Raw genomic sequence first — 43,400 nt, forward strand, 5'->3', positions numbered from 1 at the left:
GCCGATGCGAATGACCGCTTGGATGCGATTGCCAAAAATGCTGACGGCATGTTGCTGCTTGACGTCGACAGCCACGAAAGCCAGTTGCAGGCGGGCGAACAGCTTTGGCGTTTGCGTCCTGATGCGGGCTGGTTTGTTGCTGGTTCGTCAGGCGTTGAATATGCGCTTCTGACTGCATGGGCCAAAGCCGGGCTGATCGGTGCGAAGAAAGAGTTTGCGCTTCCCGGAAAGGCGGACCGCATTGCGGTCGTTTCAGGCAGCGTGTCACCAACCACCGAGCGCCAGATCCGCCACGCGACCGCTTCCGGCTTTACCGGCATTGATCTCAATCCGCTCGATATTATCGGCGAAAACAGTGCTCAGGCTATCGAAACCGCCATTGCAGAAGGCCAGAAGGCGCTCAAGCAAGGCAACAGCGTGATCCTCAACACGGCGCTCGGCCCCTCGGCTGATCGCGGTGTAGAAATCGACAAGATCGCAGGCAGCCGCCACAAACTGGCGCGCAGCCTCGGCTTCATCCTCCGCAGCCTTGTCGAGCGCGAACAGCTTACCCGCGCGGTCATTGCCGGCGGCGATACGTCCAGCCACGCATTGCGTGAATTGCACGTCGATGCACTCACCACGCTTCTGCCGCTTCCACAAACACCGGGGTCGCCGCTTTGCACGGCGCACGGCGCTCACGCCGCCACCAACGGCCTCCAGATTGCTCTCAAGGGCGGTCAGGTCGGTTCTGACGGATATTTCAGCCAGATTCGCGATGGCTTGACCGCGTGAAACTGGAAGACTCATTGACTGGTTATGCCAGTTGGATACCAAAACTACGGGAAGGAAATACAATTATGACAGCTATCGCTTTGTTTGGAGCGGGCGGCAAGATGGGCTACCGTCTGGCCAAGAACCTCAAAGGTTCGCGCTTTGACGTTCGTCACATCGAAGTCAGCGACGCCGGTAAGGATTGTCTGAAAAACGAACTCGGCATCGACACCATCGATGCGGATGCAGGGCTGGAAGGCGCAGACGTCGTCATTCTGGCTGTGCCAGATACCATCATCGGTAAAGTTGCAGCAGGCATTGTTGACAAGCTCAAGCCTGGCACGATGGTTATTGCACTCGATGCAGCCGCACCATTTGCCGGTCACCTGCCGGAACGCGCAGACCTCACCTATTTCGTGACCCATCCTTGCCATCCACCAATCTTCAACGACGAAACCGACATGCAGGCAAAGAAAGACCACTTCGGCGGTCTGTTTGCCAAGCAGCACATCGTTTCAGCCCTGATGCAGGGCCCGGAAGAAGCTTATGCACTGGGTGAAGAAATCGCCAAGGTCATCTGGGCACCCGTCATGCGTTCGCACCGCGTCACCGTCGAGCAGCTTGCAATCCTCGAGCCAGGTCTTTCGGAAACCGTTTGCGCATCGCTTCTGGTTGTGATGAAGCAGGCCATGGACGAATGCGTTCGTCGCGGCGTTCCTGAAGAAGCAGCGCGCGACTTCCTGCTCGGCCACATGAATGTTCTTGGCGCCGTCATCTTTGGCGAAGTCCAGGGCGTGTTCTCCGATGCCTGCAACAAGGCAATCGAATTCGGTATTCCTGCGCTGATGCGTGACGACTGGAAGAACGTTTTTGAACCGGAAGAAATCGCAGAAAGCATCCGTCGCATCACGTAATTACTATGAGGGAGGGCGCTAGCCCTCCCTTTTTCAGCCGTTTGGGAGACAGGCTTGATTTGGGAGGAAACATGCAGAAAATTGCGCAAATTTTGCAATTTCAGCAGTTTCGCCAATATTGAACACGAGCACGTCCCGAAAAGCAGGATAAAGGTTCAGTAAATGGCAGAATTGAATGGCGCGCTGATCGGCTGCGGTTTCTTCGCAATCAACCAGATGCATGCATGGAATGACGTTTCCGGTGCCAAAATCGTCGCAATCTGTGACCGCGATCCTGAGCGGTTGAAAATTGTCGGCGACCAGTTTGGCATCGAACGCCGCTACAGGGATGCGCAGGCGCTGTTTGCAGATGGCTGCATCGACTTTGTCGACATCGCCACCACAGTTTCAAGCCACCGCGCTCTGGTGGAGCTTGCAGCGGCCCACAAGCTACCCGCAATCTGCCAGAAACCTTTTGCCAAAACGCTCGATGATGCAAAGGCCATGGTGAAGATCTGCGATGAAGCGGGTATTCCGCTGATGGTCCATGAAAACTTCCGCTGGCAGACACCCATTCAGGCAGTGCGCAAGGCGCTTGATAGCGGCGCTATCGGCACGCCTTTCTGGGGACGTTTCTCCTTCCGCTCCGGCTTCGACGTGTTTTCCGGCCAACCTTATCTTGCAGAGGGCGAACGCTTTATCATCGAAGATTTAGGCATTCACACGCTTGATATTGCACGCTTTATTCTGGGCGATGTGACCAGCCTTGTCGCACGCACCAAGCGCGTCAACCCCAAGATCAAAGGCGAAGACGTAGCAACCATTCTCATGGACCATGAAAATGGTGCCACCTCGATTGTCGATGTGAGCTACGCCACCAAGCTGGAGACAGATCCATTCCCGGAAACACTTATTGAACTTGATGGCGAGAACGGCTCTATCCGGCTTTATCACGGCTACCGCCTTGAAGTGATGACGCCAGACGGCACCACGGTTTCCGACGTTTCGCCAAAGCTGCTTTCATGGGCCTCACGTCCATGGCACAATATTCAGGAAAGCGTTTTTGCTATTCAGCAGCATTGGGTGGCGCAGCTCGCATCGGGCAAAGAAACTTCCACATCGGGCGCGGATAATCTCAAGACTTTCGCACTTGTCGAAGCTGCTTATAACAGTGCTGCGAGCGGCAACCGCGTCGACATTACGGCGTTGCTCAAATGAGCAACATCGATCCTTTTCTGCTCTATGGTACGCGTGAAGCAGAAGCTAAGCCGAAGCGTTTAAAAGCGGGCCTGCTTGAGGTTGATCTAAGCGATGGCAACCTTCGCACCATTCAATATGATGGCGTTGAAGTTCTGCGTAGCATCTCCTATCTGGTGCGGGATCGTGACTGGGGAACCTATAACCCGGAAATCCATGATCTGAACGTCGAGCGAAACGACAGCGGTTTTCTCGTCACCTATCAGGCGCGTTGCAAAGGCCCGGATGCGACCCAACTCACCATTGATGTACGCATTCAGGCAGAGAGCGGAGGCAGGCTCACTTTCGATGCTGTTGCCAATAGCGCGACAGGTTTTGAAACCAATCGTTGCGGTTTTTGCATCCTCCACCCAATCGTCGGCGTGGCAGGCTCACCTGTGAGCGTCGAGCATATCGACGGTACACTCAATAAAACCCGCCTGCCCGATCTGATCGAGCCATGGCAGCCTTTCAAGGACATGCGTGCAATCACCCATGAGGCCATGCCAGGCGTTTCAGCCGAGTGCCGCATGGAAGGCGATACGTTTGAGATGGAAGATCAGCGCAACTGGTCCGATGCATCTTATAAGACCTATGTGCGTCCGCTTGCTTTGCCATGGCCTTATCCGATCGAAGCCTTAAAACCCCAGCATCAGCGCATTGTGCTCAACATTACTGACACGCGCACAGCGAGACCAAATACCACCCGGTATGCCAAGCCGGTGAGCATTACGCTTGGTGACACAAGTGGCAAAATGCCGAATATCGGTATTATCATCACACCGGAAGAAGCCAAAGCAAGCCTTGCCGCGATTGATCTGTTGCAGGAAACTGGCCCGCAGGATTTGTTATTTCATTACGACCCGCTTGCAGATCATAAAGGCTCGGCTTTTGCGGATTTTGCAGCCCTGGCAGCAAGCTATCAAGGACGAATTTCTCTAGAAATTGCATTGCCTTGTGAGAAATTGCTTATAAATGAAACGAAGCAAATTGCTTCTGACATGGAAGCGGCTGGCTTTGACCCGGATGCGATCATTATTTCACCATCGATAGACCGGCAGTCCACACCGCCCGGCAGCAAATGGCCACCCTGCCCGCCGCTTGAAGATGTTTATGCGGCAGCAAGAGAGGCCTTCCCGAATGCGCGGCTCGGCGGTGGAATGCTGAGCTATTTCACCGAGCTTAATCGCAAGCGTGTTCCGGGTGACCTGATTGATTTTATCACCCATTGCACCAATCCGATTGTCCATGCCGCTGACGATCTGAGCATCATGCAGACATTGGAGGCACTGCCTTTCATCACCCGTTCTGTACGGGCGATCTACGGCGACAAACCCTATCGTATTGGGCCGTCGACCATACCCATGCGCCAGAACCCTTATGGCAGCAGAACGATGGAAAACCCGCATGGCAAGCGCATTGCCATGGCCAATCGCGACCCACGCCATAATGGAAAATTCGCTGAAAGTTTTGCAATGGCCTATGCCATTTCGGTGCTGAATGCTGGCCTTGATAGCCTGACACTTTCAGCCCTCACCGGCCCGTTCGGGCTTCTTGCAGGTGACGGTGAGCCGACAGCTAGGGGTGACAAGCGTCCGTTGTTCAACGTGGTAAAAGTGCTTGCGCAGCTTGCCGGGAAAAACTTCCAATTGTGCCAGTCGTCGCGTCCATCAGCCGTTCTTGCGGTTGCCGTAGAAGATAAGGTCTGGCTTGTTAATATTACATCCCATGAACAGGCTGTGGTCATTGCAGGCGGTGAGGCAATAACTTTAGCACCCTATGGCGTGCAATCATTGAGCAAATAAAAACGGGCCAGTGGCCCGTTTTTTTGTTATATCAGCGGCGTTTTGCTGGCTGCTCGCCAAGCGTCATCCCGTGACGCTTTGAGAGCTCGGCAATCACAAGCTCAAGCTCCTGCGCCTTGCGCACTGAATCCCAGCCAAACTCAACACTGAGAATATCGGCGATTGCTGCGAGATTGGCATTCGACAGCGCGCCGTCAATTGCCAGTGTAGTACGTCGCAAAACAACATCGGAGAGATGAACGACAAGCTCATTACGCGCGATCCACGCAATTTCCGCACGGCTGATACTGTCCGTATCAGGCAAAAGCGTAACACCAACTTTGGCTTCGTCCTGAATGATTGGCAATGCCGTTGTGCCATAACGCTGCAAAAGTGTCTCGACACGTTCGACTGCAAGCCCGGTTTCCTTGGCGTATTTTGCCACCCATGCGGTGCGCGCACGGTCATCTGCCGGGTAATCCTTGCCGCCGCCGATGGTCAGAGTTCTGGTTGATTTGAGACGTTCGCGGCCAAAGCGCTTGAGCACCGTGTCTGCCACTTCCTCCGCAAAGCCGCGGAACGTCGTCCACTTGCCGCCGACCAGCGAAATAATTGCAAACGGACGGCCTGCATCCGGCTCAATAACCGGTGCGGAGTGGTCACGGCTGATAAGCCCCGGCTCCGACGCATTGGAGGCTGGCAGCGGGCGAATACCGCTATAGGTATAGACGATCTGGCTGCGATCAAATTTCAGCTTCGGCAGCAGCGAACGCAGGCTTTCGATGAAGTAATCGATTTCCTTGTCTTCCGCAAAAACCTCATCCGGATTGTTGGCCGGAATATCCGTTGAACCGACCAGCGCAAGACCATGATAATCATAGACAAGGCAGATACGACCATCATCCGCCTCAAAGTAGATCATGCGACCCTTTAGGCTTTTGACCAGTTCAGGGTGGTCAATGAGGATATGCGAACCCTTCGTGCCGCCGATCATCTTGGTTTCTTTACCAAGCGCCGCATTAACATGATCGATCCATGGACCGGCCGCGTTGATCACGATTTTTGGCTTAACCGTGAATTGCGCGCCATCCGGCCCTTCAAAACTCACTGCGCCGTCTGCGGCCGCAACAATGGCCGTGAAATTCGCTGCCGCACTTTTCGAATTGGCCTTCAAACCATCGCTGATCAGCTCATAAACCAAACGTTCCGGCTTACTGACCCATGCGTCATAATAAATGCCACCGCCAACGATTGACGGCGTCATATAAGGCATTTCTTTCAAAGCACTCTTTTTCAAAAGAAAATTGTGCTTTGGCATAACGCGCTCGCGCGCACCAAAATAATCGTAAAGACCAAGGCCGATTTTGATCAGCACGGCACCACGACTGCGTGGTGCTGTTGTCGAGCCAAACAGAGTACGAAGTGCTGCTGTTATGCCCTTCGTCCAAGAGAAAACCGGAATAAATGTCGGTAGCGGACGGACGTTATGCGGCGCATTTTTGAGCAAAATATTGCGCTCGACCGTTGATTGCGCCACGAGACCAAATTCGCCGGTTTCAAGATATTTGAGGCCACCGTGAATAAGGCGCGACGGAGCCGCACTCGTACCGGAACCAAAATCGCCCTTATCAACAATGAAACAGCTCACACCCTGTTCACTCAAGTCGCGATAGAGCCCCGCGCCATTGATACCCGCGCCCAGAATAAGCACATCAACACCGTCAGCTTCGAGTTGGCTGATGCGGTTCTTCATTTGGGCACTGTTTACGAAATCGTTCATTTCACTGTCTTCGCTGTCTTTTAGAGCGCATTTCGATCTAACTGAATCAGATCGGCGCTCTAAATCATTGTCTTAACGCGCATCTTTATCCGAAAACCGTTTCACACTTTTCGGGATGCGCTCTAATCTGTAAGCGCATCAATTTTGGACCAGATCGGCCCCATCGCGGATGCGATTTCCTTGAACAAGGCATAGCGCTTTTCATATTGTTCGCTGCGCGCAGCATCGGGGATATAGGTCCGGCCAATCGCATCAAGATCGCGCGGATCGCTGTAAACGTCGGCGAAAACGCCAGCACCCTTGCCTGCACAAAGTGCAGCCCCCCATGCTGCCGCTTCATCCGTATCGGTGACAGTGACCGGCATACCCAGCACATTGGCAAACATCTGCGCAAATGAAGGACTGCGCGACACGCCGCCCGTCAGACGGGCGCTCGAGATTTCAAAACCATCTTTCAAATGATCGACATGGATGCGGTGGTTAAAAGCAATGCCTTCCCAGACCGCGCGCAACATATCGCCACGCTCCTGCCAGCCACGCAGACCAAAGAACGCACCGCTCGCCATCGCACCGTAAGGTGATCCGAACAGATAAGGGTGGAACAAAGCCGTTGAAGGCTTAGCCAATGCTGCGTCGATTTCTGGCCTCAGCATGTCATGAATTGAGCGTCCTGTTTCTTCCGCTTCACGACGTTCAGCCGGGCAGAGCTTGTCAAGAAACCAGTCATAATTTGCGGTCGAAGCAGGCGAAATGGACATATTGTTCCACTCACCCGGCGCAATCCCATTGCGGCAGAACCAGCTCTTATCGATATTGGGCTTCGACGACAGCGTTTCATTGATCGAGTAGGTCCCGGCGACAACTGCAACTGTACCAATCTTGAGACCACCGACACCCAGCGCCGAAGCAGTCACATCATGCAAGCCACCGACGACAGGCGTTCCGGCGACAAGCCCGGTACGGTTTGCGCAGTCTTGCGAAACACCACCCACGATTTCATCTGAACGCGACATGCGCGGCAGCGCATCCCAAAGTGCTTCGAGGCCGAAAAGTTTAAGCGCGTCCTGCGAATAATCCTGTGTTTTGTAATCGGTAAAGGACGTCGATGCTTCGGTGCGGTCTGTGCCGACTTCACCCGTCAGACAGAAGCGCAGCCAGTCCTTGCATGCAATCACATGGCCGATACGTGCGTAACGTTCAGGCTCATTTTCCCTGACCCAGGCCAGAATGGCGGAAGGAGCAGACGCGTGTGGCAGTTGACCAGTGATCGCAATTGACTGCTCTGCAACAGCGCTGTTTACCCAGCGCTCAGCCACGTCAACGGCGCGGCTATCCAGCGACAGAATGCCCTTGCCAAGTGGACGCTGGTCCTTATCAAGCATGTAGATGCCATCGCCATGGGCCGTGGTGGCAATCGCGAGAATGTCAGAGGCAGGGCGTCCGCTTTTTGAAAGCGCTTCGGCAATCGCATCCGCAGTTGCAGTCCAGAATTCATCCATGTCGCGCTCAACATGGCGCGGTTTTGGAAAATATTGGGGTACACGGCGACGGGCGACGGCAAGCGTCGTCCCATCAACGTCAAATATAACGGCCTTGGTGACGGTCAGTCCGCTATCAATTCCCAACAGAGACGGCATGGATCGTATTTCCTGATATATATGCGCTAAATTCTGAAGCCTTCCGGCTTATTCTTTCGTTCCGCCAGAACCGGCGATAACCACATTGATGTTCTGCGATTGCATCCGCTCAATGTGTTCAAGCGATGTCTTGTCATCAACGATAACGACATCGAAATCTTTCAATGCACCAAAATTATGCAGCGCCCTGCGCTCGAATTTCGTGTGATCGGTCAAAAGCACGCGCTTTGCCGCACATTCAAGCATAGCGCGCTTTGTTTCGATCATTTCAGGTGATTGGTGAAACAGCAGATCATCGGTAATTGCAGCAATCGAAATAAAAGCCACATCCGCACGCAGACGGCGGATTTCATGAATCGTCATCCCACCAACAAAGGCGTTGCACCAGTTATAAAGTTGACCGCCGAGACCGAGCAGCGTGACATCTTTCATGTCACGCACTTCGTTCATCAGGATCAGTGAATTGGTGATGACGGTCAATGGCCCCTTTTCCGGCAGATAAGGCACCATCTGTAGAACGGTTGTAGAGTCGTCAAAGAAAATGGCCTGACCCGGCTCAACAAACTGCATCGCGGCTTCGGCGATCAGTTTCTTCTCTTCAGACTGACGGGCGACGCGATAAAGATCGCTTGCTTCAATGAGGCTTGTCGGGGCTGCGGAAACGATACCGCGTGATTTACGAAACAGGCCGCGACTGACCAGTTCGTCCACATCACGATGCGCGGTCATAAGGCTGATTGCGAAACGCTCGGTCAGATCTTCGATCCGCACCGATCCTTCTGACATAATCAGTTCAGCAATTTGCTGGCGGCGAACCAGCTGACGTGCGTGGCGGCTATCGTTCGGCACCTGCTCAGTCAGAAGGCTATCAATGCTTGCTTTGTTGCTTGTAACCATGCTTACCACTCGTCCCCAGCCCGCTCAATGTATTGACCGGTCCCGATTCATAGCATCGGTACTAAAATACTTAGAGGAGCGCGGGGTTTAACCCGCGCCCCATCCATGTAGGTCTTACTGTTCCAGAACGAATGGAGCAGTGTACTTGTCAACATTGTCCTTGGTGATCAGGAAGCAATCGAAAAGCTGCTTTTCCTGGTCAACGCCGGTCTTGCCAGTCTTGATGAAGTTGTCGGCCTGCTTGACAGCAGCTTCCGAGAAGATCGCAACTGGCTGCAGAACGGTGTACTGCAGTTCACCAGCCTTGATCGCAGCAACGGCATCTGGCGAACCGTCGAAACCACCAACCTTGACCTGATCAAGCTTGCCAGCCTTCTTCAGAGCAGCGATTGCACCAAGAGCCATTTCGTCGTTACCCGAGATAACGCCGATGATGTCCGGGTTTGCCTGAAGCAGAGCCTGCATCTTGTCGTGACCCTGCGTACGGTTCCAGTTCGCAACGTCCTGACCAACCTTTACGAGGTCCGGATACTGCGAAAGAACTGTTTCATAGCCGTTCGAACGCGTGGCAGCATTGTTGTCTGACGGCGAACCGAACAGCTCAACATACTTGCCTTCTTCACCAACGCTCTCAACCCACTGCGTTGCACCAAGTGCTGCACCCTGTGCGTTGTTGGAAACGAGCTGAGCTTTAGCCAAGCCTTCCTGGTTGATTTCAGCGTTTACCAGAAACACTGGAATGCCAGCGGCAACAGCGCGCTTGACCGCACCGACCGAACCATCAGCATTTGCCGGGTCGAGAATGATCGCAACAGACTTGTTGGTAATTGCGGTGTCGATCAGGTTGCTTTCGGTGTTGGTGTCACCCTTGTGGCCGCCAACAACAGCCGAATAGCCGAGGCCTTCAGCGGTTTTCTTGGCGATTTCACCTTCGGTGTACCAGTATGGGTTCGAAGGATCGTTGACCACGATTGAAATCAGACCTTCAGCCCATGCGGTGCTGGCGATTAGCGGCAATGCTGCAGCAGCAGCAAACAGAACGCGCATACCCTTCTTAAACATGTCTCACTCCCGTAACAATTATCATTGAGTTATACCGGTTTCCCGGCGTTACCACTTCCAATGGGCGAGACTTTTAAATGTGGTCGCCGTCTTGGAAAGTTTTCGCTACCCCCGAAGAACCGGCTCCGCCCGGAACGGTGGACGGAGCCGTAACCATCAACGTCGGGAATATTGAATGCTGTTGAGCAGAACCGCGAGCACGATAACCGCGCCGGTAAAGACAGTCTGCCAGTAGGACGATACACCGATGATCACGAGGCCATCGGACAGGAAGCCGATAACAAATGCACCCAGAAGCGTGCCCAGAATTGTACCGCGACCACCCGTCAGCGCAGCGCCACCGATCACGACTGCGGCGATTGCCGTCAATTCGTATGTTGTACCTGCGGTCGGACCAGCCGAAGTCAGCTGCGAAGACAGAACCAGACCAGCGATTGCAGCACAAATACCCGAAATCACATAGACCGAAATCTGCACGCGCTTGACTGGAACACCCGAAAGTTCGGCTGCACGTTCATTGCCACCCGAAGCATAGAGCCAGCGGCCAAATGCGGTGCGATTGAGCACGACTGCAACGATGATCGCCAGAACAGCAAGCACCAGAACGCCAATCGGCACACCAAAAAGCGTGTTGAAGCCAAGCCAGTCAAAACCGGTATTGCCGAGTTCAGGACGGCCACCGAGATTGTTGTAGGTCAGACCATTGGTCATCAGAAGCGCTACGCCGCGTGCGCAATAAAGCACACCAAGCGTCGCCACGAAGGCCGGAACGCGTAGATAAGCGATCAGGACCCCGTTGATGGCACCAACAAATGCACCCAGTGCACAGGTAATGATAACAACCGCCCAGACCGGGAAATAGAGGATCACGCCCAGCTCAGGAATATTGACGCCCTGCATGAGGAAGCCGGCAACAACGCCCGCAAGCCCCAATGTGGAACCGACCGAAAGATCGATGCCGCCGTTGAGGATAACCAGCAGCATACCAATCGCCAAAAGGCCAAAAATGGCCACATGCGACGACATGATGAGGAAGTTATTGACGGTAAAGTAATAAGGCGAGAGGAACGAGAAGGCTGCGATGATCGCAATCAACGCAAAGAACGCACGGCCTTCGAGCAGCAAATGCACGATGCTGGTTTTGCGCTTTGTCCCGGTGGACGCCGCCTTTTTGTCGTTGGTGCTCGTGACTGACATTCTATCAGTGCTCCATAATTATTTTAGTGACCGACCATGGACTCGCCGGAGGCGGCCATGATCTTTTCCTTGGATACATCGGAGCCGAATTCAGCCGAAATGCGTCCACGGTTCATAACGATGATACGATGAGCGATGCTGAGGCATTCGCCGACTTCAGATGTCGTATAAACGACTGCAAGCCCGTCCTTGGCCTTTTCAGCCAGCAGCTTGAACACTTCTGCCTTGGCACCAATATCGATACCGCGGCTTGGCTCATCCAGAAGGATAACCTTCGGCTCAGTTGCCAGCATCTTGCCGATAACGACCTTCTGCTGGTTGCCGCCAGAAAGCGAACCGATCGCGGCTTCGCCGCCATCCGTCTTGATGTGAACGTTCTTGATCGACTGGTCGACGATGTGCTTTTCACGCTTGGTGGAGGTGAAAAGCCCCTTTGTCATTTCGCCGATGCTGGCCAGCGAAAGATTACGGCCAACCGTCATTGTCTGAACAAGACCGTCGCGCTGGCGGTCTTCCGGCACCAGAACCAGCCCCTGATCAATGCGCTGGGCAATTGTGAGCCCCGAAACATCCCGCCCTTCAAGGAGAATGCGGCCAGAACTTGCCTTGAGGCGACCTGCGACCGTTTCAAGAAGTTCGGTGCGGCCTGCGCCCATCAGACCGTAAATACAGACGATCTCACCGGCGCGCACATTCAACGACATGTTATCGACAAGCGCAAAATCACCGGACTTGTCCTGAACAGTCAGTCCTTCGACAGAAAGCGCGACATCGCCCCACTCATAACCAGCCGGAGGCGAACCGAGATCAAAGTTCTCACCCACCATGTTGCGAACGATCCATTCAAGATCGATTTCGGCACGCGGCGCATAAGCGGTCATGGCGCCATCGCGCAGAACCACGGCATGATCAGTAATCTGCAATGCTTCTTCCAGATGGTGCGAGATATAAACAATCGCCACGCCACGCGCTTTCAGGTCACGAATGACCTTGAACAGCACTTCCACTTCCGAAGCGCTCAGCGCCGAAGTCGGCTCATCCATGATGAGAATGCGGGAATTGACCGAAAGCGCACGCGCAATTTCGACAACCTGCTGCTGGCCGAGACGAAGCTCTTCGACAAGGGTGAGCGGATCGATGTCTTCCTCAAGTTCTGCAAGAAGTTCGCGGGTCAGGCGTTCTTCTTCTGCGAAATTGACGCCTGTTGCACCACGAATTTCGCGTCCCATGAAGATGTTGTCGCGCACATTCATATTGGGCGCGAGACTCAGCTCCTGATGGATAATCGAAATGCCGCGATCGCGTGCTTCGGTCGAAGAATTGAAAACCACCGGCTCGCCATCAAGGATGATCGTGCCAGAAGTTGGCTGAATAACACCCGACAAAACCTTCATCAACGTCGACTTGCCTGCACCGTTTTCGCCAAAAAGCGTGGTGACCTGACCGCGACGGATTTCAAAGTTCACGCCCTTGAGCGCATTGATACGCCCATAAGCCTTGGCAACGTCATGTGCGGAAAGAACGACTTCGCCGTGCTTGCCTTCAACTTTGGTCTGAGCGGTCATTTTACTTGCAATTCCACTGGCGTAACCAGCCAGTTCTTCGGGTTGACAAGCTTGAAAACGCCCGTGACCGAAACCGTCTTGCCGACGAGATTGTCAACATCAACGCCTTCGAGAACCTGCTTCTTCATCTCATTGTTGAGCGCGGAACCGGCATTCTGGAACTCAATCTGGTTCTTAAACTGACCGAATTCGATTGTGCCGGTTGCATCTCGCAGATCGGTACCGTTGACAGCCGGACCGGTCTGAACACGAATTGCCATGCCTTCGGGGAAACCATCAACCTTGATGACGTTAAAGTTCGACTTGCGCTCTTCGACTGTGCCCGTGAACTTGACCGGGATAACCGGGTTCACGCTGCCAACACCGTATTTCTTGCCAGCCGCAACCTTGTCAGCAACAAGCGCAGCACCAACTTCGACAGCATCAACTGCACGTTCTTCAACGCTTGCCTTGACCTTCGGAAATTCCGACGCGCCATAAGCTTCAGGTGAGAAAACCTGCTGACGGACATCGGCATCAGATCCGATCTTCACAACTTTCGTATCAAAACCAATTGCACCGATAACCACAACCGCAGCAACCACACTCCAAAGGGTTGCGCGGTTCATTTTGGCGGGTTTCTGTGAAACTTGATTAGCTTGTGTACTCATTATCAAACGCCTTCAGCAAATTATGCCGGATTGTCGTTGGTGAAACGGATGATGCGGCTGAACTTACACAGCCAGGAGCGTGCGTCCATGCTGCACTACCCTTGCTCCCACACATGAGAGGAAGCCAAAAGAGCGGGGCAAACAGGGGTAGAAATCTTAAACATTAAATCCTCCGCATGTCGCCGACACCGCCCCTCCGCGTGGCCTGGAAACAAATATGCCGCCGTCATGTTCTATGATAGCAGCATGTTATCAACTCCAATAATCATGTTATAAAGACCCATATCTGTCAATCGCGTCTTTTCAAAACATCCCGAATTTCGCACAATCCTGCGCCAAAAACTCACAGAGCTCCAGCACAATTCGCGTCCTGTAGCACCATTCTCAAGCAACCTCAACAAGGATAAAGACATTGACCACACATACGTCATTCTTATAAAATTACTAATAAAAACAACAAACTAATTGGGTAAAATACCATCTCTCCTTATTAAGCACTGTGCAGGAAACCCCTCTGCCAAACCGGCAAATTTTGCCGTCATCACCATTTGGTGAAAAAAAATGCTTGTGCACAAAAATTTTACAGACAGACCGATGCCGTTATGTTATCTCAATCATGAGCGAAGGCCTATTTTCATAAAAATCATGGGCCGCGAGCGACAAATTTTGTCGCGGGAAGAAATCCAAATGTCCGCAAAGGACCTGATTGGGAAAGCGTAATTCAGTCATGCGTGGTAAAGGTGATATAATCATCGGCATCGACGCGGGCACATCCGTCGTCAAGGCTGTGGCATTCGACCTGAATGGTCGTCAACTCGATTCGGCGGCTGTCCGCAACAAATACGAAACCGGTGAGCACGGTGCCGTTACGCAATCTCTTTCCCAGACATGGGAAGATTGTGCCAAGGCTTTGCGCGGCCTTGCCGATAAAATTCCAAATTTGAGTGAACGCACCGCCGCGATCTCCGTTACAGGTCAAGGCGACGGCACATGGCTTGTGGGACGCGATAACAAGCCGGTTGGCGACGCCTGGATCTGGCTCGATGCCCGCGCAGCAAACACTGTTACCAGACTTGCAGCAGGACCGATGAACCGCGCGCGCTTTGAAGCGACCGGCACAGGCCTTAACACCTGCCAGCAAGGCACACAAATGGCGCATATGGACAGTTTCGCACCGGAACTGCTTGATAATGCAGAAGTCGCCCTGCACTGCAAGGATTGGCTTTACCTCAACCTCACCGGCGTCCGTGCCACAGACCCCTCGGAAGCCAGTTTCACCTTCGGCAATTTCCGCAATCGCCAGTATGACGATGTGGTTATTGAAGCGCTCGGCCTCATTAAGCGCCGCAGCCTGCTACCCGAAATCGTGGATGGCACTCTGACGCAGCATCCGCTTTCCCCCCAAGCGGCAGCTGCAACAGGTCTGTTGGCCGGAACGCCGGTGAGCCTTGGTTATGTCGACATGGTGATGACCGCGCTTGGCGCGGGCGTCTATTGCGGCACAGCAGATGCAGGCTGCTCGACCATAGGCTCAACAGGCGTGCATATGCGCGCAAAACCCGTCTCCGACATTCATCTGAATGCGGAAGGAACGGGCTATGTTATTGCTCTGCCTGTTCCGGGCATCGTCACGCAGGTTCAGACCAATATGGGCGCGACGATCAATATCGACTGGATTTTGCAGATCGCTGCCGATCTTATGTCAACGGCAGACCAAAAAGTCTCGCTGAACGATCTCATCCCTCGCCTCGACGACTGGTTCAATGCCAGCCGCCCCGGCGCGCTGCTTTACCATCCCTATATCTCCGAAGCCGGAGAACGCGGTCCTTTCGTCAATGCCTTTGCGCGCGCAGGCTTTATCGGCCTTTCGAGCCGCGACCGCTTTCCTGAGCTGGTTCGTTCAGTGGTCGAAGGTCTCGGCATGGCAACACGCGATTGCTATGCTGCGATGGGTGATATGCCTGCCGAATTACGCCTGACGGGTGGCGCTGCACGCTCGCGTGCCCTGCGCAGCACCTTATCTGCAGCAGTCAACGCCCCTGTACGGGTTTCATCGCGTGAAGAAGCAGGTGCTGCCGGGGCAGCAATGATGGCTGCGGTGGCAATCGGCGCTTATCAGAGCATGGACGACTGCATTAACGAATGGGTTGCGCCTCTGCTCGGAGCAAGCGAAGCGCCGGATGCAACGCAGGCGACACGCTATGAAGAACTTTTCGACGCCTACAAAGATGCAAGATTGGCTCTGACACCAATCTGGGACAAGCTTGCAGCCGATCGGTAATCCGCCAATCGGTTGAAATAATAGTTTATTTTGCCGGAGTGCCGGCATCCGAAGGAGCATGAGATGGCTGAACCGGAAACCTACGATCTGTTTGTGATTGGTGGCGGTATCAACGGTGCGGGCGTAGCTCACGATGCAGCCGGGCGCGGCCTCAAGGTTGTGCTTGCGGAAAAAGACGATCTTGCCGAAGGCACTTCGTCACGCTCTGGCAAGCTGGTGCATGGTGGTCTGCGTTACCTCGAATATTACGAATTCCGTCTGGTTCGCGAAGCGCTGATCGAGCGCGAAGTTTTGTTGAACGCCGCACCGCATATCATCTGGCCGATGCGCTTTGTTCTGCCACACAGCCCACAGGATCGTCCGGCATGGCTGGTGCGTCTAGGCCTGTTTCTCTACGATCATCTCGGCGGTCGCAAGAAGCTGCCCGGAACCCGCACGCTTGATCTCAAGCGCGACCCGGAAGGCGCGCCGATTCTCGATCAATATACCAAGGGCTTCGAGTATTCCGATTGCTGGGTAGATGATGCCCGTCTCGTTGTTCTCAATGCTCTGGGCGCTGCTGAAAAAGGCGCGACCATTCTAACCCGCACACCAGTCACCTCGGCGCGTCGCGAAAAAGGCGGCTGGATCGTTGAAACAAAGAATCGCGATACGGGCGAAGTGCGCAGCTTCCGCGCGCGCTGCGTCGTCAATTGCGCAGGCCCATGGGTGACAGACGTCATCACCAATGTTGCCGGTTCAAATTCTTCGCGCAATGTGCGTCTGGTCAAGGGTAGCCACATTATCGTGCCGAAATTCTGGTCCGGTGCGAATGCCTATCTCGTGCAGAATCACGACAAGCGCGTGATCTTCATCAACCCATATGAAGGCGACAAGGCGCTGATCGGTACCACCGATATCGCTTATGAAGGCCGCGCCGAAGATGTGAGCGCGGATGAGAAAGAGATTGATTACCTGATCACGGCGGTCAACCGCTATTTCAAGGAAAAGCTGCGTCGTGAAGACGTACTTCATAGCTTCTCCGGTGTGCGTCCGCTGTTTGACGATGGTAAGGGTAACCCATCAGCCGTCACGCGCGACTATGTTTTCGATCTGGATGAGACCAACGACGCGCCTCTGCTGAACGTCTTTGGCGGCAAGATCACCACATTCCGTGAGCTTGCAGAGCGCGGTATGCATCGCTTGAAGCACATTTTCCCGAAAATGGGCGGTGACTGGACACATGATGCACCATTGCCGGGCGGCGAAATCCCGAATGCGGATTATGAAACCTTCGCAAACAGCCTGCGCGACAGCTACCCATGGATGCCGCGCAAACTGGTGCAACATTATGGACGCCTCTATGGTGCACGCACCAAGGACATCGTCGCGGGTGTAAGTGATCTTGCTGGCCTTGGTCAGCACTTTGGTGGCAATCTTTACGAAGCCGAAGTCCGTTATCTGGTTGCGAAAGAATGGGCGAAAACGGCAAACGACATTCTCTATCGCCGCACCAAGCACTACCTGCAACTCAGTGAAGCCGAGCGCTCTGCTTTCATTGCATGGTTCGACAACGCTAAAATTTCCGCCTGAGGACACCATGGCCCTTACGCTTTCGCTCAATACCAATCCGCTTGTGAACCGCTTTGCTGAGCCGGATGATCTGATCGAAACTGTTGCGCGCGACCTGCGTCTGCGCGATCTTCAGCTTACGCATGAGTTCATCAATCCGAGCTGGCAGGCTCCGACCATTCGTCGCCTCACCCGCGATATGGACAAAGCCTTGCAGCGCACCGGTGTCCGCGTCACTTCCGGCATGACCGGCCCTTATGGACGCCTCAATCATTTCGGCCACCCCGACGCAGATGTTCGTCGCTATTACGTCGACTGGTTCAAGACATTTGCCGATATTATCGGCGATCTTGGCGGCAAATCGGTCGGCACGCAATTTGCGATTTTCACTTACAAGGATTTTGATAATCCTGAACGCCGCGAAGAGCTGATCAAGATCGCGATCGACTGTTGGGCAGAAGTTGCTGAACATGCGAGCCGTGCTGGTCTTGACTATGTTTTCTGGGAACCGATGAGCATCGGCCGTGAGTTTGGTGAAACAATCGCTGAGAGCATCAAGCTTCAGGATCGGCTGACCGCAGCAGACATGGCCATCCCGATGTGGATGATGGCCGACATCGATCATGGCGATGTAACCTCCTCAAATCCTGATGATTTCGACCCTTATGCATGGGCGCGTGCCGTGCCGAAGGTCTCACCAATCATTCACATCAAACAGAGTCTTATGGATAAGGGCGGGCACCGTCCATTCACAGCGGCTTTCAATGCCAAAGGCCGTATCCAGCCGGAACCGCTGCTTAAGGCCTTTGCCGAAGGCGGTGCTGTGGACAATGAAATCTGCCTTGAGCTATCGTTTAAGGAACGTGAACCAAACGACCGTGAAGTCATCCCGCAGATCGCGGAAAGTGTGGCCTTCTGGGCACCGCACATTGACACTGGCGCGGGAGATTTGAAAATATAACTATAAGAAAACAATAAAGAATCGGGGAGCAGGCAGCAGAAAAATGGCAGATGCAGAGGATTCCTTAGCCCTTCGTGCCGCCTGGCTCCATTTTATCGGGGGGATGACCCAGTCAGCCGTTGCAAAACGGCTTGGACTTCCCTCTGTGAAAGCGCATCGATTGATCGCCAAAGCTGTTGCCGATGGTGCCGTAAAAGTGACAATCGACGGCGACATTACGGAATGTATCGATCTCGAAAACCGTCTCGCTGAGCGTTTTAATCTCGAATATTGTGAAGTTACCCCTGATCTGGGCGAGGAAGCCTTACCGCTCGTGTCGCTGGGTAATGCCGGAGCAGAATTTCTGCGCAGAGAGATCGAATTTGGCGACCATGAAGTGATCGGCCTTGGCCATGGCCGCACGCTTTCGGCAGCGGTCAATCACATGCCACGCGTGGCGGCAAAAGAGGTACAGTTTGTCTCGCTGCTTGGCGGTCTGACACGAAACTTTGCTGCCAATCCGCATGATGTGATGCATCGCATCGCCGAGAAGACCGGTAGACCAGCCTATGTGATGCCCGTGCCATTTTTTGCAAATACCGCAGAAGACCGCGAGGTTCTGTTGGCACAAAAGGGTGTAACGACAGTTTTCGAAATGGGCTGCCGTGCCGAGTTGAAAATCGTTGGTCTGGGTACAGTTGATGCCCATGCGCAGCTTGTCACATCAGGCGTGATCGAACTTTCTGAAATGGAAGAGATCGCAAGTCGTGGAGGCATCGGCGAAATGCTGGGTCATTTCTTCGATGCAAACGGTACGCGGCTCGAAACAGGCCTGACAGCCCGCACCATTGCAGCATCGGTTGAAAATGCAGATATGAGCCGCATCATTGGTCTGGCGGGTGGTCTTTCAAAAGCCCAAGCTATTCGCGCTGTGCTCAAAAGTGGACGCCTTTATGGTTTGATCACCGATGAGCGCACTGCAAGAGTGCTTGTGCAGTAAACACAAACTGATCGACAAAATATCACAAAATCACATTTTATATAGATTGGTTTGTGATTTTGTGTTTTAAGTTTGCGCGATCAGCAACCATGTTTTGAGATCGGAAACACCTTGAAACGCGACGACAGAAGACAGGCGATCATCAATCTGCTGATTGAAAATCATGCAGTCGATCTTGACGATCTGGCCGAGCGTTTTTCTGTGTCCAAAATGACCATCCATCGCGATCTGGATTCGCTTGAAGAATCGGGCGTGCTGCGCAAAGTGCGTGGCGGCGCAACGATGGATGCCGGTTCTCAGTTTGAAAGCGATTTCCGTTTTCGCGTTCAGCAGGACAATGAAGCAAAGATTGAGATGGGGCGTGCAGCCCTTGACCTGATCGAGCCCGGCATGACCGTGATGATCAATGACGGTTCCACCGCTGCGGTTCTGGGCAGCATGTTGATTGAGAAGCGCCCGCTGACTGTGATCACAAACAATGCAGTCATCATCGAAAACCTCAAGGGTGAAGGCGGCATCAATCTGATCGCGCTCGGCGGCGTATTTTCAGCAAAGTTCAATGCCTTCTTCGGCCTGTTGACCGAGGAAGCCCTGTCAAAACTCAGCGCAGACATTGCCTTTATTTCCGCGCCTGCGGTCAATGGACGCCTCGTTTATCATATGGATGAAAATGTCGTCCGCACCAAGCGCGCCATGACCGCATCGGCAACCCGCACATGCCTTCTGGTCAATCATCAACGGTTCCGCCGCACAGCCTTGCATGTGATGGCTGATCTTGGCGATTTTGATGCGATCATTACGGATAAATCTCCGGGCGATGCCCTTGTAGCCGAACTTGAGCCGGCGGGCATCAAACTGACAATTGCAGAATAAACACGAAAAGAAAGAGCATTCGAGCATGTCCAAATTCTGGGTTGGTACGAGCTGGAAAATGAACAAGACGCTTGCGGAAGCGCGCGCTTTCGCGACTGCATTGAAGGACGCCGACAGCGGTCGTTCGGCAGACATTCAGCGCTTTGTCATTCCACCGTTTACCTATGTTCGCGAAGTAAAAGAAATCCTGTCGGACACTTCCGTCAAGGTTGGCGCACAGAACATGCACTGGGCTGATCAGGGCGCATGGACCGGTGAAATCTCGCCGCTGATGCTGAAAGATTGCAACCTCGACATCGTTGAACTGGGGCATTCAGAGCGTCGCGAACATTTTGGAGAAACCAACGAAACCGTTGGCCTCAAGGTCGAAGCAGCTATTCGTCATGGCCTGATCCCGCTGATCTGCATCGGGGAAACGCTGGCAGACCGAGAAAACGAACGCGCTGCGGAAGTGCTGGCAGAAGAAGTGCGCGGAGCACTTTCTCAGCTTTCGGATGAACAGAAGAAAGCTGAAATCCTGTTCGCTTACGAACCCGTATGGGCGATTGGTGAAAACGGCATTCCAGCCTCGGCAGACTATGCCGATGCGCGTCAGGCCGAAATTATTGCGGTTGCAGAAGGTATCCTTGGCCGTCGTGTTCCTTGCCTTTATGGCGGTTCGGTCAATCCCGGCAACTGCGAAGAACTCATTGCCTGCCCGCATATCGATGGCCTGTTCATTGGCCGTTCGGCATGGAACGTGGAAGGCTATCTCGACATTCTGGCGAAATGCGCCAAAACCATCAAAGCTAATTAAGGAGCAATATCATGAAAGTAGCAGTAGCAGGCGACAGCGCTGGCGAAGGTCTGGCCAAGGTTCTTGCAGATCACCTGAAGGATCGTTTTGAAGTGTCCGAAATCTCCCGCACGGACGTTGGTGCAGACGCATTCTATGCAAACCTCTCGGACCGTGTGGCATCCGCCGTTCTCGACGGCACCTATGACCGCGCAATTCTGGTTTGTGGCACCGGCATCGGTGTTTGCATTGCAGCCAACAAGGTTCCGGGCATCCGCGCAGCGCTGACCCACGACACCTATTCGGCAGAACGTGCAGCACTTTCCAACAATGCGCAGATCATCACGATGGGCGCACGCGTTATCGGTTCGGAAGTTGCAAAGACCATTGCTGATGCGTTCCTTGCACAGACCTTTGACGAAAATGGCCGTTCGGCTGGCAATGTTGACGCAATTAACGAAGTCGATGCCAAGTACAACAAGTGCTGATTTTTTGACACGTTGAGACACAAAAAAAGCGGCGGGTTTTCCCGCCGCTTTTTTATTGCCGTAATCAGAAAATCTTAGCTGAACTTCGGGTCCAGCGAACCATCACGATAGCGCTTGGCCATTTCCGAGAGCGGGATCGGACGAATAGCCGAAGCATGGCCAGCCGTTCCGAACTGCTCGAAACGATCCTTACAGAGCTTCGTCATCGCAGCCATTGCAGGCTTCAAATACTTGCGTGGATCGAACTCGCTCGGATCTTCCTGCAACACGCGGCGGATCTGGCCCGTCAGCGCCATACGGTTATCGGTGTCGATGTTGATCTTGCGCACGCCATGCTTGATGCCGCGCTGGATTTCTTCAACAGGCACACCCCATGTTGGCTTCATCTTGCCGCCATACTTGTTGATGATTTCCTGCAAATCTTCCGGCACCGAAGACGATCCATGCATGACAAGATGCGTGTTTGGCAGCTTGCGGTGAATTTCTTCGATCACGTTCATTGCAAGCACGGAACCATCAGGCTTACGACTGAACTTGTAAGCGCCATGCGAAGTGCCCATGGCGATTGCCAGCGCATCGACCTTGGTTTCACGCACGAATTTCACAGCTTCATCTGGGTCAGTCAAAAGCTGGTCATGCGAAAGCTGACCTTCTGCGCCGTGACCATCTTCTGCTTCACCCATGCCGGTTTCGAGCGAACCGAGAACACCAAGCTCACCTTCAACAGAAATGCCGCCAAGATGGGACATTTCACTGACCTGACGCGTAACCGAGACGTTGTAATCCCAGTCAGCAGGCGTCTTGCCGTCAGCTTTCAGCGAGCCGTCCATCATGACGGAGGTAAAGCCTGCCTGAATGGCGGTCATACACGTGGCAGCTTCGTTGCCATGATCAAGATGCACGCAAACCGGAATATGCGGATAGATTTCCGTAACAGCATCCATCATGTGACGCAGCATGATATCGTTTGCATAGGAACGCGCACCGCGCGAAGCCTGCAAAATAACTGGCGCATCGGCAGCATCGGCCGCTTCCATAATAGCAAGCGCCTGTTCCATGTTGTTGATGTTGAACGCTGGAACACCGTAGCTATGTTCAGCAGCATGGTCGAGCAATTGACGCAGCGTAATACGTGCCATCTGAGTTTCCTCCTAATTAATTGCGCGAACGCGCATAATATTCACCAAGAACATCGACTTCTTCCGCAACACCGAACACCAGCGCACTGCGCTCGTGATAGGTTTCGGGAACGATATCGAGGATCGGCGTGGAACCGTTGGTTGCCTTGCCACCAGCCTGCTGGCTGAGGAACGCAATCGGATTGGCTTCATAAACGAGACGCAGTCGGCCCTTTTCGTAACCCGGTCGCGCATCGTCCACATAGAAAAAGATACCGCCGCGCTGCATGATGCGGTGCATGTCGCCGACCGCTGCACCCAACCAGCGCATATTGAAATTGCGTCCGCGCGGACCGTCCTTGCCGTTGTAGCAATCATCGACATAGGCCTTCATGCCCGCCGAGAGATGACGATAAACGGATGCGTTATAGGCGAGATCGGATGTACGCTCCGGAAGCGTCACATTCTTTCGGGTGATCTGGAAGAGGCCGCTGACCGGATCAAGCGTTGCAAAAAGAACGCCTTCGCCGACCGAGAAGGCGAGATCAATCGAATTGCCGAACGAGACATAGCCTGCTGCCAGCTGACGATTGCCGGGCTGAAGGAAAGGCTGTGCCGTATCCGCAGGGAAGATAGAGAAAATGGTGCCGAGCGGCGCGCCAAGACCGACATTGCCGGAGCCATCAAGCGGGTCGATTGCAACGGCAACCAGCCCATCAGCCTTGCCCGGAACAGGCAGGTCCGCTTCTTCCGACAAAACCGATGCAGCACCTGCTGCAATCAACAACTCGACAAAAAGATTGTGCGCGCCAACATCAATGCTCTTCTGCTGGTCCTGATCGCTGTTAACGCCAACGAGCTTGCCGGGATCACCAGGAATGGACCCTCGCGCAATACGGCCCGCAAGGCGACCGGATCCAGCCAGAATTGCTTTAATCACATTGCTTGTTGCAAGGCGCAGACTGTCCTGCCCCGCCCAGCCATCAAGATATTCACCGGCAGCTTCTGCATCAATGCGATCATTGTCGCCAGCCAGAACCAGTGGAGCGTAATTTCCTGCCATCGTCATTGACCCTGCTCCTGAACAAGAAGCAGTTCCAGCACGTGGGAAGCGAGGGAAACGGAATTCATTTACTGACAATCTCCATGCGGATGTCTTCAAGACACGCCCGATAATGGGCTGAGACAGGGAGGACGTAACACCGTTCTGATATCATCACAATGATGTGGATAACATTATAACGATTTAAATGTTAGATTATGTTTTAAAATCATGTTAATTCACGACACGCACCGTCATTTCATCGGGTGACAGACATATATGGCGCCATATCGGCCCCGTGGCCGTATTGATCTTGCCTATAATGTGCCCGTGCCGGACATCGGAAAATGGCCAATCCTTGCTTAAAAAGACCGGCCTCACGTCAGAGGAAAGCCCGTCTGATCTAGCTCCACTTCAACCCATTGAGCTTGGCCCGAAGCTTCTGGGTTATCTTGACGGCCACAAACGCAGCCGTTTTCTGGATACGTGGTTTCAATTGATTGTTCACGAGTGAACAATCTCAGGCTGCGAAGGAACCCATAAAAAAGGCCGGAAACCAATTGTCTCCGGCCTTTGATCTTAAATAAGACCTTCTTCTTTCAAAGCCTTCTGAGCCGCAGGGCGCGCCATGACGCGTTCGCGCAACGCGAGGGCTTTTGGATAAGCAGAGAGATCAACGTTCAACATCAGGCCCCAGCCCATGACCACGGCGGCATATGCATCTGCCTGCGTGAAGTCTTCGCCCAACCAGTAGGAATGACCATTCGCAAGCATTGCTTCTAACTGGCCCATGCGGCGATTGATTGAAGCAATTACTTTAAGCTTCGCATCATCAGAAAGATCAGGCGCAAACAAGCCACTGAAAGCCACGTGCAGATCACTGCAGAAACCGAGCGCCTCCTGTAAGCGCGCGCGTTCGATCGTGCCATAGGCTGGCTTGAAAGCTGCAACATCGGAATGATCACCAATATACTGGAGAACAGCAGCATTCTGCGTGATCACCACACCCGGTTCAATCTCAAGTGCAGGAACAGCACCACGTGGATTGATTTTAAAATAATCAGCACCGCTTGCGATCTTCTTTTCCTTAAGATCAACCGCTTCGAGATCATAGGTAAAACCTGCCTCGATCAGAACGATGTGCGGGGCCAGAGAACATGCACCTGACTTATAATAAAGCTTCATTATTGACTCCGTTGGGATTTGTTTCCCGGCGGGATGTAGCACCTTTAAGCTGGGAGAAAATATTTCTGTATATCACAATATTGGGAGCAATTTTCTATTCCCACTTCCCTCCGCGGATTCGTTTGTTCACACGCGCTATCGATAGCAATCAAACCCAGTCTGATAACCATAAACACCGCGCCAAAAGCAATGCCGTAAACGCTGGATGCACTGAACACATTGAACAGATACTCCCTCTCCCGGACCGATAAGCGCGGGAAACCACTCGCCCTTTAGCGCGGCAAATATTCAAGATTTGACATTTGATAGGTATAATTTGACAAATGTCATCTACCTATATTGACATACGTCGAATTGTTTGTGATTTTTGCCATGCGTGGTCAAGGAGGATGCCGTGCAGACGTTCTTGAAAATTGAAACCAAAAAAATCGTTCGCAGAGGATGCCGCCCTTTACAACGGCATTGTCGCCTGCAAATCCACATTCCGCTTTATTCGGATGGGTATTCAGCAGCGCGACGGCAAAAAGATTTGGCTATGCCGCGAAGAAATTGAGTATTCCACGCCCGATGACGCTCTAAAATCTGGCATTTCCATCATCGAAGGCGCGCATTCCTACCGAACGCTTCGCGTTTTCGGAAGAAATCGCAGCCATCGCAGTCTTTATGGCATCAAACGGCGCGAACATGATAAATGGTTCAGACCTTCTGATTGATGGTGGAGACACACTTCTTTCACAAAGCAAATGGTCTCACGCTTGTTCGTTACCAAAATACGGCATTAAAATTTCAGAGCGGGAACTTATCTCTCGCCTTCAATAGGTGCAAAATGCAAAGATTTATTAACAATCCGGATGAAGTTGTCGAAGACACCGTCAAAGGCTTTATCAAAGCCCATAAAGATCTGGTCCGGTTGTCGTCGGAAAACCCGCGTGTTGTTGTCGCCCAAAATGCACCAATCGAAGGTAAAGTTGGCGTTATTACTGGCGGTGGCTCGGGCCATGAACCTGCTTTTATTGGTTACACCGGTAAAAATCTCCTCGACGCGGTGGCTGTAGGAGAGCTTTTCTCGTCGCCAACCGCCAAGAGCTTTTATGATGCAGCCCGCGAAGCCAATGGTGGAAAGGGTGTTGTCTGTCTCTATGGCAATTATGCCGGAGACAACATGAACGTGAAAATGGCGATAAAGCTTGCTGCCAAGGCCGGAATTGAAGTGCTGACTGTTGTCGCCAATGATGATGTCTGCTCGGCCCCTGCCAGTGAACGGGAAAAACGTCGCGGTGTTGCTGGCGAAATCTTCATGTGGAAGATCGGTGGTGCAAAAGCTGCATCAGGTGCTAGCCTTCTTGAAGTACAGGCAAGCGCGCAGAAAGCCATCGATAATTGCCGCTCAATCGGTGTTGGTCTTGGCCCGTGCACACTGCCGGCGGTCGGGCATCCAAACTTCACGATTGAACCCGGAACGATGGAAGTCGGTATCGGTCATCATGGCGAGCCGGGCGTGCGTGTCGAACCGTTGAAGCGCGCCGACGAGATTGCCCGGGACATGAGCAAGATCGTTCTCGACGATCACGATCTGCCGGAAGGCACCGAAGTTGCCGTTCTGGTTTCCGGGCTTGGCGCCACGCCAGTCAACGAGCTCTATATTCTCAACGATACCATTGAGCGGGAGATCACCGCACGCGGCCTCAAGATCTATCGTACCTATGTCGGCAACTACTTTACCTCGCTTGAAATGGTTGGCGCAACACTGACAGTCATGGCGCTGGACGATGAACTTAAGACGCTTCTGGATGTCGAAGCCCGGTGCACGGCAGTTCTCTAAGAAAGAAATATATCATGCAGACATTCAAAAATGCCGGATCGGGTGAAATCGTTCTTTCGCTTGCAGACAGAATTATCGAAAACAAAGCTTATCTCAGCGAAATTGACGGAAAAATCGGTGATGGCGATCACGGTGTAAATATGGCCAAGGGCTTTGGCCTTGCAGCCGAGCGCATGAGAAATAAGGACGTCTCGCTTGCAGAAGGTCTTGATACGTTAGGCACAGTTCTGCTCACCGAAATCGGTGGGTCAATGGGGCCGCTTTATGGTGTGATGTTCAACGAATTCGCAGAAAAGCTGGAAGGCGTTGAGAATATCGATGCTGCCACTTTTAGCGCGATGCTTCATGCCGGTCTTGAAGGCATCCAGTCAATCGGTTCAGCAAAGCTTGGTGACAAGACGCTGCTTGACACGCTGATCCCGGCAATCAATGCTTTTGACGAGGCCAATAACGATGGTCAGTCCTTCTCCGAGGCCCTTGATGCACTCTCGGTGGCTGCTGAAGCCGGTCGCGATTCCACGCTTAATCTCGTCGCAAAAATCGGACGTGCAAGCCGCCTCGGCGAGCGCTCGCTAGGGGTTCTCGACGCGGGTGCAACATCCTGCGCGCTGATTCTGACGGACTTGTCTGCGCAGGCAAAAAAACGTCTTCAGCAATAAGTCTGCATAGAATTTGAATTTGATGTCTGAAAACTGTGTGAGCAAACACGTTCAGCCATCAAATTCGCTCTATCATGTTGCAATCGCGATCACTTGCTTTCATCGTTGCGGCCGGAACGGAGGCAACAGAACATCGCATGACGCTCAAGCCCAACACATCGCGCAAAGTCGGCAAACCCCGGTCGAATGCCAGCGAAAATGCGACCGCTATCCCCATGCGTTACGGAGACGATCTTTATGTTTGGGCCTGCTGGCTTTACTATGAGGATGGCCTGACGCAGAGCGAGATTGCCGATGTTATGGGTATCTCGCGCGCGACCGTAAACAGCTATCTGGCTGAGGCGCGCGAAAAAGGGATCGTCAATATTTCTATCGGCGGCGGCTGGCTTGAATCGCTGTCTGTCGCGCAGGAACTCAAGCGCCATTTTGGTCTGACCGATTGCCTTATCATCCCTCACGATGACAATGCCCGTCCGCTGATTGATCGCCTTGGTGTGGCGGGTGCCCATGCTCTCAACAAGACGTTGAAGTCCGGTGACACACTGGCTGTAGCCTGGGGCCGGACCGTACTTGCAGTGGGCGAGCATACTGATATTGCAGCCCTGCAGGATGTGACTGTTGTGCAGGCGACAGGCGGAACGACCGCATCCTTCCCCTATACGCCGGAACGTTGTGCTGCGGTGCTCGCAGAAGCCGTATCTGCGCGCTGTGTCAACATCACGGCGCCCGCCATGGTGCGCTCGCCAACGGCCCGCAATGTGCTGCTCGAAGAACCCCTGATACAAGAGCAGTTTGCGACACTGGAACAGGCCAATCGCATACTGTTTGGTGTGTCCTCGCTTCGATCCAATTCCACGATTCATACAAGTGGCTTTTTTGAATCCGTATCCTTGCAGCACTATCTTGCGGCAGGCGCGGTTGGTGTTGTTGCTGGGCGCTTTATTGATGAACGTGGAAAAACCGTTGCCGGGCCGCTGGATGGCCGCACAATCGGCATCTCACTTGATAAACTGCAAAAGATACAGACGCGGATTGCCGTGGCTGGCGGCTTTGACAAGGTGCCGGCGCTGCTTGCGGCCCTTCGCGGCGGTCATATCAATGTGCTGGTTACCGATGCGGCAACCGGACTTGGAATCTTGCGTGCAGACAGCGTCATCGATCTCGAAGCGCGCCTTTCGCAGCGCCCAAAGGCCAGTCAAATGCCTGCGGCGTTTCGCATGCGTGTGAAAAAGCTGCTCAACAATCCAAATGAGGTGGTTGAGGAAATGCTCGACGGCGCTGTGCGGGCGCATGGCAAATTCCTACAGCCCATCGGCACCTCCAACCGCGCGCTCGTTGCACGTGAGGGTCCCCGTGCTGGCAAGGTCGGACTGGTGATTGGTGGCGGTGCCGGGCATGAGCCATGTTTCCTCGGCTATGTGGGCAAAGGACTTGCCGACGCAGTGGCTGTCGGCAACGTGTTTTCCTCACCACCGCCCGACCCTATTGTTGCATGTGCACTTGCTGCATCCAAAGGCGAAGGGGTTCTCTTTGTCTATGGCAATTATGCCGGCGATGTCATGAATTTCGAGATGGCGGCTGAAATGGCCGAGGAAAAAGGTGTCAGGATTAAAACTGTTCTGACCACCGACGATATTGCCTCATCACCCATTGATGACAAGGACGGTCGGCGTGGCGTGGCAGGCAATTTCTTCGTTTTCAAGGTTGCAGGTGCGGCCTGTGACAAGGGGCTTTCACTGGAAGCGTGCGAAGTTGTGACACGCAAGGCCAACGCACGGACCTTCACCATCGGTGTTGCACTGGAACCCGGCTCATTGCCGCAAACAGGACGGCATAACTTCGAGATCGGGCCAGAGGACATGGAGATCGGCGTCGGCATTCACGGTGAGCCGGGTGTTTCGCGTGACCGGATTCGACAGGCTGATGAAATCGTTGATGGCATCATGGACAGAATTTTCAATGAAATGAACGCCGTCTCTGGCGATCGGGTTGCCGTGCTGGTCAATTCATTTGGAGCCACACCGCTCATGGAGCTTTATGTTCTCTATCGACGTGTCGCCCAGCGGCTGGATGCCAAGAACATTCATATTGAAGCCAACTGGGTCGGGCATTACTGCACCTCTCTGGACATGGCAGGGGCTTCGATATCGATCCTTCATCTTGATCAGGAATTGAGCGAGCTGTTGCAGCATCCATGCGAAACGGCAAGCCTTAGAATAGGCTAAAACGCCGGTATTTATTGCCTTTTCTGATCTGCCTATAAGTAAATTAGCATGCGCCTTATGATGAGCAACACGGCTTACGGTCGTAAGGTTTGAGGAGGAATTTCATGTCGGAAACTGCGGCTCGCCGTCTTGCAAACATGTTTGATGCAGTTTCAACTGCCATTGAAGCTGACAAAGATCGGCTTTCCGAACTTGATGGCACCATAGGCGATGGGGATCATGGCACAACCATGGCCCTTGGGTTTAAGGCGGTGAAGCGCGAATTGCTTCAGCTTGATCTGGATGATGCGGATATTTCAACTGTTCTCAATACGGCTGCGACAGCCTTTATCAACGCTGTGGGAGCATCCACCGGACCACTCTATGCAACCGGTTTTCGCCGCGCGGCGCAAGCAACAATGGAACGCAAAGACCTTGATTCCGCAACATGCGCGATCATTATCGAAGCAATCGGTGTGGGCATTCGTGAACGCGGCCATGGGCAGCGCGGCGACAAGACGATGCTTGATGCCTGGCTACCAGCTGCAGAAGCGGCGCAAATTGCTGTTCAGGAAGATCTGGACTTCCGCGCATTTTGGGAAAACATAGTGGCGGCAGCAACTGCCGGTGCCAACTCGACCCGCTCCATGATTGCAACAAAAGGCCGTGCAGCGCGCCTGCGTGAACGCTCACTCGGGCATGTTGATCCGGGCGCTGCATCCGCTGTTATCATATTACAGGCAATGGCTTCGTCCGTGAAAGACTGACTGGAACAGACGAGGCCAAGGGCCTGTTATTCAACAAGCTTTGTGCCGAGTATATCTTTCGCGAGGTGACAAAAAAACGATACGCCGCGCTCAAGAATCTCATCATTGAAATTGTAAGTTGCCGTATGCAGACCAGAGCTATCGCCATTGCCAATCAGGAGATAGGCACCGGCTGTCTTTTCAAGCATGAAAGAAAAGTCTTCACTGCCCATAAACGGCTTATCCAGGTCTTCAAAACTGTCTTCACCAAAATGCTGAACAACCGTTGCTCTTGCCTGTTCAACGGCCCTGGCATCATTAATCGTCGCCGGATACCCCGTCATCCAATCGAAACTCACATCGGCGCCATAGCTCGCCGCCTGCATCTTCGCCACTTGCTCGACCTTATCACGCAGCGTTTCGCGTATCATGGGATCAGTCGCGCGCATCGAAATTTCGAGTTTTGCCGTATCGGGAATAACATTACAGACCGCACCAGAATTAAAGGCACCAACGGTGATTACGCTTGCCTGATGGGGCGGGACATTGCGGGCAACGATAGTTTGCAACGCCATAACGATGCTTGACGCCACCACAATAGGGTCGATCGTCTTTTCAGGCTCCGCTCCGTGTCCACCGCTGCCCTTCACCGTCAGCGTCAAAGCATCGATGGACGCCGCAATCGGACCCGCTTTGGATGCAAGTTTTCCAGCTTCAAGCCCCGGCCAGTTGTGCAGCGCAAACACCTGATCGCAAGGGAAACGCTCAAAGAGCCCCTCCTCGATCATCATTTGTGCACCGCCATAGTTTTCTTCGGCAGGCTGGAAAATGAAATGAACAGTTCCTGAAAAATCCTTATCCTGTGCAAGCGACCACGCGGCCCCCAACAGCATGGTTGTATGGCCGTCATGACCGCAAGCATGCATTTTGCCACTGTTCTTGCTCGCGTAAGACAGGCCCGTTTCTTCCAGAATTGGCAGCGCATCAAAATCGGCGCGAAACCCGATAGAACGGTTTGAGTTGCCGCGGCGCAAAGAAGCGACGATACCCGTCTTTGCAAGACCACGGTTTAACGCATAGCCCCACTTTTCCAGCGTCGAGGCGATAAATTCGGAAGTCTCCACTTCCTCCAGTCCAAGCTCAGGGATGCTGTGCAGATGTCTGCGGATCGCTTTGAGTTCGTCGATAAATGCGCCTTGATTTTTATCGGTCATGTTTGTTGTACTCAATTCATATGCAGGAACTGGCGCAAGCGTGGCGACTGTGGATGACTCATCACAGTCTCTGGCGCACCACGTTCTTCAACCAGCCCTTGGTGCAAGAAGATAACTTCGCTCGAAATATCGCGGGCAAGCGCCATTTCATGCGTCACCATGACCATGGTACGCCCCTCTTCAGCAAGCTTCTTGATAACCTGCAACACTTCCGTCACAAGCTCCGGATCAAGTGCCGAGGTTGGCTCATCAAACAGCATAACCTCCGGTTTCATTGCAAGCGCCCGCGCGATAGCTGCACGCTGCTGCTGCCCACCTGAAAGCTGCGTCGGATATTGATCCCGTTTAGGCGTGATACCCACTTTTTCCATCAAAACCTCGGCCTCGGCAATGGCTTCGGCTTTTGACATGCCCAAAACATGAACAGGGCCTTCGATTATGTTTTCAAGGATCGTGCGGTGTGACCAAAGATTGAAGCTCTGAAACACCATGCCCAGACGCGTACGGATGTGAACAAGCTGTCGAGGATCGGCAGCATGCGATTTTCCGTCCGGCCCGACCTTCGTGCGGATTACCTCCCCCGCAACTGCGATCTCGCCTTCATCCGGTGTTTCCAGGTAATTAATGCAGCGCAGCAAAGTGCTTTTACCGGAGCCACTGCTGCCGATCAGCGAGATCACATCGCCTTTTTTGGCTTCAAACGAGATGCCTTTGAGAACCTCGACACCAGCAAAGCTCTTGTGAATATTGCGGACGGTGAGTGCCATGGACGTCATTTTGAATTGCTCCTGAAACAGATCAGACCATAGACGCGCGTGAGCCACTCATGCGCCGTTCAACCACATTCATGATCCGGGTGAGGATGAACACAACGGTGAAATAAAGAATGCCTGCTGCGATCAGTGGCTCAAAGATCGACAAAGAACTGCGTTGAAGCGCGCGCGCGGTACCCATCACTTCCATGATGGTGATTGTTGAGGCGAGCGACGTCGATTTGAGCAGAATGATAAGATCACTGGTCAAAACGGGCATACAATGACGGAAAGCCAGCGGCAGCGTTATGCGACGTAGAATCTTGAACCGCGTCATACCAATAGAAAGTGCAGCTTCGATCTGACCGCGGGGGATCGACTTGATCGCACCGCGAATGACTTCCGCATTATAGGCACCCTGATTGAGGCTCAGCGCGAAGACCGCATACCATAAGCCGTCACGCATGTAAGGCCAGAGGAAGCTATGTCTAACCCAGGTTCCGGGCAGGATTTGCCCAAGCCCGTAATAGATCAGATAAAGCTGCACCAGAAGCGGCGTGCCACGGAAAATGAACGTGTAAGTGAAAGCAGGCCATTTCAGGACGCGCTTTTTTGAAAGAAGCGCCAGAGCACTCAGTGTTCCAAAAACAAGACCGATGACACCCGCCGTTGCAGTCAAGAACAGCGTCAGCGGGAGCGCTTTGATAAGCGGCGGCAGGAACTCAATGATTTTTGCAATCGATTCCATTATCCGTGCCCCCGGCTCAGGCGCTTTTCGAACTGTATAATGATCAGAACCGAAACCAGCGTGATGCACAGAAAGAGAAATGCTGTGAGGCCATAAAAGAAGACGTATTGCTTGGTCGATGCGGCTGCACGATAACCCGTATAAAGCAATTCATGGAATGAACCGAGAACCGAAATAATGGCGCTTTCCTTGGTGATTGAGAGCCAAAGATTACCGATACCGGGAACCGCATGACGCATCATTTGCGGGAAAGTGACACGCGTGAATATCTGGCGGCGGCGCATACCGATGGACAGCGCAGCTTCTATTTGCCCGCGCGGAATAGCCAGATAAGAAGACCGCAGCACTTCCGTCATGAACGCGCCGTTTACAAAAGCCAGCGCGATAATTGCCGCCCAGAAGGCACTGAACTGGAAATCGTTTCCGACAAGACCGCTCGCTTTGAGCAGCTTCTCGGCGCCTGTGGCGACAGAAAAATAAAGCAACAGGATAACAAGCAGCTCCGGCAAAGCCCGAACCACTGTCGTATATAATTCGGCGATAGCTTTTATGAAGCGATTGCGCGAGAGCTTCCCGGAGGCGCCAGCAAGACCAAAAACAAACGAGACTGCAAATGCCACGGCTGAGACCTGCAAGGTCATCATAAGTCCGTGCGCAAACTCGTCTCCCCAGCCCTCACTTCCCCAAGCGAGCAGTTGCCAATAAGAATCCATAACGATTCATCCGATCAGACAGGAAATCATTCAGAGCATTGTTCCCTTGGACCAAAGCGCAGAAAACAATCCGAAGTTTTGAAACGACGCATCGCAATTTCCAAAAAACAAATTCAGTTTTTTGGATCGACGCTGCAGGGCGAACGCCGCTACCGGCGTTCGCCCCTCATCAGGATTATTTCTGTTCGAAAATCCACTTGTCGACGAGCCCTTTCAGGGTGCCGTCCTTGTCGAGCTCGGCAAGCGCCGCATCGACTTTTTCAAGCGTCGCCGTATCGCCTTTACGTACTGCATAGGCAACACCTTCACCCAAAACCACACTCTTGGGCGCAACAAGCTTGATTTCGTAATCAGCGCCCTGCGGCGTTTTGAGGAAGTTCTGCACGAACAAATCCGGTGCGAGAACATAATCAACGCGGCCTGCAACCAGATCAGCAACCGAATTGTCTGCGGTGTCGTAGCTCTTCAAAGAAACATCCGGCAGATACTTGGTCATATAGGCCGACTGTACGCTCGATGTCTGAACACCAACGATCTTGTCAGCCAATGATGCCTGATCGACAACTTCGCCTGAACCTTCGCTTGCAGCAACCGTGCCAACCGTGTCTGTATCCGACTTCGCACCGACGACAACGGTACCTTCCGTATAATAAGGCGTGCTGAAATCAACGACCTTGCGACGCTCATCTGTGACGGAAAACGCACCGATAATGAAGTCCACCTTGTTTTCAGTCAGCGAAGGAATGAGACCATCCCATGCCATGGACTTGAATTCGCACTTGTCTGCGAGCTTCTCGCAAAGTGCGCGTGAAAGGTCTGCCTCCAACCCTTCCCACTCTCCTGCCGCATTAACCTGTGTGAAAGGCATATACGGCTCCGGCGTCATACCGAGACGAAGCTTTCCTTCCGCCTGAGCGGCACCACCAGCCAATGCAACAAGCGCAATCGCACCTGCAATTTTCCCTTTAAAACCAACCATGTTCCCGTTCTCCTTATATTTTTGTAGCGGCCTGCCTTTGGATGAGAGCAGGCACAGGGAATGCAGAGAGAAAACGGCCCAGGAGCAAATGCCCCCGAGCCATCAGAATTATTTGCGATACCAGCGAAGCGACATGCACGAAAGGCCGGCGTCGATCTTGCCGATTTGCGTTGTCTTGAGCGGAACCACGTTATAGCCACTCTTTTCCAGCAACTCGATGGTGCGTGGGAAGTCGGAGCCTACCATCACCACGTCATTGACGCGCAATGCATTTGCAGCTGCCTCTTCACCTTCGGGCACGATCAACTGACGAAGGCCCGAAAAGACACCGGACTTTGCAAGGCGGCTCGTGGAAAGAACGGTTTCTTCATCAACCAGTGAGCAATCAGTTTTGAAATGAAGTACGCCTTCAGGGGTTGAGACAACCTCACCCTTGCGCCCAATCTTTTCAAGGCTGGCGATCAGTGCAGCTGCACCTGCTTTGTCGGTACGGGCGGAAAGGCCGATCATCACAGTTTTCTGTGTCGTCAGAACATCGCCGCCATCGGCAAAGCCCGGTTCCGGCAGTTCCACAACCGTATCAAACATCTTGCGCAGCGTCGGTTCGATCTTAGCCGTTTCGCCAACACGGGTCAGTGCGCCCGGACGAAGCAAAATTGCACCTTCAGTAAAGACGAGTGCAGGATCTTCAACAAAAATAGAATCGGGGAATTCTTCGAGTGCCGGAAGAATGGTGACCTCGACGCCTGCAGCACGCATGGCAGCAATATAGGCATCGTGCTCAGCCTTCACACCTTCATAGGTGGGATTGCCGCTATCCAGCGCGCGAAGACCATTCACCACAGAGTGCGAAGGCTCACGGACGATGATCGAATTGAACTCATAAACAGGTCTGTTGGAAGACATTGAAGGTTTCCCTTATTTAAGCTGGAGCCTATCTAACCGGCTCTTGATGTTGCGTAAAGCAAATGTGTGCCGTTTGTTGTGCGGCGCGAGAGATGAATGCCAGCCAACATGCACCGAACCGATCCGCCTGCAAGTTCGATCGTCGGGACTGCGAAAGGCATCAGCTTCGCGGTCTGTTCGATTGTCTCGATCTGGATCTTGCTCAATGCGGCATAGGCGCGTGCAGAAAGCGCCAGAACCCGGCCATCACGACCTTCCAGTTCAATGGCATTTCCTGCAAATTCACCAATCTGCTCAGCAGAGAGATGAATGAGCGTGCGACCGGTTTCCTGCAACCGATCAACAATGTCCTGACGACGGACCGGATCTGTGATCAGATCGGTACCCACCAGCGCGTAATCCGTACCAATGCACATCAGCACATTGGTATGATAAATCGGCCTTCCCGACGAATCGACCGCATCGAACACCATCGGTTCAAAGTTGAAATGTGTACAGAAACGCTCGAGCGCCACTTCATTGGTGCGGTTGGAACGGGCTGCATAGGCTACACGTCCAATATGGTCGAGAACCATGGCGCCGGTGCCTTCGAGATAGAAGTGATCGCGCTCCAAACCGGAGTAATCGATAACATCCTGAACGCGATAGTCGCGTTTGAGCATTTCGATAACATCAGGGCGGCGTTCTTTCTGGCGGCTTTCCGAAAACATCGGATAAATGGCAACATGCCCGCCCGAATGGGTCGAAAACCAGTTGTTTGGAAAAACGGAATCCGGCAGCGCTTGGGTTTCGTCTTCAAACAAATGCACCGTTACGCCCGCATCGGCCAAACCTTCTGCCATGGCTGTGACTTCATCGAAGGCTGCTTTCGCAAGAACTTCAGCAGAGCGTTGCTCGTCGATAGACTGAAACGCATTGTCCTTTGCGGTTTGCGCATTGGGCGTAAAATGGTGCGGCCGGATCATAACGACCGATTTCGGACTCTGGACAGAGGGTCTGCTCATTCTCAGACTTTTCTCACTGCTAAAACATGTCGCGGAAAAATTAGCGGGTTTCCACAAGGGACATGCATGAAAACAAGGGGTTAAAACATATGGCGTTTCAGGAGACAGTTGACATTTCTGGCTCAACACCACGCCAGCTCAAACGATGTCGACGTGGACCTCGGCTGTATAATCAGACTTTTTGTCATCCGCTGAACATCCTTACCCTCACCTCCATCAGAACTCTGAGAAGCAGATTAGGAGAGCATAAAGTCAGTTAAAATTATAAAAGTGCTGGGTGAATTGTAAAAATTATAGCAATTTGCACAGTCAAAATGTAAAAAACGCTATGCATATTTTTGACGAACTGGATCACAAGCTCATTGCCATTTTAAGAGAGGATGGACGTGCACCACTCTCGAAGCTGGCGACAATCCTCGGCGTTTCACGCGGGACCGTGCAGGCGCGTCTCGACCGATTGCTTGAGACAGGTGCAGCGCTGGGCTTCACCATACGCGTCCGGCAAGATTCCAGCGATGGAGTTGTGCACGCGATCATGCTGATCGAAGTGCAAGGTCGCTCAACAACCAAGGTCATAAAACTTTTAAGAGGTTTGCCACAGATACGCACGCTGCACACGACCAATGGGTCATGGGATCTGGTGGCAGAAATACATGCGGAAAGCCTTCACGAATTTGACCGCGTTTTGCGTGAAGTGCGAACAATCGAAGGCGTCCTGAACAGTGAAACCAGCATTCTGCTGAGCAGTGTTTAATTGATTTGCAGACGATAAGCTGGGCCGGCTTCGTCAAAGCCCGCTGCAATGGTGCGTATCTTTAACAAGCGCGAGTTGTTGTTGCAATTAATCAGCCGATTGCGGCATCATGAGTGATAAAGCCCATTGGCATCACTGGTGACAAGATTATCCTGCATCAGGCATCAAACATCGAGCGCAAACCATGTTCGACTATTGTATCGTAGGTGGCGGCATCGTCGGCTTGGCGACCGCTTTGAAAATAGTCAAAAGCGAGCCGGATGCTCGCCTTCTTTTGTTGGAAAAAGAAAGCACGCTGGCCGCGCACCAAACCGGACATAACAGCGGGGTTATTCATGCTGGGATTTATTATAAGCCCGGCAGTCTGAAAGCCGAGCTTTGCCGCGCAGGTGAGCGCATCACGAAGCAATTTTGCGATGAAAATGCTATTCCCTACCGCACACCCGGAAAGCTGGTGGTTGCCACCAACCAGATCGAATTGCAGCGCTTAGACAATCTCGAAACAAATGCTGCGACGAACGGCATCAATTGCCGTCGATTGAATAATGCGGAGCTAATCGAGATCGAACCGTCTGTGACGGGGCTTGGTGCATTGCTCGTTGAGCAAACCGGGATCGTTGATTATCGCGCAGTCTCTCAGGTCATGGGCGATATTATCAGAGCTGCTGGTGGCACCATCCTATTCAACATTGAGGTTGATCGCATCGAAGAGCGTTCCGACAGCGTCCGTGTCCATACAGATAAGGATGTGTGGGAAAGCCGTTCGGTTATTGCCTGCGCCGGACTACAGGCAGACCGCCTCGCACAACGTTCGGGAAAGGCCGTAGACTTCCAAATCGTGCCATTTCGTGGTGAATATTACGCGCTAAAGCCGGAACTTAGCAATCTGGTCGAACGCATGATCTACCCGGTGCCTGATCCATCTATGCCATTTCTCGGCATTCACCTAACCCCGATGATGGATGGCAGATTAACGGTGGGGCCAAATGCAGTTCTTGGAATGTCGCGCGAAGGCTATCACAAATTCTCGGTGAGCCTTGAGGACATCGCCACATATGCAAAATTCCCCGGCTTCTGGAAGGTCATTTCAAACCATCTTCGCTCCGGCTTGAACGAAATGAAGGACAGCGTATTTAAATCCAGTTATCTGGAAAAATGCCGCAAATATTGCCCGTCGCTTCGCGCTGATGACCTTGTGCCTTATCGTGCCGGGATACGTGCGCAGGCTGTCTCGAAAGATGGCACGTTAATACACGACTTCAAATTTTTACGCTCAAAGCGCGTGCTGCATGTCTGCAATGCGCCCTCGCCTGCGGCAACCTCAGCCATCCCGATTGGCGAACTGATTTTCAGACATTTACATCAATAGGCTGCTCAGTTCGCCTCAATCACCCGAACATACTGTCCCCCGCCGATGTCAGTCAGTTGCGTCAATGGCGGCGGCTGATGCACATCATGAGAGCCAAAGCGCGTTGGATAAAATGCATAGCCTTGCGGTGCTTGAGGGGCACTTCTATCGTCAATGAGACGCGTGCCCGTCAGTTCGGCCACTGGATCGGGAATGGCTGAAATCAGGCGACGCGTATAGGGATGCGTTGGATTTGAAAATACCCGGTCCCATGGCCCATTTTCGACAATCTGTCCAAAATACATCACAGCCACGCGGTCGCTCATATGTTCAACGACGCTTAGATCATGGCTGATCATGATATAGGACAGCTCCAACCGCTCTTTGAGTTCCAGCAGCAGATTGATGATCTGCGCGCGGATGGAAACGTCAAGTGCAGACACTGGTTCATCGAGAACAATAACCTTGGGATTGAGCAACAATGCGCGTGCGATCCCGATACGCTGACGCTGCCCCCCGGAGAATTCATGCGGAAAGCGCTTGGCTTGCTCCGGTTTTAAGCCGACAAGACGTAAAATTTCCTCCACGCGACCGTCTATTTCGGAGCGTGATTTTACACCATGAAGTTTTAACGGTGCCGCAAGCGACGTATAAACTGTCTGGCGAGGATTGAGCGAAGCAAACGGGTCCTGAAAAACCATCTGCGCCATTTTTGCACGCTCTAGCCGCGACGGCTCGTTTACGCCTGTAATTGGCCTGCCCTCGAAATAAATCTCTCCGCTCGTGGGTTTTTGCAATCCGACGATTGAGAGCGCAAGCGTGGATTTACCGCAACCGGATTCACCAACAATCGACAGGCACTCACCTTTAATCAGCTCGAGGCTCATATGATTGACTGCATGCAGCAACTGCTTTGAACGGCTGAAAATGCCGCCACTCACCGGAAATCGAACACAGAGATCGTCTATGCGAACAAGCGGCTCCATGGGCTGAGTTGAACGCATCTCATTCATGATGGAAACACCTCACCAAGCCTGCATCCTGCAAAGGCGTCCATCCCGGCTTTTCAGCCCGACAAATATCCGTTGCACGCGTGCAGCGCGGTTCAAACCTGCACCCCGCAGGAAAGGCAGAAATCGACGGCACCACGCCGGCAATTTCCTGCAAGGGGCGCTGCCCTTGTTTTTGACGGGAGCCAAGCAGAGGAAGGGAGGCCAGAAGGCCCTGCGCATAAGGATGCGATGGATGCTGAAAAAGGCTTGCCGTCGCTCTCTCCTCGACCAGATGCCCGGCATACATAACGCCGACCCGGCGGCACATTTTGGCAATCACACCCAGATCATGGCTGATCATCAGCACAGACGTTCCGCGCGCTGTGCAAAGCTCCTGCATGAGACGCAGGATTTCCGCCTGTACTGTGACATCAAGGGCCGTGGTGGGCTCATCTGCAATCAGCAAATCTGGGTTACAGGCAAGGGCAATGGCTATCATCACGCGTTGTCGCATACCGCCAGACATCTGATGCGGATAGTTCTTCACACGCTGATCAGGTGCAGGCACCTGCACATTTGCCAGCGCCTCAACAGCCTTACGCTCTGCTTCATGCCATGTTGCGCCCGCGTGCAGCACGAACATCTCCGCAATCTGTCGACCCACGGGTGAGACAGGATTGAGTGCTGTCATCGGCTCCTGAAAAATCATGGCGATGCGATTGCCGCGCAATTTGCGCATGTCACGCGATGACATTGCGCGTAAATCCTGCCCTTTGAAACGGATTTCCCCCCCTGTCACCGAGAGCGGTTTACGCAGCAACCCAATCATCGACAGCGCGGTTATGCTCTTGCCACAGCCAGACTCGCCGACCAAACCGAATGTTTCGCCAGCGCCAATTGTAAAAGACACATCTTCGACCACATTGTGCTGTGTTGCACCCGAAGCAATGTCGATGCGCAGGTTTTCCACCTCAAGAAGTGCGTGCTCGCTCATACCTTGCGCGTCCTCATATGCGGATCGAGCCAATCTCGCAGACCATCACCGAAAAGATTAAGCCCAAGCACGGTGAAAAAGATTGCCAGCCCGGGAAAGACGGCTGCCCAAGGCGCATTGACAATCAGTTCCCGCGCATCGGTGAGCATATTGCCCCAGCTCGGCTCTGGCGGACTGATGCCAAGCCCAAGATAAGAAAGCGCTGCTTCCGCAAGAATAGCGTCCCCCATGCCAAGCGTACCAATGACAAGGATTGGCCCAATCATATTGGGTACAATCTGTGTGATCATGATGCGCACATCACTATAACCAAGCATTTTAGCCGCCTGAATATAGCCCTGCTTTTTAAGAGACAATGTCGAACTTCGCGCAATACGGCAGGTCCACGACCAGTTCGTCAGGCCCAGCGCAAGCAACAGGCTTGGCAAGCCGGGCCCAAGCACGGCCATGATCGCAAGCGCAAAGATTAACGAAGGGATTGCCAGCATCAGATTGGTGAGGCCACTGACAAGATCGTCCCACCAGCCGCCGAAATAACCTGCCGAAATACCAAGGCTAAGGCCGATGACCGTATTGATACACTGCGATACAACACCAACAGTCAGGGAGACCTGCGCGCCATAAAGCAGGCGAGAAAACACATCACGCCCCTGCGCATCGGTCCCAAACCAGAACTGGGCGTCCGGCGGCAGCTCGGCATTCATGAGATCCGCATCCATCACTGGATGATAAGGCGCGATCCATGGCGCAAAAACCGCGCCCGTCACCATGATAGCGCAGATGAGGCCGCCAAAGACGAGATTGAAACGCAATTTCATCGGCCTACTCGTGGCTTATACGCGGATCAATGACCGCATAGAGAATATCAACAATCGTATTGATGATCAGAAACCACAATACGATCACAAGAATGGCGCCTTGCACGACCGGAATATCACGCATCGACACGCTGTCGATCAGCAAGGAGCCAAGCCCCGGCCATGAAAAAAGTTTTTCCACCACAACAGCCTGCCCCATCATCGAGCCAAACTGCAATCCGATCGTCGTTATAATGAGCACCAGCGCGTTGCGCATGACATGCCATTTGACAAGGCGGAAGCTGCTCATGCCTTTGGAGCGCGCGGTGCGGATAAAATCAGCACCCATCACTTCAAGAACGGCTGCGCGCGTGGTTCTCGCCAGAAGGGCAAGTGGCGCAACGCCCAAGGTGAGTGCAGGCAGGATCACATGCCTTATACCGCCATCGCCATAGCCAAAACTCGGTAACCAGCCAAGCGTCAGCGCAAAGAAATACATCAGAAGCAGACCAAGCCAGAATTGCGGCAACGAAAGACCGGATACTGCACCAATCATGGTAACGCTATCCAGAATACTGCCGGGCCGGAGGGCTGCCAGAAAACCAAGCGGCACACCAACAAGGATCGCAAAAGCCATGGCTGCAAATGCGAGCTTCAGCGTCGGCCCCATACGCTCGTGAATAAGCGAGATGACGGGCTGCCTTGATCTGTAGGAAATGCCAAGATCGAACTGCGCAAGCTGCACCATATAATTGCCGAACCGGACATGAACAGGCTTGTCGAGGCCAAACTCCTGCGTGATCTTTTCGACTATTTTGGGATCGCTCATGCCCTTGCCATTCGCAATCAGTCCCGAGGCAATACTACCGGGGACCACGCTAAAAATGATAAAGATCAGCAGGGATACAGCAATGACCGTCGGTATCATCTGCAAGACGCGGCGGACAATAAAATAGAGCACACAGTCCTCTTTTCAGATCGAAGAGAAACCAGCCCGCCCCCAAAAGGCGAGCCGATCCAGATAGGCTCGATTTAACGCCCCGATGGAACCGTGTCGTCAACCCAGAGCTTTTCATAGGACTGAACCGCGAGCTCTGCCGAGTTCGGCTGAAGACCATGCAGCCATGGCTGATGCGCCATGACAGCCTTGTTATAGTTGAAGAACCAAACCGGCGCTTCCTCCTGCAACAGATTGTTGGCCTTCTTCAGAATCTCGTTTTTTTCTTCTTCGGTTTTAGCCAGCTTGGCCTCATCGACCAGCTTGTCGAAGTCCGCATTGGCAAATTTCTGATAGTTGCAAGCAGATTGCGGCGTCGTTGAATAGAAGCATTGCATCGCAGTCAGCGCATCAGGTCCACTTTCCAGCGACCACATATAAGCCTGAAAATTGCCCGCTGGAACCACATCGGCGAGAACAGAGGCCTCAACCGGCTTTGCCTTCACCTTGATCCCAACCTTATCCAGCATCGGAATGATGGCCTGAACAATCGTCAGGCCCCAGCTTTCATTCTGCGTCGCGGTCAATTCAAACTCAAAGCCATCCGGGTAACCAGCTTCGGCAAGCAGCGCCTTCGCCTTTTCAGGATCATAGGGATAAGGCTTCGCATCCTTATCGAAAGCAGGTGAAGAATTTGGCAGCCAGCCGACCGCACGATATGCCTTGTCTTTCACAAGACGCTTGATGATCAGATCACTGTCGATGGCATAATTGATCGCCTGACGAACACGCTTGTCCTGAAACGGCTTAAAATCCGGGTTAAAACCAACAGCACGCGTGTAAACTTCCGCGACTTCCACCATGTTCTTCGCAAGCTCGGGATCTGCAAGATAGGCGGTATATTGTGCAGGCCCAAGAACCGCGACATCAATCTCCTTATTGCGGAAAGCCACATCACGTGCAGAGGCATCCCCCATGATCATGATATTGATCTTGTCCGCGTAAGGCTTTCCCTGTCCGTCGTCGAATGATTTGAGACTATTTGTGCTTTTGAAGATTGGAGTTTCCGGCTCGGTTTGGGGGTTGATTTAAGCCGCTTTGGCCTGGTGGTTCAAGCGGCGTTT

At 53.1% G+C, this 43,400-nt stretch carries 39 protein-coding genes and 1 pseudogene (1 of these 40 cut by a window edge); 18 read left to right on the forward strand and 22 right to left on the reverse strand.

Features of this window, described 5'->3' with window-relative positions; genetic code table 11:
* The 4 genes from ABE530_RS09225 to apnL all read left to right on the forward strand — a co-directional run.
* Positions 1-774, forward strand: the 3' portion of a protein-coding gene (locus tag ABE530_RS09225) for a four-carbon acid sugar kinase family protein (protein WP_499694335.1). Its footprint begins 564 nt before the window's first position; 774 of the gene's 1,338 nt are visible here — the last part of the coding sequence; its start codon lies off the left edge, out of view; its stop codon occupies positions 772-774.
* 65 nt (positions 775-839) lie between these two features.
* Positions 840-1,667: a phosphogluconate dehydrogenase C-terminal domain-containing protein gene (locus tag ABE530_RS09230; protein ID WP_499694336.1), complete on the forward strand. Its 828-nt coding sequence runs from the start codon at positions 840-842 to the stop codon at positions 1,665-1,667.
* A gap of 162 nt (positions 1,668-1,829) precedes the next feature.
* On the forward strand, positions 1,830-2,864 hold the full coding sequence (locus ABE530_RS09235; RefSeq protein ID WP_499694337.1) for a Gfo/Idh/MocA family protein: 1,035 nt from the start codon (positions 1,830-1,832) through the stop codon (positions 2,862-2,864).
* On the forward strand, positions 2,861-4,687 hold the full coding sequence (gene apnL / locus ABE530_RS09240; RefSeq protein WP_499694338.1) for a D-apionate lactonase: 1,827 nt from the start codon (positions 2,861-2,863) through the stop codon (positions 4,685-4,687). The genes ABE530_RS09235 and apnL overlap by 4 nt, the downstream gene beginning before the upstream one ends.
* A 31-nt stretch (positions 4,688-4,718) precedes the next feature.
* Here the strand turns inward: apnL and ABE530_RS09245 are convergent, their stop codons facing one another.
* The 7 genes from ABE530_RS09245 to ABE530_RS09275 form a co-directional block, all read right to left on the reverse strand.
* Positions 4,719-6,446, reverse strand: a complete 1,728-nt coding sequence (locus ABE530_RS09245) for a glycerol-3-phosphate dehydrogenase/oxidase (RefSeq protein WP_499694339.1) — start codon at positions 6,444-6,446, stop codon at positions 4,719-4,721.
* A 122-nt stretch (positions 6,447-6,568) separates the two neighbouring features.
* Positions 6,569-8,083, reverse strand: coding sequence for an FGGY-family carbohydrate kinase (locus tag ABE530_RS09250; RefSeq protein ID WP_499694340.1), 1,515 nt, complete (start codon positions 8,081-8,083; stop codon positions 6,569-6,571).
* A gap of 48 nt (positions 8,084-8,131) precedes the next feature.
* The gene (locus ABE530_RS09255) at positions 8,132-8,980 is read right to left on the reverse strand and encodes a DeoR/GlpR family DNA-binding transcription regulator (RefSeq protein ID WP_265983989.1); all 849 of its coding nucleotides are present in this window, start codon (positions 8,978-8,980) and stop codon (positions 8,132-8,134) included.
* Between the two features lie 114 nt (positions 8,981-9,094).
* Positions 9,095-10,042: a D-ribose ABC transporter substrate-binding protein gene (locus tag ABE530_RS09260; RefSeq protein ID WP_265983988.1), complete on the reverse strand. Its 948-nt coding sequence runs from the start codon at positions 10,040-10,042 to the stop codon at positions 9,095-9,097.
* Positions 10,043-10,198: 156 nt separating this feature from the next.
* A complete protein-coding gene (locus ABE530_RS09265; RefSeq protein ID WP_187547098.1) occupies positions 10,199-11,239 on the reverse strand; it encodes an ABC transporter permease in 1,041 nt (346 codons plus the stop codon).
* A 23-nt stretch (positions 11,240-11,262) separates the two neighbouring features.
* Entirely contained in the window at positions 11,263-12,804 is a 1,542-nt protein-coding gene (locus ABE530_RS09270) for a sugar ABC transporter ATP-binding protein (RefSeq protein ID WP_499694341.1), read from the reverse strand.
* Positions 12,801-13,454 (reverse strand): DUF2291 family protein, encoded by a 654-nt coding sequence (locus tag ABE530_RS09275; RefSeq protein ID WP_499694342.1) that lies wholly within the window; start codon positions 13,452-13,454, stop codon positions 12,801-12,803. The genes ABE530_RS09270 and ABE530_RS09275 overlap by 4 nt, the downstream gene beginning before the upstream one ends.
* A gap of 727 nt (positions 13,455-14,181) precedes the next feature.
* On the opposite strand from ABE530_RS09275, the gene ABE530_RS09280 reads away from it, so the two are divergent.
* The 7 genes from ABE530_RS09280 to derI all read left to right on the forward strand — a co-directional run bounded on the left by ABE530_RS09280 (position 14,182) and on the right by derI (position 21,362).
* Positions 14,182-15,735 carry an FGGY-family carbohydrate kinase gene (locus ABE530_RS09280; protein WP_265983985.1) on the forward strand — a complete coding sequence of 518 codons (1,554 nt, stop codon included), beginning with the start codon at positions 14,182-14,184 and terminating at the stop codon, positions 15,733-15,735.
* A gap of 63 nt (positions 15,736-15,798) precedes the next feature.
* On the forward strand, positions 15,799-17,307 hold the full coding sequence (locus ABE530_RS09285; protein WP_499694343.1) for a glycerol-3-phosphate dehydrogenase: 1,509 nt from the start codon (positions 15,799-15,801) through the stop codon (positions 17,305-17,307).
* A gap of 7 nt (positions 17,308-17,314) precedes the next feature.
* Positions 17,315-18,247 (forward strand): TIM barrel protein, encoded by a 933-nt coding sequence (locus tag ABE530_RS09290; protein ID WP_499694344.1) that lies wholly within the window; start codon positions 17,315-17,317, stop codon positions 18,245-18,247.
* Positions 18,248-18,290: 43 nt separating this feature from the next.
* On the forward strand, positions 18,291-19,226 hold the full coding sequence (locus ABE530_RS09295; protein WP_265983982.1) for a sugar-binding transcriptional regulator: 936 nt from the start codon (positions 18,291-18,293) through the stop codon (positions 19,224-19,226).
* A 111-nt stretch (positions 19,227-19,337) separates the two neighbouring features.
* Positions 19,338-20,099, forward strand: coding sequence for a DeoR/GlpR family DNA-binding transcription regulator (locus tag ABE530_RS09300; protein ID WP_265983981.1), 762 nt, complete (start codon positions 19,338-19,340; stop codon positions 20,097-20,099).
* A 25-nt stretch (positions 20,100-20,124) separates the two neighbouring features.
* Complete coding sequence (locus ABE530_RS09305; RefSeq protein WP_265983980.1) at positions 20,125-20,895, forward strand: triose-phosphate isomerase; 771 nt, start codon at positions 20,125-20,127, stop codon at positions 20,893-20,895.
* Between the two features lie 11 nt (positions 20,896-20,906).
* Positions 20,907-21,362 carry a D-erythrulose-4-phosphate isomerase gene (gene derI, locus ABE530_RS09310; RefSeq protein WP_499694345.1) on the forward strand — a complete coding sequence of 152 codons (456 nt, stop codon included), beginning with the start codon at positions 20,907-20,909 and terminating at the stop codon, positions 21,360-21,362.
* A gap of 74 nt (positions 21,363-21,436) precedes the next feature.
* Here the strand turns inward: derI and fba are convergent, their stop codons facing one another.
* From fba to gst, 3 genes are all read right to left on the reverse strand, one after another.
* Entirely contained in the window at positions 21,437-22,501 is a 1,065-nt protein-coding gene (fba, locus tag ABE530_RS09315) for a class II fructose-bisphosphate aldolase (RefSeq protein WP_265983978.1), read from the reverse strand.
* Positions 22,502-22,517: 16 nt separating this feature from the next.
* Entirely contained in the window at positions 22,518-23,549 is a 1,032-nt protein-coding gene (locus tag ABE530_RS09320) for a class 1 fructose-bisphosphatase (protein WP_499694346.1), read from the reverse strand.
* A gap of 552 nt (positions 23,550-24,101) precedes the next feature.
* On the reverse strand, positions 24,102-24,707 hold the full coding sequence (gene gst / locus ABE530_RS09325) for a glutathione transferase (RefSeq protein WP_499694347.1): 606 nt from the start codon (positions 24,705-24,707) through the stop codon (positions 24,102-24,104).
* 594 nt (positions 24,708-25,301) lie between these two features.
* Between gst and ABE530_RS09330 the strand changes: the two are divergent.
* The 5 genes and pseudogenes from ABE530_RS09330 to dhaL (ABE530_RS09350) form a co-directional block, all read left to right on the forward strand.
* Positions 25,302-25,439, forward strand: a pseudogene (locus ABE530_RS09330) (SDR family oxidoreductase); the annotation flags it as partial.
* 94 nt (positions 25,440-25,533) lie between these two features.
* On the forward strand, positions 25,534-26,529 hold the full coding sequence (locus ABE530_RS09335; RefSeq protein ID WP_265983975.1) for a dihydroxyacetone kinase subunit DhaK: 996 nt from the start codon (positions 25,534-25,536) through the stop codon (positions 26,527-26,529).
* A gap of 14 nt (positions 26,530-26,543) precedes the next feature.
* The gene (gene dhaL / locus ABE530_RS09340; RefSeq protein ID WP_499694348.1) at positions 26,544-27,188 is read left to right on the forward strand and encodes a dihydroxyacetone kinase subunit DhaL; all 645 of its coding nucleotides are present in this window, start codon (positions 26,544-26,546) and stop codon (positions 27,186-27,188) included.
* Positions 27,189-27,325: 137 nt separating this feature from the next.
* On the forward strand, positions 27,326-29,413 hold the full coding sequence (locus ABE530_RS09345) for a bifunctional sugar-binding transcriptional regulator/dihydroxyacetone kinase subunit DhaK (RefSeq protein ID WP_265983973.1): 2,088 nt from the start codon (positions 27,326-27,328) through the stop codon (positions 29,411-29,413).
* Positions 29,414-29,517: 104 nt separating this feature from the next.
* Entirely contained in the window at positions 29,518-30,159 is a 642-nt protein-coding gene (dhaL, locus tag ABE530_RS09350; protein WP_499694349.1) for a dihydroxyacetone kinase subunit DhaL, read from the forward strand.
* Positions 30,160-30,185: 26 nt separating this feature from the next.
* On the opposite strand, the gene ABE530_RS09355 is transcribed toward dhaL (ABE530_RS09350), so the two are convergent.
* The 7 genes from ABE530_RS09355 to ctlX all read right to left on the reverse strand — a co-directional run bounded on the left by ABE530_RS09355 (position 30,186) and on the right by ctlX (position 36,454).
* Positions 30,186-31,352 (reverse strand): M20 aminoacylase family protein, encoded by a 1,167-nt coding sequence (locus tag ABE530_RS09355; RefSeq protein WP_499694350.1) that lies wholly within the window; start codon positions 31,350-31,352, stop codon positions 30,186-30,188.
* A gap of 11 nt (positions 31,353-31,363) precedes the next feature.
* Positions 31,364-32,128 carry an ABC transporter ATP-binding protein gene (locus ABE530_RS09360; RefSeq protein ID WP_265983970.1) on the reverse strand — a complete coding sequence of 255 codons (765 nt, stop codon included), beginning with the start codon at positions 32,126-32,128 and terminating at the stop codon, positions 31,364-31,366.
* Between the two features lie 22 nt (positions 32,129-32,150).
* The gene (locus ABE530_RS09365) at positions 32,151-32,852 is read right to left on the reverse strand and encodes an ABC transporter permease (protein WP_265983969.1); all 702 of its coding nucleotides are present in this window, start codon (positions 32,850-32,852) and stop codon (positions 32,151-32,153) included.
* Positions 32,852-33,565, reverse strand: coding sequence for an ABC transporter permease (locus tag ABE530_RS09370; protein ID WP_499694351.1), 714 nt, complete (start codon positions 33,563-33,565; stop codon positions 32,852-32,854). Before ABE530_RS09370 ends, ABE530_RS09365 begins: the two co-directional genes overlap by 1 nt.
* A 175-nt stretch (positions 33,566-33,740) precedes the next feature.
* The gene (locus ABE530_RS09375) at positions 33,741-34,544 is read right to left on the reverse strand and encodes a transporter substrate-binding domain-containing protein (RefSeq protein ID WP_499694352.1); all 804 of its coding nucleotides are present in this window, start codon (positions 34,542-34,544) and stop codon (positions 33,741-33,743) included.
* A gap of 108 nt (positions 34,545-34,652) precedes the next feature.
* Positions 34,653-35,450 carry a dimethylarginine dimethylaminohydrolase family protein gene (locus tag ABE530_RS09380; protein WP_265983966.1) on the reverse strand — a complete coding sequence of 266 codons (798 nt, stop codon included), beginning with the start codon at positions 35,448-35,450 and terminating at the stop codon, positions 34,653-34,655.
* A gap of 32 nt (positions 35,451-35,482) precedes the next feature.
* Positions 35,483-36,454 (reverse strand): citrulline utilization hydrolase CtlX, encoded by a 972-nt coding sequence (gene ctlX / locus ABE530_RS09385; RefSeq protein ID WP_265983965.1) that lies wholly within the window; start codon positions 36,452-36,454, stop codon positions 35,483-35,485.
* Positions 36,455-36,782: 328 nt separating this feature from the next.
* On the opposite strand from ctlX, the gene ABE530_RS09390 reads away from it, so the two are divergent.
* On the forward strand, positions 36,783-37,208 hold the full coding sequence (locus tag ABE530_RS09390; protein ID WP_265983964.1) for an Lrp/AsnC family transcriptional regulator: 426 nt from the start codon (positions 36,783-36,785) through the stop codon (positions 37,206-37,208).
* A 184-nt stretch (positions 37,209-37,392) separates the two neighbouring features.
* Positions 37,393-38,577, forward strand: coding sequence for an L-2-hydroxyglutarate dehydrogenase (gene lhgD / locus ABE530_RS09395; protein WP_499694353.1), 1,185 nt, complete (start codon positions 37,393-37,395; stop codon positions 38,575-38,577).
* Positions 38,578-38,582: 5 nt separating this feature from the next.
* Here lhgD and ABE530_RS09400 read toward each other — a convergent pair whose 3' ends face one another.
* From ABE530_RS09400 to ABE530_RS09420, 5 genes are all read right to left on the reverse strand, one after another.
* The gene (locus ABE530_RS09400) at positions 38,583-39,569 is read right to left on the reverse strand and encodes an ATP-binding cassette domain-containing protein (RefSeq protein WP_499694354.1); all 987 of its coding nucleotides are present in this window, start codon (positions 39,567-39,569) and stop codon (positions 38,583-38,585) included.
* A complete protein-coding gene (locus tag ABE530_RS09405) occupies positions 39,562-40,542 on the reverse strand; it encodes an ABC transporter ATP-binding protein (protein ID WP_499694355.1) in 981 nt (326 codons plus the stop codon). Before ABE530_RS09405 ends, ABE530_RS09400 begins: the two co-directional genes overlap by 8 nt.
* On the reverse strand, positions 40,539-41,360 hold the full coding sequence (locus ABE530_RS09410; protein ID WP_265983960.1) for an ABC transporter permease: 822 nt from the start codon (positions 41,358-41,360) through the stop codon (positions 40,539-40,541). Before ABE530_RS09410 ends, ABE530_RS09405 begins: the two co-directional genes overlap by 4 nt.
* Before the next feature lie 4 nt (positions 41,361-41,364).
* A complete protein-coding gene (locus tag ABE530_RS09415; RefSeq protein ID WP_499694356.1) occupies positions 41,365-42,300 on the reverse strand; it encodes an ABC transporter permease in 936 nt (311 codons plus the stop codon).
* Between the two features lie 71 nt (positions 42,301-42,371).
* Positions 42,372-43,364, reverse strand: coding sequence for an ABC transporter substrate-binding protein (locus tag ABE530_RS09420; protein WP_499694361.1), 993 nt, complete (start codon positions 43,362-43,364; stop codon positions 42,372-42,374).
* Between the last annotated feature and the right edge of the window lie 36 nt (positions 43,365-43,400).

This window comes from Brucella sp. TWI559, assembly GCF_039674265.1.
In the GTDB taxonomy this organism is placed as follows: domain Bacteria; phylum Pseudomonadota; class Alphaproteobacteria; order Rhizobiales; family Rhizobiaceae; genus Brucella; species Brucella chromiisoli.

Bases quoted from the DNA above. Each gene is read 5' to 3' on its own strand.
- dhaL (WP_499694348.1), top strand. From the start codon at position 26,544: ATGCAGACATTCAAAAATGCCGGATCGGGTGAAATCGTTCTTTCGCTT.
- gst (WP_499694347.1), bottom strand. From the start codon at position 24,707: ATGAAGCTTTATTATAAGTCAGGTGCATGTTCTCTGGCCCCGCACATC.
- lhgD (WP_499694353.1), top strand. From the start codon at position 37,393: ATGTTCGACTATTGTATCGTAGGTGGCGGCATCGTCGGCTTGGCGACC.
- ABE530_RS09305 (WP_265983980.1), top strand. From the start codon at position 20,125: ATGTCCAAATTCTGGGTTGGTACGAGCTGGAAAATGAACAAGACGCTT.
- ABE530_RS09380 (WP_265983966.1), bottom strand. From the start codon at position 35,450: ATGTCTTCCAACAGACCTGTTTATGAGTTCAATTCGATCATCGTCCGT.
- derI (WP_499694345.1), top strand. From the start codon at position 20,907: ATGAAAGTAGCAGTAGCAGGCGACAGCGCTGGCGAAGGTCTGGCCAAG.
- ABE530_RS09320 (WP_499694346.1), bottom strand. From the start codon at position 23,549: ATGACGATGGCAGGAAATTACGCTCCACTGGTTCTGGCTGGCGACAAT.
- ABE530_RS09250 (WP_499694340.1), bottom strand. From the start codon at position 8,083: ATGCCGTCTCTGTTGGGAATTGATAGCGGACTGACCGTCACCAAGGCC.
- ABE530_RS09355 (WP_499694350.1), bottom strand. From the start codon at position 31,352: ATGACCGATAAAAATCAAGGCGCATTTATCGACGAACTCAAAGCGATC.
- ABE530_RS09390 (WP_265983964.1), top strand. From the start codon at position 36,783: ATGCATATTTTTGACGAACTGGATCACAAGCTCATTGCCATTTTAAGA.
- dhaL (WP_499694349.1), top strand. From the start codon at position 29,518: ATGTCGGAAACTGCGGCTCGCCGTCTTGCAAACATGTTTGATGCAGTT.
- ABE530_RS09345 (WP_265983973.1), top strand. From the start codon at position 27,326: ATGACGCTCAAGCCCAACACATCGCGCAAAGTCGGCAAACCCCGGTCG.
- apnL (WP_499694338.1), top strand. From the start codon at position 2,861: ATGAGCAACATCGATCCTTTTCTGCTCTATGGTACGCGTGAAGCAGAA.
- ABE530_RS09265 (WP_187547098.1), bottom strand. From the start codon at position 11,239: ATGTCAGTCACGAGCACCAACGACAAAAAGGCGGCGTCCACCGGGACA.
- ctlX (WP_265983965.1), bottom strand. From the start codon at position 36,454: ATGAGCAGACCCTCTGTCCAGAGTCCGAAATCGGTCGTTATGATCCGG.
- fba (WP_265983978.1), bottom strand. From the start codon at position 22,501: ATGGCACGTATTACGCTGCGTCAATTGCTCGACCATGCTGCTGAACAT.
- ABE530_RS09235 (WP_499694337.1), top strand. From the start codon at position 1,830: ATGGCAGAATTGAATGGCGCGCTGATCGGCTGCGGTTTCTTCGCAATC.
- ABE530_RS09245 (WP_499694339.1), bottom strand. From the start codon at position 6,446: ATGAACGATTTCGTAAACAGTGCCCAAATGAAGAACCGCATCAGCCAA.
- ABE530_RS09410 (WP_265983960.1), bottom strand. From the start codon at position 41,360: ATGAAATTGCGTTTCAATCTCGTCTTTGGCGGCCTCATCTGCGCTATC.
- ABE530_RS09405 (WP_499694355.1), bottom strand. From the start codon at position 40,542: ATGAGCGAGCACGCACTTCTTGAGGTGGAAAACCTGCGCATCGACATT.
- ABE530_RS09275 (WP_499694342.1), bottom strand. From the start codon at position 13,454: ATGAGTACACAAGCTAATCAAGTTTCACAGAAACCCGCCAAAATGAAC.
- ABE530_RS09335 (WP_265983975.1), top strand. From the start codon at position 25,534: ATGCAAAGATTTATTAACAATCCGGATGAAGTTGTCGAAGACACCGTC.
- ABE530_RS09260 (WP_265983988.1), bottom strand. From the start codon at position 10,042: ATGTTTAAGAAGGGTATGCGCGTTCTGTTTGCTGCTGCTGCAGCATTG.
- ABE530_RS09360 (WP_265983970.1), bottom strand. From the start codon at position 32,128: ATGACGTCCATGGCACTCACCGTCCGCAATATTCACAAGAGCTTTGCT.
- ABE530_RS09370 (WP_499694351.1), bottom strand. From the start codon at position 33,565: ATGGATTCTTATTGGCAACTGCTCGCTTGGGGAAGTGAGGGCTGGGGA.
- ABE530_RS09290 (WP_499694344.1), top strand. From the start codon at position 17,315: ATGGCCCTTACGCTTTCGCTCAATACCAATCCGCTTGTGAACCGCTTT.
- ABE530_RS09255 (WP_265983989.1), bottom strand. From the start codon at position 8,980: ATGGTTACAAGCAACAAAGCAAGCATTGATAGCCTTCTGACTGAGCAG.
- ABE530_RS09295 (WP_265983982.1), top strand. From the start codon at position 18,291: ATGGCAGATGCAGAGGATTCCTTAGCCCTTCGTGCCGCCTGGCTCCAT.
- ABE530_RS09365 (WP_265983969.1), bottom strand. From the start codon at position 32,852: ATGGAATCGATTGCAAAAATCATTGAGTTCCTGCCGCCGCTTATCAAA.
- ABE530_RS09270 (WP_499694341.1), bottom strand. From the start codon at position 12,804: ATGACCGCTCAGACCAAAGTTGAAGGCAAGCACGGCGAAGTCGTTCTT.
- ABE530_RS09285 (WP_499694343.1), top strand. From the start codon at position 15,799: ATGGCTGAACCGGAAACCTACGATCTGTTTGTGATTGGTGGCGGTATC.
- ABE530_RS09230 (WP_499694336.1), top strand. From the start codon at position 840: ATGACAGCTATCGCTTTGTTTGGAGCGGGCGGCAAGATGGGCTACCGT.
- ABE530_RS09375 (WP_499694352.1), bottom strand. From the start codon at position 34,544: ATGGTTGGTTTTAAAGGGAAAATTGCAGGTGCGATTGCGCTTGTTGCA.
- ABE530_RS09400 (WP_499694354.1), bottom strand. From the start codon at position 39,569: ATGAATGAGATGCGTTCAACTCAGCCCATGGAGCCGCTTGTTCGCATA.
- ABE530_RS09280 (WP_265983985.1), top strand. From the start codon at position 14,182: ATGCGTGGTAAAGGTGATATAATCATCGGCATCGACGCGGGCACATCC.